Raw genomic sequence first — 57671 nt, 5'->3', positions numbered from 1 at the left:
ATGCAAATAACTCATTTCTTGAATGGCTTCAAATTCGATTCGGACTTTTACTTTTTGTCCTAAAACAAGTGGCGTTTTTGGTGTAATTAAATCCCATTTACCGTCTTTGTTTTCGATGTAATATCCACGAGAAATGGTTAAAATTCCATCCGGACTACTTTTGATTTTGTCCATATCTTCGAAATATTGCCAATAAATTCCACCGAAAACAGGTTGCGGTGTGGTATTTTTAATTTCAATAGTTCCCATTTCCGATTTTACAGCATCGCCTAGCCATTGGTAAGTAAAAATCCCAACTTCTTCTTCGGTTTTGGACTTGATATCTTTGGTAACGTTTTTCTTTTCTTTGCTAACTTTAAGTTCAATTAAGCCACGATTCAAATCCATATCTTGTTGTCCTAAAATTAACGCATAAAGCGATTGTGTGGTTGCTTTCGTTGTTCCCCAATCGTTTTGTACTTTTTTACTTAACAACCAAGCATTCAAACGTTGAATTTTATCTTCAGGCATTTGCATGGTTTTGTAAGCTTCGATTATCATTGCCTGAACTTCGGCAGCGTTGTAATAGTAATAATTTCTACTTGAGTTGGCGCGCCAATACATTCCGAATGTTTCGTCAATAACCGCACTTTCTTCTAATTGATTAATGATTTCTTTTGCCCAAACTGTTTCGCCTTTTCGTGCTAAAACAATAATCAATTTTGCCTTTTCGTACAATGAAAAAGAAACCCATTTTTCACGATAATCGTTTAAAACTTTGTCAATTTGCTTTTGATTTTTATCTGAAATTGTAAATCGGTCTGCAAAATAACTTTTCATAAAAGCGTAATCAATCACATTAGAAACCGAAGCATTGTGTTTTTCGCTATATGATTTTTCAAAACGCGTATCTAAATAGTTTTGTGCACGATAGATAAAACCTTTATCGCCGTTAAGGAAATTAGATTTTATTCCCAAATTGCTTAATTGAGCCGCAGTTACCACGATTTGCCAAGTTATGTACGGATTTTCATAACCATCAGTGAACCAAGGCAAAGCACCGCTTGACATCTGGCGTTCTATTAATTTATCTTCAATTCGCTCAGCTAATTGTTCTAAATGATTTATATCAAAATTAGAAACAAATTGTGCTTTTTTTTCTTGATCAGAAATCAAATCGCGCATCCAAGGTGAATCTTGTAGAAGTATTTGTTTTAATTCTTCATTTTCTTCTAATTTCGATGTTGGATTTTCTTTCCATTCTTTAACTAATTTTTCGATTAACGGATTTTCTTCAACAATATGTAAGGCAATTGAAGCTGCGAAATATTTCGAGAACAATTGCTCTGAACAATCATACGGATAATCCATTAAATACGGGAAAGATTGCATCATTAACCAAGTGGCGTTGTTAGAAATATCGATTCGTAATTGATGATTTTCTAAACTTGATGATTGATTTTCGACCAAATTAGTTAGCTCATAAGTTTTGGTTTGATTCGCTAATTGCCAAACCGGTAAGGTTTCGGTTACCAATTGACGATTACTTAAAACCGGAATTACGCTTTCTTCGCCATCCGTGAAATTACCTGCTTGAACCGAAATTCGATATTGTAAACCAATGATATTTTTAGGAATTTGTACTTTCCAACTAACCGTATTTGAACTAAATCCGACAATTTCAACCGGAATTAAATCATCCGATTTTAAAATTTGTTTCGTTAAATCTTCGCCTGTAATTGTGTTGAACAAACGCAACATTGCTGTTGCTTTTAGTTTGTCGTTTGTAGTATTACTTACGCGTGCTTTTAATTCAATTTCATCGGTTTCACGAACAAAACGTGGCATGTTAGGCTGAATCATGACATCTTTTTGCGTTTTACTAATAGCTTCCAAGTAAACAAATTCTGCATTTTTATTATGTGCCAATCCTCTAAACTTCCATTCGGTTAACGATTCTGGAGCAGTAAAATCAAAAACAATTTCGCCATTTTTACTCGTTTGTATATGAGGAATAAAAAAGGCCGTTTCATTTAAATTTTTACGCAAGGTAATAGCTTTATGTGCATTTTCTGCAAACTCTCTATTAGTTGCAATATTTAATCCTGGAACTTGAGCTTCTAAAGTTTGTACAAAACTTGCATTTGGTCGACCTTCAATAGTTTTTGAAGTTACTGTTGAAGCTGCTACACTACTTTTAGCTCTGCTTGTAGAACGGTAGGTATCGATAACGACGTCATTGAGCTCTGACAAATTATCTTCTTCTAAAGAAATATTAAAAGATAAACCTGAAACAATAAAACTAAAAGTTTTAAAACCTAAAAAGTTTACAGTAATCACATCACCTTGCTTTGCTTTCAATTTAAAAAATCCATCTGCATCTGTATCACAACCTTTAAAAGTACCTTCAATTAAAAGAGAAGCACCAGGAATTGGATCTCCATAATTTTTAGCATAAACAAAACCAGAAATTTCGTCGGTTAAAACTTTGTTATCACCTAAAGTTTGTTCTTTAATAACATTTTCTTCAAATGAAAGAATCTCCTCTTTATTTAATAGCTTAGAATATTTTCTAAAAATTAGATTCCAAACTAAATTGATTTCACGAAGTTCATCAACTGTTTGCTGTGAAATTGGTTCTTCATCTGATTTTAGATAAATAACTGTAAACAGATTTTTCAATTCTTGTCTTTTTTCTTTATATCCTAAAGCTGCAACAGCAATTAAAGGATTTTCATCACCTAAAATACTAGCAAAACCATCTTCGTTTGTAGTAGATTGGTTGGCTGTTTTTAAATTATAAACTCTTGCATTTGCAATTAGTTTATCTGTTTGTTCATCACGAACTTCTATTTGATAATATTTGGCATTGCCATTTCGAGCACCATTGCTGTAATAATAATTGTAATAAGAATCTAAATTAAAATCGTAACCAAAATAATCCCATGTATTCCAATATAAAGGAGCTGAATAATTAGTATATGAATTATAAATTCGGTTTGAAACTAAATTATTCAATGGAGTTGGTCTTGAGAAATTCACATACGAATAATTGTAAATCTTGTCCGAATTTGTTTTCCAAAAATCACTGTAAATCATATCTAACGAAGCATCGTACATCGAAGCTAAAAATTCGCCTTGAAATGGTTTATTGGTTTTCGAATCTTTTAATATCAGTTTCCATTGGTATTGTTGTGCTGGTGTTAATTTATTGTTCCAAGCTTGCCATTCGGCTTCCCAAACCGGATGGTTCTTTTCTTCTACTTTCTTCAAATTAAAATCGCCATTACCTGAATACAGATTTTGATTTTGCACAAAAAACCACTGATACGAAATATTTTCGTTTTCAAAACTATCAGCTAAAGGAATTCGAATAAACTGACTTCCTTTGCGGATTGAGAAATTTCTTGATTGAATGCTAGCATCACGGTCAAAATATTCGATGAATAAAGTAACATCGTCGTAAATACTATTTACTTCCAAAATCAATTGACTTGCTGTTGATTTTGGATTTGTGATAAACGTTACATTTTCGTTTTTGGCTAATTTTTCATCTACTTTTTTAATAGAAAAATTAGTACTTCTTTTTATAGGTAATTTCGATTTTGAATCGATGGTTTCAAAGACCAATTCATACGCACCGGTTTTCCAATCTTTGATATCTAATTCAAACTTTTTATTTTCAGCAGTTGTATAACTTCCTTCATAAATTAAGGTTTTCTCTGGATTTTTTAATTCTTCTGAATCATACGCCTGATACGGAAACAATTTTCTAAAAGTTATTTCATCCATCGATTTTAATTCAGGAATTTGCCACGGACGCGTTTCGTAAAATTTATCCTTTGGTAAAGTTTGATAAATTTTTATTGTTCCGGTTATTGGTAAAAATCCTCCGTTATGCTTTTGAGAACCAACAGAAACTTCTAAAGGTTTGTTAGTTATGAAATTTCCAATACTATAAACAGAAACATCAACTGCGGTATTTGAAATATAGAAATATAAATTATCTTCTTTAACTTCGCCTGCTTGGTCGGTTACTTCTGCTTCAATGCTAATGTTTTGACGAATAATTTCTTCTTTAAAACGATTGCCTAACGAATCGGAAGGAATAGTAAAATGATATTCAAATTTTCCGAAATCATCGGTCAAAATTTCTTCATCAATTTTTAGTAATTGAATGTATTTTCGTGTTTCATAATCATAAAAATTAATATCTGATTTCAATTTCACTTTAGCATTTGCAATAGCTCCGCCCGCTAAACTTTCAGCTTTTCCGCTGATTGTTATTTTCTCATCAAAGAAAACATTTCCTTTGATTTCATCGAACTCAAAATTATAAGTCGGACGTTTATATTCTTCTACACGATAATCAAATGATTTATCTGGAAAACGCAACGCTTTCCAAAACTCAGCCTCTTTTGCATCAGCATAATCATCTAATTCTCTGATACGAATAGAAAATTCACCTGTCGGAATTGATTTTGGTAAAACGAACGAACCACTAAAACCGCCTAATTCATTCGATTTTATCAACTTTTCATCAACCTCATCACCATTGTCATCTTCTAAAATAACTTTAAAAGATTTGTTAGAAAGCACCTGATTTTGATTCGCATTCATTTCATACAAAATACCTTTAAAATGTACTTCTTGACCCGGACGATAAATGGAACGGTCCGTGAATAAATCAATATTTGCATCGCGCTGACTTTTTTCGATTTGAATTGATTGTCCCCAAGAATCCAAATAAAGTTGCTTGCGATAAATTTCGTTGTTTACAAAAAGTTCGATTGTATTTGTATCGTAACGTTCTCTTTTATTCGGCACAATAATTTTTCCGTTTGCATCAGAAACATATCTTTTTCTATTAAAAAGAGTGGCTTTATTTGCGTAAGGTTTTCCTGTTTTTGGATTTAAAACAAAAATTGCCGAAGTTTCGTTATCGATGTTTTTAGTCAATAACATCACATTTGTTGTTTTAAAAACTTGTGCTTTTTTTGAATCGTAAATATCCAAATCCTTGTCATCAGAATAGCTTACCAATAAATAATTTCCAATTGGTAGCTGTTCGCCTAAAATTTCAGTTGTATTCTGAAAATACGGAAAATCTTGTGGTAAATAATGAACCGATTTTTTCAACGGTTTATCGTTTTTCACAACCATTTTAAAAATACTATCGTTAATAGTTTTGTGTTTTGAAAAATCGTAATAAGCCAAATGAAGCGTATCAATATTTTTATAATTTATTAAGTATTTAACCGGTTCGTTTTCAAAAACTTCTTGCTTTAATGAAACAGCAAAATCTTTATTCTTAATTGAATTCTCTAAATCTAAAACGGATTGTAATTGATTATTTTCTGTTTTCGATTTTTTGACTTCGTCAATAACTTTCAATGCAGTTTCATAATTGCCTTTTTTATCGGTTTTATTCGCTTCTTGTGCTAATTTATTTGCGTACATCGATTGCCAACGATTTTTATAAAAGTTGGTTTTTAAGTTTTTACCTAAATTCTGAAACGTTTCTGATTCTGCCCAAACATCTGAACCGAATTTTTCTAATCTTACAAAACGAATTTTATCCAACAACAAATCTTGGTTATTTTGCAGATATTGTTTTTCAAGATTTTGAAGTAATAAAGCGGCTTGTTTAGATAACTCTTCACGAAAATCTAAATAGTCTTTATTCTCTGAAAAAATAATTTTTGAATTGCAGAAAGAACCATCAAAACGGTTAAAAATATCCTGAGAAGGCTGAATTACATAACGTTGCGAAGCGTAATCATTAATAAAATTAATCGCAAAAAAATCATAAACCGATTGGTTTAAATTGTTGTCAATAAAATCATAATCAATCAAATCTTTGATTTTATCAACCGAAGTTTTTTTCATCAAATCTTCTTGAGCAAATAACAAATTTGTTTGCTCTGAAATTACTTCTTGAAATTGTTGTTGCGTCCACAAATCGATATTTTTGGGTAATTCTGTCGTATTTGTAATAACGCCACCGTAATAACGCCAATTCGAAAATTTAGAATTGTACGCATTCATCAACGTTTTGATGTAATACCAACGAAAAACTTCTTTGTAAACTCCGGTAGATTCAGCGATTTCTAATCGTAAACGTTCTACCTTTTTCTGATAATTCGTTTCTTTCAACACATTATCAACCTTCATTTGGTAAATAAAAGCTTTGGCTTTCTGAGATTGATTGTTCTCTTTTTTAGCCGATTTATAAATCTGCTCCAGTTTGGAATTCAACGTTTTATATGAACCTTTTTGTTCAAGTTCATAAACTTCATTCCATTGTTTTTTATAATCTTGAGCGAAAATAGAAACTGAAACGAATAAGAAAAAAAGTAAAATCTTGCTTTTCATAAAGTGGTTTTAATTCCACTAAAAGTAATAAAAGTCAATCAGTTATCAAAATTAAGAATTTCTAACGTTTGGGCAAATCCTTACACTACGTTTCAGGTCGGGCTGTACGCACTCGCTTTTTCCAAATTAAAATTTGTAAAAGAGCTCAAACAAAGCTTCCATCCCTTTTGCAAGATTTGCATGCATTAGATAAAACTACATCGAAAGCCAATTCTTAAAATCACGAACACGGTCTCTACTAATAGAAATTTCTTGATTGGGCTGAAATTGCAAATCAATCATATAAATTGGCGATGTGTGTATATTTTTGATATAATCAGAACTAACTATAAATTGTCGATTTACTCTAAAAAAATTAGCTTCATCTAAAACATCTTCAAGTTCATCTAAGGTAAAATCAGTCGGATAATTGCGTTCTTTGGTTTGCAAGTAAACAATCTTATTTTCTGAATAAAAACAACTTATATCTGCAACCGAAATCACTTTTAAATTATATCCAATTTTTACTAAAACACGACTTAATGTAGTTTTTGGATTACGAACAATTGCGCGAATTTCATTTGAATCTAAAAAGTTTTGTTGAGGTAAAAATGATTTAAACTTCTCAATTGCTTTTTCTAAATCATCCAATTCAATGGGTTTTAATAAATAATCAATGCTATTTAATTTAAAAGCTTTCAACGTATATTGGTCAAATGCCGTCGTATAAATAAAAAACGATTTGGTTTTAATCTTGTCAAAAATTTCAAAAGACAAACCATCTCCCAAAACAATATCAGAAAAAATAAGTTGCGGATGCTGATTATTCTCAAACCATGCAATAGCTTCTTCTACAGAATAAAGACTTTTTACAATTTCTATATCAGAAAATTGACTTAAAAGCTTTTCTAAACGTTTAACAGCCAACTTTTCATCTTCTATTATTACGGTTCTTATCATGGATTATTATATTTGTTTGTAAGTTCGTTCATTTTTTTGCCTTCCCAATTTGAATTGAAAAGAAACAGTTTTACAGCCTGAATTAGTAAAATTAAACCCCAAATTACAAATATTAAATTAACACGGATTTGACTCCAATCTACAAGTTCGTATTTTAAGAATTTAATGCAATAAAAAAGCAATAAAACAACCATAAAAACAATTAAGTTTGAATAAAACTTTTTTAATCTAACTACGCGATTTTTAGCAATTTCATAATTAATCTTTTCGTTATTCGTTTTCATTTCTTTGATTTTCTTTATTTAAAATTTCTCTAATTTTTTTCTCTTCCCATTCTTTACCAATTGCAAAAACACTTGTTGCATGAGCTACAATTCCAACGCCCCAACCTAAAGCTGGCCAATAAAACCAAAGCTCGTTTGGAGTTGTAATTAAATTTAAAATCAAAAGAAAAGGAATAATAATGCAATATGATATTAAATTTGCATAGAAACTTTTAAGTTCTTTTACTCTTTTTACTGCTTTCTGATAAGCAAAATCTTCGGGGGTTTGTGTAGGATAATTCATCTTTTTTGACATTTTTTTGATTAGTATAGGTATTTTTACTTTAAAATTGGTTTCGCTTTTTTCGATAAATACATTTTCTGAGGTTAATAATGCATAACGTTGTACAATATTTGACAAACCAATTCCAGCACTTTCTGTTAATTGTTCACGTATTTGAAGATTATTCTCGACACACAAAAATTTTCCGTCTGTGTAAATTCGAATTTGCAACGGATGATTGCTTGTTGCTAAATTATGTTTAATACAATTTTCGAGAAGCAATTGCAACGATAACGGAACAACCCATTTTTGATTTTCGTCAGGATGGATTTCAAAACTGAAATTCACACTATCTTCAAAACGTGTTTTTAAAAGTTCACAATATATTTTGGCAAATGCAATTTCGCTTTCAATAGCTACTAATTCTTTATTTTTTTGTTCTAAAACATAGCGATAAATTTTAGACATTGAAGCCGTAAATTTTTGTGCTTGATTTGGATTTTCATCAATTAACGCCGAAAGAACGTTTAACGAATTAAATAAAAAATGCGGGTCTAATTGATTTTTTAAAGATTCGAATTGTGCGTTTGCTGAGTTTGCAATTAATTTCTGTTCAACTACTTCTTTTTTGGTATTTTTCTTTAACTCGTCAACAAAACCTTTTGCATGAAGAAATGCCGAAATCAACAATGCAAAATTTATCATAAACCAATTGGCAAAATTGTATTTCTCAGAAAAGAATTCTTGAGTGGTTGCCGCATTCTGAAACCAAACAAAATTTAAATAATTACATCCATAAACACCAATTGTATTAATGATGATGATTACGATAATTCCAATTATAGTTCGCTCTTTTGTTTGCTCAGTCCACGAAAAACGTTTGGTTAAATAATCGTTAGCAAATCCGTTTAAGGTTCCTAATGTAAACGCGTAAAAAAATGAAATCAAAAAGTTTATTAAAAAACTCATCCATGTCTTTTCATCAGAAAAAAAGGTAAAGAAAAAAATTCCTGAACCAAGGCTAATCCAAAATAGATTTATAAATGCTTGCTTTTTCATTTTCTTAAAATTATAAACCAAATGTAACACGATTCAATTTAACAAAATAAATAAAATTACTGAACGGTTAAAAAATGATACTGAATGGTAAATTGTTAGTGATTCTAACGATATTCTTTTTAAAATTCTGTTCTGGTAGATTTTGAATATCAAGCATTCGATTTTAAAAATAAAACCTACAAGGTTTCGAAAAACACGCTGATTTACATAATAAAAAACTCCGACAGAGTTTCGAACTCTGTCGGAGTCGATTAAAAACTTGAAACTTGAAATTTCCTTACTTTAGACCTAAAAAGCGTTAGTGGTTGCAGCGGTATCCTTTTGTGTAACGAAGTGGAGCAAAAGATTTAGCGGAAGACGCGACGCTGCAAAAACGACGCAAGGAGTTTTTGTGAGCGAACGCCATAAAAAAACGCCTCAAAATAAATTGAAACGTTTCTTATCTTTTATTTGACTTGAACTTTATCACCCGAAGTATGTGCAGAATGAGCCGGAGCATACATGCTTTGAATGGTTGAAATTCCACTTGTGAAATTTCCGATATTATTTAAGCGAACCTCGTATTCTAAAATATGATTCCCTTTTGGCAAGAAGTCAAAAAAGAAATTGGTCGAAGCATCTTTATTAGTTTGATAGTAGAATATTCGGTCTTTATAATGATATTCCGACAAAACATCTATGGGTTCAAAAGTTGCGGCTCGATTGTCTTTTAAATGCACAAAACTCAAATCGCGTTTGGCTTCAATGGTTAAACGAATTTTTACTTTTTGACCTAAAACAAGCTTTGTTTCTGAATTGATTGGTTCCCAAATTCTGTCTTTATTTTGAGACAAATAACTTCGATTGATATTTAAAACACCATCTTGCGATTGTTTTATTTGATTTAAATCTTGGAAATATTGCCAATAAATTCCACCAAAAACAGGTTTTGAGGTTTTGTTTTCGACTTCAATTTTTCCCATATCTGATTTTATTTTATCGCCTAACCAACGATAAGAAAACATGCCAACCGCTTCTTCTAAAATTTCATTTTTGTTTTTAGCTGTATTGATTTTATCATTTCCAACTTTTATTTTTATGCTTTCTTTAGAAATTGCATTTTGGTCTTCACCTAATAAAATAGCATAAAGTGCTTCTGTGGTTGCTTTAGTTGTTCCCCAAGATGTTTGCGATTTTCTACTGATTAACCAAGTATTTAATTTGTTTATTGTTGTTTGTGGCTTTTTCATTTCTTTAAAAGCCTCAACAAGTAAAGCTTGAACTTCGGCTTCGTTGTAATTAAAATAATATGTACTGATATTTCCGCGCCAAAACATACCGTAAGTTTCATCTAAAACTGCAGTTTGTTCTAATTGATTTGTTATTTCGTTCGCCCATTGCTTATCCCCTTTTCTGTTTGCAATTAAAATTAATTTGGCTTTTTCGTATAAAGGCAACGTAATCCAATCGTTTCGTAATTCGGCTAAACGTTTATCAATTCTTATTTTATTATTCTCTGGAATTGAAAACACATCGGCATAATAACTTTTAACTAAAGCATAATCAATCACTTCAAAAACAGTTGCTTCTTTTTCTTTGGTAAACAAATCATTAAAAGTTACATCTAAATAAACATTGGCTTTATTTATGAATTTGGTTTCTTTATCTGTTGAAATGAAAGTAGGTTCAATGTTTAATTTTTTAAGTTTAGCTGCCGTAATTAGAATATGATTGGTGATGTAATTACTTGCTCGTCCTCCATCAAACCAAGGAATTCCACCTGAAACCGTTTGTCGTTCAATTAATACATCTTCGATTTTATCTACTTCTTTAAGTAAATTTTGTTCACCAAAGTAAGAAACAAATTGTGCTTTCTTCTCGTCATCTGAAATTAAATCTTTTAACCAAGGTAAATCTTGAGCCAAAATTTGATTTAACTCATCGTTTTCTTCGAATTTCGATTTTGGATTTTCACGCCAAGCAGCGACTAATTTCTGAATCGGTTCATTCGTTTCTAAAATATACGCAGCAATCGCATAAGCAAAATATTTTGCAAAAAGTTGCTCCGAACAATTATACGGATATTCATACAAATACGGCAAAGATTGCATCATTAACCAAGTAGCGTTGTTTGAAATATCAATTCGTAATTGATGATTTTCTAAACTTGTTGATTGATTCTCGACTAAATTAGTTAATTCATATTTTTTCGTTTCATTAGCTAATTGCCAAACCGGAATAGTTTCGGTTACCAATTGACGATTACTTAAAACCGGAATAACGCTTTCTTCGGCATCTGTAAAATTACCAGCTTGAACCGAAATTCGATATTGTAAACCTTCAATATTTTTAGGAATCTGAACTTTCCAACTCACCGAATTGGAACTATTCGCTTGAATATCTACCGGAATTAATATTTTTGTTTTAATAATTTCATCAGTTATTTCTTCGCCCGTAACGGTATTAAACAAACGTAATAAAGCCGTTGCTTTTAGCTTATCGTTTGTGGTATTACTTACGCGTGCTTTTAATTCAATTTCATCGGTTTCGCGAACAAAACGTGGCATGTTTGGCTGAATCATTACGTTGCGTTGCGTATAAGCTAAATGTGCAAAATAGTTTGAATTACCGTTTTTATCGTTTGCTAAAGTTTTTAATTTCCATTTGGTTAAAGCTTCTGGTGCTTTGAATTTAATTTCAACTTCGCCTTTTTCATTTGGATATAAATTTGGATAAAAGAAAGCGGTTTCACTTAAATTTTTACGTGCTTTTATATTCGCATGACCATCTAAAACATTGCTCATTGTTTTGTTTTTTTGAATTACTTCGGCATCGGCATTATTTGGCATCGTACGATAAGAATCTACAACAATTGATTCTAATTCAAGCATTTCTTCTTCTTCTAAAGGAATTTCGAAATAACTACCTTCAACAATAAATCTTAGCGTTTTAAAACCTAAATATTGAACAGATATAACATCGCCTAGTTTGGCTTTTAATCTGAAATAGCCATCTTCATCGGTATCAACTCCGTTGGTTGTACCTTGAATTAAAACAGTTGCTCCAGGAATGTTATCTCCATAATTTCTAGCAAATACTCTACCCGAAATTTCTCCTTGAACAGTATTTAATTTCGTTTCTGATAAAAATTCTTTGGTAATATTTTTATCAAAAAAAACGGAATCCAAACCAATTGAAATTCAATATTGAAGTTAGATTTGATTTCTTAAAAGAGAATTGAGATTTGCTATTGTAATAAATTTCTGTATCGACAAAATTAGTTGTCTGGTTTAAAACAGATGCCAAATTACTAGAGCCATAATCATAAAAATAAAAATTATCCCAACGTTCGTTATGAATCGCATCTAACGAAAAATCGTACATCGTTGCCAAAACTTCCAATTTATCTTTTGGTTTGTTTTGATTAAAAACTTTCAATTTCCAATTGTAATCATCACCGGGATTTAACTTATCATTTAAATGAAGTATTTCAGTTTTTATCGTTGAATAATCCTTTCTATATGGAAATGAAATTTCTACGAATTCCTTAAACAATCTGTTTTCATAAACAAAATACAAGTTGCTTTTAAATCTAATATCTCTATTTTCGATATCGATTGGTAATTCAACAAAATTTTCACCTTGTTTTAAATGAATCAAAAAACTTTTGTTTTGATTTCCTAAATAATTTAAATCTAGATTTACATAAACTTCAGGAACTTTACTAAAGATTTTAAGCTGCAATTTCTTTGAACGTAACGATTTTTCTTCATCAATTTCTATAGAAACAGAACGATGATAAGTATAATCGAAAACACTGAAATTAAATTTATGTTTTGCAGGAGTAAATAGCGAATCGTTTGGAATAAATTCTAAGTAATATTCTCCTAAATCAAATAATTTTTCATCTAAAACAAATTTCTCATTTTCTTTAGTTTCATATTCTTGCTCAAAAACAAGTTTTGATTCATGACGATAAAAATCATAAGCATAACTTTGATATGGAAATTTATCAGTTAAAGTTAGTGAATCAATTATCTGAATTGTTGGTTTCATCCATAAGTTTTCTAACTCAAATTTTCTAATTCCTTGACGTTTATAAACTTTGACTTTTCCTTTAGTTGGAACAAATTTTCCGTTTATTGTACTAGTTTTTATTTCAACTTCATACTTTTCTTCATTCTTATAAAAAGTATTACTATCAGGTTGATAGGTTATTAAAAATGGTTTTGTATTGTAACTAATTTGCATGTGAGCTTCACGAACTTCTCCTGAATTATCAACAACTTCAGCTGTAAAATAATATTCAATTTGAGTATTTAAATCTTTTTGAGTCAACGAATCTTTAGCGAAGGTAAACGGAAATTCAAAATTACCGTTTGAATCTGTAAACGTTTCTATTATTGGATAGTTTATTATTTTAGATTGAGAATAATTATTATACAACCAATGCGAAGGAGTAATTGTGACTTTTGCATTTGCAATGGAAGCATTCGAAAAACTTTTTACAGAACCTGAAAGCATGATAGTTTCACCAATTTCAATATTTTCTTGATACGGATTGAAATTCACTTCATAAGTATTTCGCTTATATTCAGCCACTTCTAAATAAACATAATTATCTTCAAGGTCAATTGTTTCCCAAATTTTTTCTTCTGATTTAGTTAAATCATCTGGTTTAGAAACTGAAATTTCAAATTCTCCATCATCAACGTTTTTAGGAATTACAAATTTGCCTGAAACACTACCAAATTCATTAGTCGTAAGTATATTATTATCAGAATAATCTCTCCCTTCAAACTGAACATTAACTTTTATATTTTCAGCAGCTTTTCGTTTAAAGCCATCAATAGTTTGAACTAAAATAGCTTTAAAATATACTTCCTGTCCTGGGCGATAAAGTCCACGGTCGGTGTAAATAAAAGAAGTAATTTGTCTTTCTTCATCTTCATCATTGCTATAATTTGAAAAATAAAACTGACTACCACTAAAAGTTTCTTGATAAATGAAATCATTGCTATAAACCAATACATCGTAATTTGCTTTTCTATCAAACGTGTCTTTATTTATTTTAATTTTCACAAAACCATTTTCATCGGAAGTATAAAATTTATCAAAAACAAAAACTTTCGTTTCTGATAAAGGTTTTCCGGTTTTTCTATTTAAAAGTTGAATTTCTAGATTTTTATCAAACTGCTTATAAACAATAAAAACATCTGTAACCACAAACGGATTAAAACGAACTGAAGGCGTATTTTCTGTAACTGTTTTCTCATAACTCGAAACTAAAAAATAATAACCTTCTTCAAAATCGGGTAATAAAACTTCGGTTGTATAACTATTAAAATCACCTTGATTTGGCATTACAGATTCAATATTTTGAAACGGTTTATGCGTTTTTAGATAATCAAAATACAACGAATCTGATTTTAATTGATTAAACATTTCTAAATCATCAACTTTATAAACGAAATTATAAAGTGTGTCGATATTTTTAAAATCGACCAATATTTTATTATGTTGGTTGTTGTATAAAATGGGTTCGTTATAAACGATTAATCTTTGCTGTTTTATTGACTTCTCTAAATTCAAAATTTGATTCAAATCAGTAATCGAAATTTCCTGAGTTTTCAGCGTGTCAATCAACTGGATAGCCTCTTTCAAATAAGACTTCTTTTCTTTTGCATTTGCTTCACCAACTAAATAAGACAATTTCTCTAAACGATATTTATTTTTGAATTCGTTTGTAGACGTTGTCGCAATTAAAACATCTAAAAGTTGTAAATCATTCAATAAAAAATTTTGTTGAAAACGCATAAATTTTACACGTTCATAATCATAAATTTTTTGTTCTTGTTTATAAAAATTCTCAAGCATTTGATAAGCAGTCAAACGCACGTCAAAATTATCTGATAAGTCACGAGTTAAAAAAGAATCTTTATAATCGGCATAAAATTCGTAGCTAGAAGGCTCGGCATTTACATACAATTGTGCAATTGGCAACAACATCCATTTTTCAAGTAAAAATTCGTATAAATGCTCTTGATTCACATTCCCAAAACCTTCGACAACTTCTTTATAATCACTCAACGGAATCGCTTGTAATTTTTCTGAATCTGAAAAAGTTTCGTTGTATAAACTAGTTAATGCGTTGATAAAATCACGTTGATGCCACTCTGTAAAATTCGATTGATTTGATATGTTTTTAGAATCTCCTCTGCGTTGAATATCCGATTGATATTTATTAAAATATGCCGCTAAGTATGCCGCTTTTATATAATTATAGAAATAAACGGAATTTCCGTTTGCATTTGCAATTTGCGTATTTATATCGACAAAAAAATCCGAATGTCGCTTATCAAAAAGTATGTTTTCGTATTTCGATTTGAATAGAAAAACCTTTATAAATTCTTGTTCATTCTTATTTCTTTGAGCTTTTTTCTCAATTTTAAGAACCGCTTCATAAGCTTCTTTTATATTTCCTTTCGCTTCAGTTTCATAAATTTTATTCCATTGTTTTTCGTAATTCTGTGAAAAAACAGAAAACGAAATTTGAAGCAAAAAAAGTAATAGTACGTTTTTCATATTTTGGATATATTTTCTAAAAATAGCTAAAAAAAACTTGTTAAAAAATATTTATGGCAAATCCTTCCACTGCGTTTCAGGTCGGGCTGAACGCACTCGCTTTTCCCAAATTAAAAATTTGTAAAAGAGCTCAAACAAAGCTTCCATCCCTTTTGCGAGATTAGTAGTTTTAAATTCAATTCAGATTTTGAATTTCAAACATTCATTTTAAAGAATCCAAACCTACAAGGTTTTGAAAACCTTGCAGGTTAACTAAATAAACTCCGACAGAGTTTTGAACTCTGTCGGAGTTGGTTAAAAACTTTGAACTTTGAACCTTAAACTTTCTCTCTTTAGACTTTCCAACTTTAGACTTTAAAAGCGTTAGCGGTTGAAGCGGTATCCTTTTGTGTAACGAAGTGGAGCAAAAGATTTAGCGTAAGACGCGATGCTGCAAAAACGACGTAAGGAGTTTTTGTGAGCGGAACGCCATAAAAAAACGCTTCAAAATAAATTGAAGCGTTAGTATATTACTTTTCCTTTTTGACAAGATGTTTAATCACGGTTTCGGCAGCGTGAAGTCCAAATAAAGCGGGCATCCAACTGTTGGTTCCGAAAAACGATTTTTTAAAGTTGGTTCCATCGGTCATTTTTAAACTGCTCTCATCTGGTTTTTCAGTAGAAAAAACAGCTTTAACTCCTGATTTGATTCCTTCTTTACGCAAACGCTTACGAATTACTTTTGCCAACGGACAAACATCGGTTTTAGCAATATCTTTAACCACAACTTTACTTGCTAACATTTTGCCGCCAGCTCCCATGTTACTGATTACTTTTACACCTTTACGTTTAGCTGCAATAATCAAATTCAATTTTGGGGTAACGCTATCGATGCAATCTAAAACGTAATCGAATTCTTTGGTTACAATTTCGTGTGCGCGTTCAGGCGAAATAAATTCTTCGATTCGAATTAAATTCAATTCTGGATTGATGTCCATTAAACGATCACCTACAACTTTGATTTTTGGCATTCCAACTGTAGAATGCAAGGCTGGTAATTGACGATTAATGTTGGTTATATCAACAATATCACCATCAACAATGGTCATATTTCCTACTCCGGCGCGCGCCAAAAATTCGGCAGCGAATGAACCTACTCCACCTAATCCAACAACTAATACGTTCGAATTTTTTAAGGTTTCGATTCCTTCTGCTTTAAATAATAATTCTGCTCTTTCTTGCCAAACAGCCATTTTAATTTGATTTATTGATTGATGCTTCCCGATCTAAAAATCGGACATTAATCGCGGTTAAAAACTCTTATGTAATTTTGTTCTATTATTTGTTCTACATCATGATTTAAAATCGATGTTGCTTTTGCATAAACTTGATCAATCGTTTCTTCGATCATATCGGTTTCAAGAAAAAGATATTTGGTTGGAACTTCTTTAAAAACATTTGAAAGTTCTGGATTACGAAGCAAATATTTTCCGAACGAAAGATAAAATCCGTTTTTATACAAACTTTGAGCTACTTGACTATTCTTAGAAAATCCGTGAATAATCAACGGAACCGAAATTTTCATCTCCTTTTTGATTTCAATCACTTCTTGATAAGCTGAAACGCAGTGCAAAATTACAGCTTTTTTATGTTTCTCGGCAAGTAATAATTGCGCTTTAAATACCGAAATTTGGTTTTCTAAAGATGTTTCAATTCGTTTATCTAAACCACATTCGCCTAAAGCTTTACAGTTTGGATGTTGTAATGCTTGATTAATTGTCTCTAAATCTCGGTCTAAATTGTCGAAATCAATATACCAAGGATGGATTCCGACTGTGAAATTCGGCAATGATAAATCTAAATCGGTTGGAAATTGATTAACCAATTCTATTACATCTTTTCGATTTGAAAATTGATGTGTATGAATGTTATATTTCATCTTTTGGATAAGTAACTCCAGCTTTTATTTCGATATCTAAAAAATTTTCTTCTGGAGTAATTGGACAAGAATAACGAGCTGAATATGCACAATACGGATTATAAGCTTGGTTAAAATCGATAATCATTTGGTTTGATTCTGGAATTTCGACATCTAAATAACGTCCTCCACCATAAGTTGATTCGCCACTTGTTAAATCGTAAAATGGTAAAAACAAATGCTTTTCATAACCTTTACGTTTACTCAATGCGATATTCTGATAAACAACTAATTGAAGCTTTTTACCATCGATTTCAAAATGTAAAATACCATATTTTTTATATTCTTGTTTGATTTTACCAGTTGAAGGCATTAAAAACGGCTTTTGTTTTTTTAGTAATTCAAGCTCTGCTTCAACAATAAATTTTTCATCAATATCAAAAAAAGAAATTCCTTTAAAATTCTTTTGTTCTTCTAAATCTAAAGGCGTTGTTTCTGGATTGTTATAAAATGAAATTAATTCAGATTGATATTTTTGAGTCGATTCTAAATTATTTTGTGCAATGGTAAACATTGGTAAGCAAAATAATAAATAAAAAAATTGCTTCATAAAAATTGTAAAAATAGATTGACAAAATTAACGCATTTTTCAAAATTATGTTCCGAAAATTGACGAATAATTCAATTTAGATCAAAAAACAAATAGTTTTTTAAAGGTAAAACATAAAAAACTACAAATTTTAAATAAAACCGTAAATGCATTAAACTTGCTTATTGCTTAAAAAAATCAAATATTAACATAACAAACACACTACAAACAGAATAAAGATTAAAAAATTATATATTATTATCTAATTTTCTTAAAACTTAATTCAAATATGGTAAACTTTACTTTTTTTGTGATATTTGCTGAAAATAATTAATAATGAATGAATTACTAAGTTTATCAAATCCTAGGGGCTATATTTCTTCAAAAGCAACTTACCTCACAGAAAATGACCAACACATTACTCAGTATAATGATGTTTATCAAATTTTATGGGTAAAAAAAGGCACAGTTAAAATTTCACTTTCGCATTTAAGTAAAGTTTTAGAACCCAACGATTGTATTTTCTTAGGAAAAAATGAAATGTTTCGACTTACAGCTTCTGAAAGTTATGAGCTTCATTACATTCAATTTACGGAAGATTTTTATTGCATTAATGAATCTGATCGTATTTTTTTGAGCAGATGTTCTTATTTTAATAATACAGAATCAATAAATTTTTTAAAACTAGAACCTCAATACATTAAATTTGTTGAGAATTATGCTGGTATGTTAAACAAATTTTTAACTGAACCTTTTTCTGAAATCAATAATTTATTGGCAAAAAATACCATTGAAAGAATTTTACTTTTTACTCTTTCTATGGATTTACAGCATTTTCAATCCTTTAACTCAAAAAAATTCTTACCCTATCAAATTAAGCTAATTAACAAATTCAATGAGTTAATTAAAAATAATATCAAACGTGAAAGATCAGTTGCTTTTTATGCAAATTCACTTGATCTTGACACAAATAAAATGAAAGAAATGTGTAAATCTGTTTATGGGATTACACCTAAAAAATTCATAGCTATCGCTTGTATTAACGAAGCAAAAACACTTCTCAAACATACTAATATGAGCATCAAAGAGATTTCATATGAATTAAATTTTGAAGATGTGAGTAACTTTATTCGCTTTTTTATAACAGCGACAAGCATTTCACCTTCAAAATACAGAGAAAGCTTGACTTCAAATGAATTGAAAAGTATTTAATAGACAAATTTTATATAGAACATCCCCAAAGAATTAATTTTTTTGGGGCGTTTTTTTTTTTTTTTAGATACATCTTCTAATAAAATGAAAATTTTGAAGATTTATTAAAACATCAATTTATACAAAAAATACATTTATTTTAACAAGCTATATACAACAATAACAGCTTAATTTTGTAAGCTTTATAGATTCTTTTTTTTGTATAGAAATGAATAATTTATTTTGGAAAGATTTACGATTTAGAAATTTAGTTTTTTATTGACAATACGTTCATCAAAAATGATAACTAACGATTCTTGTCTTCAAATTAAATTTGCATCGTTAAATAAGAGGAATAGTCAAAAAACAACTTAATTATTATTGACAATATGTTCATTAAAAATGATAATTAAAGATTCTTGTAATCAATCTACTTTTGCAAGGTAAATTGAAGACCAAGTCAAAAATAAATAAACTTTTATTGACAATACGTTCATCGAAAATGATAACTACGTCACAAACTTACTAAACTACTTTTGCCAAGTATTCTAGTAACAAAAATTTAAAAGTTTTCTCTAAAGAATAATGAGTCGTTCAAAACTCACATTGGCTAAAATAAATAAAAAAAAAATAACTAACAAAATAATTTTTAAATAAAATGAAAACAACAACTAATTTCTTCAAAACTGTAACTGTATTAGCTATCGCTTTAATGTTCGGATTCAATGCAAACGCTCAAAAAGAACAAACAAACAAATTATCTGTAACGGTTGGAGAATTTTATAGCTTAACTTTAAGTAACGATAATGCAACTATTCTTTTAGATACTGAAGAAAAATTTGCAACTGGAAGTGAATCTTCACCTATTACAATGACGATTTTCTCTTCTAAACAATACGAAGTTAAAGCTCAAGTTTCTGCTGCTCAATTTACAGGTGTTGAAACTGGAACTTCTGTTGACACAAACAATATCGATTTAAATGTATCGAAATCTAGCGGTAATGATGAAGCTTTAATAAGCGACAGAGCTAACAAAAGTTTAAAATTTGCTGAAGCTGAACAAATCGCTTATTCTCCTAAATCAACTAAAGCTGATATTTACAACCTTGTTTATGCAATTCCTGCTTCAAACACTGCAGCTTTCTTAGATCAATACGGAAAAACGATTACTACAGAAATTACTTATACTTTAATTCCTCAATAATAAAATAAAGTGTAGTTCAAATTCTACAAACATACTACAACTGATACTACAAATACCATTTGAAAATCATCGTTACTTTGTCATGTAAAATAAGAACAAGATTTACAACAAAAAAATAACTAACAAAATAATTTTTAAATAAAATGAAAACAACAACTAATTTCTTCAAAACTGTAACTGTATTAGCTATCGCTTTAATGTTCGGATTCAATGCAAACGCTCAAAAAGAACAAACAAACAAATTATCTGTAACGGTTGGAGAATTTTATAGCTTAACTTTAAGTAACGATAATGCAACTATTCTTTTAGATACTGAAGAAAAATTTGCAACTGGAAGTGAATCTTCACCTATTACAATGACGATTTTCTCTTCTAAACAATACGAAGTTAAAGCTCAAGTTTCTGCTGCTCAATTTACAGGTGTTGAAACTGGAACTTCTGTTGACACAAACAATATCGATTTAAATGTATCGAAATCTAGCGGTAATGATGAAGCTTTAATAAGCGACAGAGCTAACAAAAGTTTAAAATTTGCTGAAGCTGAACAAATCGCTTATTCTCCTAAATCAACTAAAGCTGATATTTACAACCTTGTTTATGCAATTCCTGCTTCAAACACTGCAGCTTTCTTAGATCAATACGGAAAAACGATTACTACAGAAATTACTTATACTTTAATTCCTCAATAATAGAAAAACAAACCAAAAAAACTTTAAAAAAATGAAAATACAAAATAATTTTTTCAAGACAATATCTTTTTTAGCAATCTGTTTGTTATTCAGTTTAAATGCTTTAGCACAACCAAAACAAGGAACTCCAAATGAAAATGCAGGTAACCATCCTTGGACCAATAACGGAAATGGAAATGGAAACAACGGAAATGGAAACGGGAATAATGGTAATAATGGAAGTTCTGGTAGCGAAAGTAGCAACACTCCTGCATCAACAAACAAAACTAGTGGTTCAAGCAATTTGAATGTTACAGTTGGTGAATTTTATAGTTTAAACTTAAGTAATGAAAACACAACTATTCTTTTAGATTCTGAAGAAAAATTTGCAACAGGAAGTGAATCTTTACCTATAACAATGACAATTTTCTCATCTAGAAAATATGCTGTTAACGCTCAAGTTTCAGGAGCTGAATTTAATGGAGTTACAGAAGGAACCGCAGTAAATACAAACAACATTGATTTATTAGTAACTAAAGTAACTCAAAACTCAGAAATAACAATTGCTAACAGATCAAACAAGAGTTTAAAACATTTAGCTGCTGAAGAAATTGCTTCTTCAACTAAAGCAACTAAAGCTGATGTTTACAATTTAGTCTATGCAATTCCGGCAACTAATACTGCAGCTTTTTTAGACCAATATGGTAAAACAATTAGCACACAGATTACATACACGTTATTACCTCTATAATTTTCGGAAAAAATAGAAAAAAAAAAGAAAAACATGAATAAAATCATGTTTTTTTTTTGACTAAAATTCTATCTTTATAGAAAATAAGAGGTACAAAATGACAAGATATATATTTCCAATAATTTTAATTCTTTTCGGATTTTCAAGTAAAGCTCAAGAATCAGCAACAGCAAAATTGTCTGTGCAAATAAACAACATACAATCCATTAGAATAAATGAACAACAACAAAATGTTGAAATTTCGATTAACTCGATTGAAGATTTCAGAAACGGTAAATCGAACTATAAAAATGATCATATTGAAGTAATGAGTAACGGAAAATATGAAATTCGAGTAGTTGCGAACGGTCATTTATTAAAAGGCGATGAAAAAATAAATATTGACCAAATAAAATTAACTCCTAACTTTGGAACAAAAGGACGAAGTACAAATGACATTAATTTTTTTCCTATTGACTTATCGTTAGAAAATAATAAAATCATTAGTTCTTCAAAAGGTGATATCATCCGTTCATTCAATATGAATTACCATTTAAAAGGCGGTGACCAATTGATGAATACAGATTCTGGTACTTATAATACAACAATAACATATACTATTATTGCACTTTAAAAATGCGCTTTTATAAAATTATCATATTCACAACTTTACTATTAGGTTTAGATTCGATAGCTCAACCTGGGATAGGTTCTGCAAAATCGTTAATCAGACTTGAATTTGAAGATGTTTTTGGTTTAAAAATATCTCATCCTGATGTGAATTTAGATATTAATTCTGTTGAAAAATTTACTCAAGGAACTCAAACAAATTGGTTAAATTCGCATTTAGTTGTTACTGGTGTAAAAAACTTTGAAATATCAATTAAAACCATTCAACCGTTTTTTTTTAGTAATAATACAGAAACAAATGTTGCTGTTTCGAATATCAAAGTGAATGCAAGAACAAGTTCTAAATCAAATGCTATTGTTTTAAGTGATGTATCACAAATATTGATTTCAGAAAATAATGGTTCGATGGTTAATTATATCGATGTTAATTATCAAATACCACCAGAAAACACATTTGCTTTTATAGGTAGCACCACCACAACTTATGACACTTTAATTGTTTATACTCTAATTCCAAATTAAATGAAGAAACTATTAACTTTTTTCGCATCTATTTTAACTTATACAACATTTGCTCAAGCTGGCTTAACCGTTTCTCCAGGTAAATTATATTTTTATGAAAATAGTAAAATTCCTGTTACACAAAAAGTTAGTATAACAAATCCTACAACAAAAACTCTAGAAATTGGTGTTTCGATAAACGATTGGAATTATGATAAATCAGGCTCAAATCATATTGCGGATTTTAATACTTTAAAGGAATCTTGTTCGCCTTGGATTCAAATTACACCAAATACTTTTTTTACAATTGAACCAAATTCGACAAAAGAAGTAGAAGTGGTTTTAACCGTTCCTGAAACTTTGGACCCGAGTAATCCTGTTCACACAAGTATGTTATTTTTTACACAATTAAACCCAGGTGATTCTGTAGATGAAAAAGGAGCTTCTATCAAAGTAACTGTCAGAATGGGTGTGAAAGTTTATCATGCTAAAGAAAATACAGATGGCGAAATTTCTATTGTAGACTTCAAAGCAAATAAAGATGCGCAAAACAATAAATTTGTAGAATTAGAATTTAAAAATACAGGTAAAATTTGGACCGAAGGCAAAATTTTATGGTCGCTTTTTAACTACAAAACAGGAAAAACAACAGAGCTTTCTGAAGAAGAATTTTATACGTTACCAAAAGATGTAAGAAAAGTTTCTAAACAATTAGACCCAAAACTTACTGCGGGTCAATACACCATTTCTGCACAAATTTTATATGGTAAAAATGAAACAATTCAGCTTGCTGAAATGGATTTTGAAATATGAAAAACATAGCTTTCTTTCTATTTATTTTTTTGAGTGCAAATTTGAATTTGTTTGCACAAGATATTCAATTTGATGCATATACAAATTGGATTCCGCAATTTAATAATTATGGAGAATTGATGGCTGGTCAAACCAAAAATGAACAAATTAATGTTTCTGTTCGAATTTACAATCAAATTCAACCCATAACAAAATGGAAAATTACAGCTCGTTTAGTTGATGATTACAAATACAATAATTACTCAATTCCTGCTGAATTTGGTTTATTAAAATTTGCACGAGAAAACGTTCAAGGTAATGGTTCTAACCTTCCGATTGCAGGGCCTTCAGGTTTTTTACCATTATCAAAATACCAAGAACAAACCATCATAAGTAGTGAAACTGTTTCGTTACAAAATGGTTTTGTTAGAACTTTTGTTTTTGATTTTCAAATGAAAGGCGGAAATCATTTACTTACAATTCCAAACGGAGAATATAAAAGTGCGTACATCATCAATTTGTATAAAATTGAAAACGGAACCGAAATTCTTTTAAAAAGTATCAGTAACGCAAATATGTTTGCTGGCGCTCATATTAATCATAATGGAAATCACGGTGACCAATCAATTCTTTTAGAAAATGGAAGTAATCTATTTCATTTTAAGTTTAACACAGTAAATGATTTAGTAACTGGAAAATCTATTCGGAAAAATGGTGCGCTTCGCATCAAAACATACAACGGCCATGAATTGATTGTCAAAGCAGCAAATCAAGATATGCGTTCTAATATTACCGACCATACATTACCTGTTTCGATAATCCGACTTGATTTAGCTTTAAACCAATATTCTGGAGGAAACAGTTCTGAGGCAAATCTTCTAAAAATTAATACGCCAATTCAACTACAAAGTTGGGACCAAGTGATTGCAACTTTTCCAAATTGGAGTAGTGAAATTGTATTCGACCTTTCGTTAAGTATTCCTGGTAATTTGCCCGAATTTAACGGTGCTAAAGGTGTCTATGAAACGTATATCTATTTTGTTATTGTTCCGAGATAGTGCAATGAAAAAACTTTTTTTTGCTTTATTATTATGTCTAAATTTTGTTTCTCTTTATTCTCAAAATAAAGAAAATCAATTAATTGTTAGATTTGATAATGACAGTTTAACCGCCAAAAAATCTAAAATAATTCAAACTTCATTGTATTTAAAAAACAATGGAAATGAAACAATTACCGGCGAACTTCAAATTGAATCTAAAAGTGAAGATTTGAGCTTGATAAAAAAAATCAATCAAACGATAAAGTTAGAACCAAATGATTTTATTTACATTCCTGTAAAAGCTCAACTTAAACCCAAAACGTTTAGTACAGAAATTAAAGTTGAAGCTGTTTTTAAAACAGAACAAAAAACTTATCGTGATGATTTAACTATTTATCCTGAAAAAACTAGAAATATAAATTTTCGATTACAAAATCAACACCTAACTTTTTTTCAAGTTAATGATTCAATAGATTTAAATTTCGAGATTTCGAACAGAGGAAACACAAATCAGGTTGTCAATTTGGTTATCAAATATCCGTACGGATTCACTAAAAATGAGTTCGAGACCATTGAATTAGAAACTAAAGCTTTTCAGGATACTGTTGTAAACATTCAAAAATTCATAAATAAGCAAATGCTTAAAAAAGAAGATTTTGAAATTCAAGCTTCGCTGTATTACAAATCTGGAGATTATATCAACTCCTTCCCTATTTATGTCAATTCAATCAAACAAAATCGAACATACAAAGAAATCGATTTAGGCGATTACAGATATCAAGAAAATGAAATAAGACTTAGCAATTCATACAACACAACTTCAAACCAAAACAATCTAAATCTTGGAATTAATACCGATGTAAAAGTTTCTGAAAACAGTAAAATTCGACTTAATTCTCAAATGGAATATTGGGATATTTCTCAAAACTTTTTTTTAAGAAATACCATTCTTGGTTATAAAAATAGAAATTTTGAAACCAATATTGGAAATATTTACCAACAAGGCGAAGTTATGCTTAACGGAATTGGTGGTGAAGTAAAATATAAAATAACTGATTCGTTAGATTTAGAAGTCGGATATATCGATAAAACTTATGCAGTAACCGAAACTTTTAAAAATTCAAGAGGTAATTCGGCTTGGCTTGCAATGAATACAATCAAGGAAAATGGTGCGAGAACTCGTACTTTTTTGAATTATGATTTAGATTATAACAGCGGAATTTATAAATACATTTTATACCATTCGCAAGAATTTATATCCAACAAAAATTTAAAATTTGTTTATCAACAAGGTTTGAGTACAATGTATGATAACAGCGAGGTTGCGACAGGTATTTTAGGCGGGATTTCTGCTTTTTATTCAAATGATAAATGGTCTTATTTTGGAAATCATATTTTGAGTTCTAATAAATATGCAGGAATGCGAAGAGGTGTTGTTCAGCTAAACGAAAGATTGCAATATAAAATCAAAAAACACAGCTTCTCTTTAGGTTATAATTACAACGAACTAAATCCTGAAGGTTTGAATAAATACGAAATGTTTTTTAACAATCAAATCAATCAAAATTTAGATTTAACTTATCGATTCAGTCAACGTCATTTTAATTTCTTTGTCGCTCCAAATTACATTTACGAGAAACGAACAAATGCTTATTTTTCGGATATTAGTTTATTTAAAAAAGTTGGTGTAAATACTGTTTTTCAAATTAATCAATTCGAAAAAAATCTAATTCTGAGTGCAACTTTTGATGTAGGAAAAATTCTTACATTCAATTTAGAACAACCTTATAGTTACAGAGCAGGTTTAGGAATTAAGTTTAGAGCGTTTAATTTTTCAACTCAATATCAATACAATTACGCTTCGATTAATGAGCTGAACAATCCAAATCAATTAAATGAAACATACAAAAGTTTAAACACAAATTTGATGTATGTGTTAAATGCATTTAATAACAAATTAGAATTTACAACCTATGTCAATTATTCTTTAAACAATAGTCTTGCAAATATTTTAGTAATCAACAATACGTTACGATATGAGTTTGATTCAAATTTCAGAGTCTTTTTAAATTCGAATTACAATAAATATTTAGATGGTTTACAATATTCTAATTTAAACCTACAAGCCGGATTAATTAAAAACTTTGACCCAAACAAACCTAGAAGTAAAAAAGCAAATTTAACCGTTCATGTAAAATATAACGAAAAAAACAAAAACAGTTTTAACGCTGCAAATAAAATCGTTTTTGTAAACAACAAACCTTTCTTGACTGATGAAAATGGCATAATTAAATACAAAAAAATTCCGGTTGGAAAATACGAAATTCGATTACAAAATGATAATCAATGGCTTTCTGAACCAATTGTTGTCAATGTAAATGAAGATACAGAACAAGTTATTTTTTATAATAAAACAACAACAATTCAAGGTTATCTTCTTTTTGAGGAATCAAAAAATTCGTATGACATTAAAAAAGAAAAATCAGCATTTCGAATTGATTTGGTTAATGAAAATGGTAAAACTTACAAAACCTACACAAACGAATCGGGTCGATATATGATTTATGTTCCTGAAGGAAAATACACAATAAGCATTAACAATCATTTACCCGAATCGCAGACTGAAGTTTTACAAAATAACATTGAAATTACTACAGAAATTGACAAGCCAATAACTCAAGATTTTATCATAAAAATAAAAGAAAAAAAATCGGAAGTAAAAAAATTCAATTCCGTTAAATTCTAAAATCATAAACTGCTTTATCATATTTAAAGCAGTTTTTTTATTTGAAAAATGGATTTCATCAAAAAACAATTAACACTGAATAACAATAAGTTAACATTTATTTTAGATAAGTTTTGACTAAAAAACTTTCGGAAATCTCACAAATTAAAGCATTTACAAAATACGTAACATTAAATTTACATAAGCTTTAAGTACAATTTACATTCTGCTAACTTTAAAGTAACAACAAAATTAGAGTTTTGCCGAAATAAATAACAAGATATGAAAAATTCTTTTTGCTTCATTTTAATGCTTGGCGCGATGTTAACTTCGTGCAGTCGAAAAGACAACGCCATTAAGATGAAAGGTTCGGATACCGAAGTTAATTTAGCTATTAATCTTGCCGAAAAATTTACAGAACTTGATGACGATTTTAGTATTTCGATTTCTGGTGGTGGTTCTGGTTTAGGGATAACTTCGCTTTTAAACGGTCAAGCCGATATTGCAAATTCTTCACGACCACTTTCTGACGATGAAATCCAACAATTCAAAGATAAAAACATTGAACTTAAAACAGTAATTTTTGCTGAAGATGCCACCGCCTTTGTTGTTCATAAAGATTTACCACTTGATGAAATTGATTTAGAAACATTAGGTAAAATTTTAAGTGGCGAAATCACCAATTGGAACCAAGTGATTGATATTGATTTACCTATAAATATTTACGGCCGTCAATCGAGTTCAGGAACACATTCTTTTGTAAAGAAAAAATTAAAGATTGAATTTTCACCTGCTGCTAAAGAAATGACCGGAAATGCCCAAATTATTGAAGGTGTAAAAGCCGACAAATCTGGAATTGGATATGTTGGTGCTGGTTATGTTGCTCACGACCCAAATGCAAATACAAAAATCAGAATCGTAAACATCAAAGAAAAACCTGATTCTATTGCTTATTCACCAATTGATAACGAAACCATTAATAAAAGTTTGTATTTCTTTCAACGTCCTTTGTATCAATTTGTTTTAGCAGATTCTTGGCATAAAGTAAAACCTTTTATCGATTTTGAAGAAAGTGAATTAGGAAAGAAAATGATAGAAGAACACGGTTATTATATAATTGAAAAATAATGAATTATAAATCTCGAATTACCTTAGATATTATATTCAAAGTAGTTTTTAAAGCTACCGGATATTTAGTTTTAGCTTTACTTGGCGGAATATTTGCCATGTTAGTCTACAATTCAATTTCTTTCTTCTTAGATGTAAAACCATTAGATTTTATCACCGGAATGGAATGGGCACCAACTGCCAAAACTCCAAAATACGGAATGCTTCCATTAATTTTAAGTACCACATTAGTAACTTTTGGAGCGATGATAATTGCCATTCCAATTGGAGTTGGAACCGCATCATACATTGCCATTTATGCCAAACCAAGAGTCAAAAATATTTTAAAACCGACAATTGAAATGTTAGCAGCGATTCCATCTGTTGTTATTGGATTCTTAGGAATTGTGGTTTTAAGTCCTGGAATTGCAGATTTAGCGGATTTACCAAATGGATTAAATGCTTTAAACGGAGCTATTTTATTAGCAGTAATGGCGTTACCAACGATAATCACTGTGGCTGAAGATGCGATTCATGCAGTCCCAAACGCATACAAAGAAGCAAGTTACGGAGTTGGTGCAACACGTTGGCAAACTTTACGTAAAGTAATTATTCCGGCGGCGGCTCCTGGTATCATCACAGCAATTATGTTGGGAGTTGGACGTGCTATCGGAGAAACAATGACTGTCTTGATGGCAACCGGAAATGCAGCTTTAATGCCAACCGGAATGTTCGATTCAGTTAAAACCATGACAGCGACGATTGCTATTGAAATGGGTGAAGTTCCATACCAAACCACACACTATTATGCGCTTTATGCCATAGCAACTGTACTTTTCTTCATGACTTTATTTGCAAATATTGTTGGAGAATTTTTTATTAACCGATTCAGAAAATATCATGCAGTTTAAAACAAATAAATTATCAAGCGTTATTGAATGGGGTTCCCTTTTACTAAGTACTGCAATAGTTTGCTTTTTTATTGTAGTCATTATTTGGGAAATTTTTTCTAAAGGATTTAGCGTTTTATCATGGGAATTCACGACCATGGTACCTAAAGAAGGAATGACTTCCGGAGGAATTTTAACTCCGATAATCGGAACCGTATTACTTACTTTAATCACATCTGCTTTTGCAGTTCCTTTCGGAATTTGTTGTGCGATTTACTTAAACGAATATGCTGAAAATACTTGGGTCACAAGAACCATCCGTGCAGCCATTCGTAACTTATCTGGAGTTCCTTCAATCATTTACGGTTTATTCGGATTAGCGCTTTTTGTACAAGCTTTAAATTTTGGAACATCATTAGTTGCAGCTGGATTAACTTTAGGATTATTATCACTTCCGTACATCATCACAACAACAGAAGAAGCTCTAAAACGAATTCCAAATAGTACAAGAGAAGCAGCATTAGCAGTTGGAGCAACAAAATTCGAAACCATTAAAGATGTAGTAATTCCATCTGCAATGTCTGGGATTTTAACTGGAATTGTTTTAACATTATCTAGAGCTGCAGGAGAAACTGCTCCCATTTTATTTACCGGAGCTGCTTTCTATATCAACGGTTCGTCTGGTTATGTAAACCAAGAATTCATGGCTTTACCTTACCATTTATATATGTTATCTACACAACATCAATCTATCGACCAAGTAAGACCAATTGCCTATGGTACGGCATTAGTTTTAGTCGTTGTTGTGTTCTTATTAAACCTTACCGCATTTTATATTCGTTATAAATTCAGAAAAGATGAAAACTAAACTATCAGTACAAAATTTAAATATAAGCTTCGGCACCAAACAAGTTCTAAAAAATGTAAGTGTTTCTTTTAACGAAAACGAAATTACTGCTTTAATTGGTCCATCTGGATGTGGAAAAAGTACACTTTTACGAAGCTTTAATCGTATGCACGATTTATCACCAGATGCTAATATTAACGGAACATTTTTATTAGATGATATAAATATTTATTCTAAAAACATTCCGGTTACCGAAATTAGAAAACGTATAGGAATGGTTTTTCAAAAAGCCAATCCGTTTCCAAAAAGCATTCAAGAAAACATCACTTACGGTTTAAAAATTAATAATTTACCACACGGAAAAGATGTTGTTGAAAAAGCGCTACAAGAAGCTTATTTATGGGACGAAGTTAAGAATGATTTAAAAATGCCGGCTACGCGATTATCAGGAGGGCAACAACAACGTTTATGTATTGCTCGTGCCGTTGCGTTACGTCCAGAAGTGATTTTAATGGATGAACCATGTTCTGCACTTGACCCAGTTAGTACGCTGAAAATCGAAGAATTAATCAAACATCTTAAAAAGAAATATACCATTGCTATTGTAACGCACAACATGCAACAAGCGCAACGTGTAGCTGATAAAACTATTTTTATGTATTTAGGTGAAGTTATGGAAGAAGGTCCGACGGAACAAATTTTCAACAATCCTAAAAATGAGATTACAACCAATTACATCAACGGATATTTCGGATAAACATTTCATTTTGAACAATATATTTTTTTAATTCACGTTTAAAAAATAAAAAATGTTATGAAAAAATATGTGTTTATTGTCTTTGGTGTTTTGATTTGTTCAAGTTCGTTTGCACAGAAAAAAACGATTAAAGAATTAAAATCCTATAAAGATTCCAAACCGAAACAGGAAGTAATTGTTGATTTCTTTATCAACACATCGAACTTTACGATATACGCTTTGAGCACAGATAAAGAATTAAGAGATGTTGAAAAAACTGCTGCTCAATTTGGTATCGATTTAAAATTACGTGAAATAATAAAGAACAATAAAATTCACGAAGTTTATTTTGAAATTAAAAATGGTGATGAAACTTTCGTTGAACATTTTCAGAATGGAACAATTGCTTTGAATAAAATAGATATTGAATTTTATAAAAACGGAAACCCCGAAATAAGTGAAGAAGAACGAAAAGCAAAAATAATTATAAAAAAAGACCGCAATAAAAAAGAAAATGGAAATGTAGAACGCGTGCTTTTTTCTCAATAAAATCAAATCCTTCAAGAATTAATTGAAGGATTTTTTTTCTCAAAGAATAAAATTTTACTTAATAACTAAAAAAATAGTTGTGTAACTAAAAAATTAGTTTATATTTGTAATAACAAAATCAGATAGTTACAAAAATCATGGAGAAACTTACCAATAAAGAAGAAGAAATAATGCAAGTTTTATGGCAATTAGAAAAAGCATTTGTAAATGATATTCTCGAAAAAATGCCCGAACCAAAACCGCATTACAACACGCTTTCTACAATTGTTAGATTGTTAGAAGAAAAAGGTTTTGTTGACCATAAAACCTACGGAAAATCGCATCAATATTTTCCGAAAATAAGTTTAGAATCTTATCGAAATGTTTTTGTTAAAGATTCGATGAAAAAATATTTTGGCAATTCGGTTTCTAACTTGGTTAATTATTTTGTAAAAGACGACAAATTAAGTGAGCAAGAAATTCAGGAACTTTTAGACATAATCGAAAAACATAAAAAATAAGCTTATGGAAAACCTACTCATTTATCTGCTTAAAGTAAACGGTTTGTTGCTTTTCTTCTGGATTTTTTACAAACTACTACTTCAGAAAGAAACCTTTTATAAGTACAATCGGTTTTATTTTTTAGGTTCGATTGTATTGTCATTCGTTTTTCCGTTGATTTATTTCACAAAGATTGAAGAAATAATAATTCCAGCTTCGAATTTAAAAACGGTTGAAGATATTTCAAATTTCGTTTTAAATTCTACAGAAATAATAGAAACAAATTGGTATGACAATATAAATTGGCTTTTGATTAGCCTTGCAATTGTTGGAATGATTTCGATAATAAAAATCGGAATTCGAATTTTTAAAATCAATCAATTGGTACGTTCAATTAAAAGTTTTGAAAATCATCCGACAGAAAAAAACATTAAAATTACAGATGACAATCAACAAGTTTATTCTTTTTATAAATGGATGGTTTTACCTAAGCAATTGTTTAACAATGAAAATATTTCTGTTTTAATTGCGCACGAAAATATTCATATCAAACAAAAACACAGCTTTGATTTGGTTTACATTGGTTTAGTGAATGATTTATTTTGGTTTAATCCCATTATAAAATTAATCAGAAAAGACATCAATTTAAACTTAGAATTTTTAGTTGACGAAGAAATCATCAAACAAGAAAATTCATATAAGTATCAAAAAACCTTGTTGAATTTTAATCAAAATATCGAAACCGATTTATTAACGAATGCGTTTAATTCATCTGATTTAAAAAAACGTATTTTAATGTTAAACTCAAAAAAATCAAATCCTATGAAAAAATTAAAAATTGCATTGACTGCACCTGTTTTATTAGCATTCTTTGGATTGTTTCAAATCGAAACCATCGCACAAGTGAAACAAGAAACACAAAAAAATGACTTTATAACAGAAAATCAAATAATCTTAGAATTACTTCAAAAAGATATTAAACCAATTCAAGAAGATAAAAAGGTTTATAATGAAATAATCGAGAATTATAAAACAACAATTGATGGTAAAGAATTATCACAGAAAGATTTACAAGAATTTGACCATTCAAAAATTAAATCTGTAGCTGTAGATTTTACTAATTCAGAAAAAGGAACTCTAATAAATTTTATAACTACAGGAGAAGTAGAAGACAGAATTTTTAGTTTTGGTATTGATCAATCTGTAGAAGCTAAAGTTCACATAGATGGAAATGCAGTTGATGTAAAAGATTTAATAAATCAATCAAATCATGTACCTGAAATTACGAGTTATGAAAAAATTTTAATTGATGGAAAAGAATCTAGCTTTGAAGAATTGCAATCATTTTACAATAAAAATATTCCATTTAAGGCAGAAAGAGAAAATGATATCATCATAATTGAAACAAGAAAATCAAACAAGAAAGACAATAAATTATCGAGTAAAAATAAACCATTATATATTATAGATGACAAAGAAGTTGATTCATCTGATTTAGGAAAAATTTCACCAAATGAAATCAAAAACATTACGGTACTTAAAGATGATGAGTCTATCAAAAAATATGGCGAAAAAGGAAAAAATGGCGTTTTAATTATCCAAACAAAAGAATATGAAAAAAAGGAATTGGAAGAAAAACGAAAAGCTTTAAACGAAAGAAAAAAAGCTGAAATTGAATCAAAAAAAGCATTAGCTGAATCAAAAAGAGCTGAAATTGAATCGAAAAAAGCATTAGCTGAGTCAAAAAGAGCTGAAATTGAAACGAAAAAAGCATTAGCTGAGTCAAAAAAAGCTTTAATTGAATCAAAAAAAGCTGAAAGAGAAAGACAAAAAGCTTTAGCTGACGCAAAAAAAACAGTTGAATTACAACATAATTCTACACAAAGCATTCTATAAAAAATAACTATTAAAACTCAAAATCCTTTCAATCAAGAAGGGATTTTTTGTTATATTTATTTTATCAAAAATTAAAATATGTTACAAAAAACATTTTTAAAACTGTTATCAAATTATACTGCAAATGAAAATCTGCAATTGATTTTTTGGGACGAAATCAAAAAACATTATGCTTACAAAAACAGATATTATCACAATTTACAACATCTTGAAAATATTTTGAATCAATTATCTGAGACTAAAACAGAAATTAATAATTGGAATGTTATTTTATTTTCACTTTTTTATCATGACGTTATTTATGACGTATCGAATACAATAAACGAAGAAGAAAGTGCCGAATTAGCCATAAAAAGAATGTCTGAAATTTCTGTTTCTGAAAATGAAATTAATCTTTGTAATCAAATAATTCTTGCAACAAAATCACATGTAATTTCAACCAATACAGACATTAATTATTTTACAGATGCAGACCTTTCTGTTTTAGGTCAACCATGTGAAATTTATTCGATTTACTATAAAAACATAAGAAAAGAATATGCCTTTTATTCTGAAGCAGTTTATAATTCGGGACGAAAAAAAGTTTTAAAACATTTTCTTGAAATGGAACGAATTTTCAAAACCGATTTTTTTTATGATAAATTTGAAATTCAAGCAAAAATAAATTTACAAAACGAATTTAACACATTATAAAATGAAAATTCCGACTATTCATGGCTTCATCGAAAGACGAATGTTAATCAATTATATTGCAGCACCACAAGTTGTCGAAAAAATACTACCAAAACCTTTTAGACCTAAACTATATGGAGGAAAAGCAATTGTAGGAATTTGTTTGATTCGTTTAAAAGAAATCAAACCCAAAGGTTTACCAAATTGTTTGGGAATAAATTCAGAAAACGGAGCTCACAGAATTGCAGTTGAATGGGATGAAAATGGCGTAACAAAAGAAGGAGTTTTTATTCCGAGAAGAGATACAAATCTAAAATTAAATACGCTCGTTGGAGGACGTATTTTTCCTGGGAAACATTATTATGCAAACTTCAATGTAAAAGAAGAAAATAATTTTTATCATTTAGATTTTATAAGTTCCGATAAAACGTCTATTTACATTGATGCGAAACTTGTTAACGAGTTTAATAAAAATTCGATATTTAAATCTTTAGAAAACGTGTCACATTTTTTTGAGAATGGTTCTATCGGATATTCTCCAAACGGAAATAAATTCGAAGGTTTAAAATTAGATACTTACAATTGGCAAGTAAAACCATTGGATGTTTTAAAAATAAAATCCAGTTTTTTTGAAGATGAAACTCTTTTTCCAAAAGGTTCAATTCAATTTGACAATGCCATTTTAATGGAAAATATTGAACATGAATGGAAATCTTTAAATTCAATTTCTTGCTGTAGTTAAACGAATTTTAAAATGAATTTATGAATATCGAAAATCAAATTAGCAATTACATTTCAAATCAATCAGATAGTAAACGTGCCGATTTAACTGTTTTACATCAGCTGATTTTAAACCAAAATCCGAAATTGAAAATATGGTTTCTGGATGGTAAAGATGAAAATGATAAAATAATTTCTAATCCAAACATGGGTTACGGAACGCATTTTATAAAATATAAAAACGGAACATCAAAAGAGTTTTACAGAATAGGAATTAGTACAAACACGACGGGAATTTCGATATATATTTTTGGAGTTGAAGATAAAAATTTTCTAAAAAATACTTTTGGTTCAAGACTTGGTCAAGCAAAAATTACCGGTTATTGTATAAAATTTAAAAATTTAGCTTCGATTGATTTTGATGTTTTGAAAGAAATGATTCTATTTGGTCTCAATCTGTAATAAATATGAAAAAAATCGTTTTAATCTTTTCCTTTTTAATTTTCATTATTTCGTGTGAAAAACGAGAAGAAAAAATGATTATTGAACAACCTGAACCTATTACGGTAAAAGAAATTTCGGCTGAAGAAATTACAGAAATCAATTTAATTATTGAAGCCATAATCCAGCAAAATGGTTTGGATGTTTTAAAATCTGATAAAGATTCTGAAAATGTACTTTTAGAGAATTTAATAAAAGTTCACATAGAATTAGATGAAATTGATTCAGAAGGAAACAAATTACTACCTTCACCAAACGGAATTTTCTTGTCTGAATTAATTGGAAATAAATTTGAAAACAAAGTTTATTTCACATCTGAAGATTCGATATATATTTTACAGCAAAATACGTATGCAGATTCAATCAAAATCGCGGCTTCAATTCTTGAAAAAGTAAATACTAAAGAAAGCGTAAAAGAAAAACTCAGAAACAATTCGGATTTATATTTTGGTGAATATGAAATTTCTATTCCTATTTTATCAAAAGATAAACAAACTGCTTATGTCGAATTAAGCTATTTTTGTGGTGCTTTGTGTGGTAATGGAAGTATTCTGATTTTGAAAAAATCCGATGGCAAATGGAAAGTAGTTGAAGATATTTTTACTTGGATTAGCTAACTACTTATTTTGCGTTAGCGGTTGTAGCGACATCCTTTTGTGAAACAAAGTGAAACAAAAGATATAGTGAAAGACGCGACCTGTAAAAAACGACGGTAGGAGTTTTTGTGCAGGAAACGACCAAATTAAAAAATTATAAATCCAGTTTATAGAAAAAAATCTCATCGGCTTCGTCAGGTAAAATAAGTGATTTAACAAAACGCAATCCTAACTTTTCTAATAATTTTTGCGATGCCAAATTTTCAGGATTGGTAAATGCAGTTACAGATTTTACATTCAATTTATTTTTGGCAAACGAAATCATTTCGATATTTGCTTCAAAAGCATATCCTTGATTTTCGAATTCAGGTAAAAGTGCAAAACCAATTTCTATATTTTCAGTTTCATCTCTTTTAAAAAGTCCGCAAATTCCAATTTTTACATTATCATTTTTTCTGATAATTATATTATTTGTAAACCCTAATTTTTCTAATTGAGGAAGCATCTTAGAAGTTATATAATTTTCAGCTTCTTCAATTGAATGTACTTCTCTATCTCCGATTAATTCAATCCATTTTGGGCTGTTTACAAGTTTTAAAATAAAATCCGCATCACCAATTTGCGTCGGACGAATTAGTAGTCGATTGGTTTCTAGGTTTGAGTAATTTTTCATGACATTTAATTTTCATTTAAATATAACAAAAAAGCCCTTCCAAAAATGAAAGGGCTTAAATTTATAAAGTTCACAATTATTTTAATCCTGCTAATGATTGTTCAATCGTTGCGATTTTAGATAAAGCATCGGCTTCTTTTTTGCGTTCGTTAGCTAAAACTTGCTCTGGCGCTCCGTTCACGAATTTTTCGTTTGAAAGTTTTCCTTGAACCGATTTTAAGAATCCTTTTAAGTATTTTAATTCTTCTTCTAATTTCGTGATTTCTTCTTCAACGTTTACCGAACCTGAAATTGGAATGAAATATTCGTTAGAATTTACACGATAAGACAAAGCTCCTGAAACTTGCTCTGTTACGTATTCTAAATTTGCAACGTTTCCTAACTTCGTAATAACAGCATCGAAAGTTGTTGGTTTATTGTCTTTGTTCAACACTTTTAAATCAATCGTTTCTTTAAACGAAATGTTTTTGTCTTTACGAATGGTACGAATTCCTGAAATTACCTCAGCAGCAAAATCAAAATCTGCGATTAATTGTTCATCAAACGATTTGATTTCTGGCCAAGCCGATACGATTAATGCTTCTTCTGTAGAACGTTCAGCAATATGTTGCCAAATTTCTTCGGTTAAAAATGGCATATACGGATGTAACAACTTCAAGTTTGCCTCTAACATTTCGATTGCCGCCTTGAAAGTAACCGCATCGATTGGTTGTTGGTAACCTGGTTTAATCATTTCTAAGAACCAAGAACAGAAATCGTCCCAAACTAATTTATAAATCGCCATTAACGCGTCAGAGATTCTGTATTTTTCAAAATGGTCTTCAATCTCTGCAAGGTTTTTCTGTAACTTTGCTTCGTACCAAGCAATCGCAGCTTTTGACGCTTCTGGTTGCTCAATAGTTTCTGAAACTTCCCATCCTTTAATTAAACGGAACGCATTCCAAATTTTGTTTGTAAACGCTTTTCCTTGGTTGCATAATTCTTCGTCGAATAAAATATCGTTACCTGCAGAAGCTGATAATAATAAGCCACAACGAACACCGTCTGCACCAAATTTCTCGATTAAATCTAACGGGTCTGGTGAGTTACCTAATGATTTAGACATTTTTCTGCGTTGCGCATCACGTACAATTCCTGTTAAATACACATTAGAAAATGGTTTTTCTCCAGCATATTCGTAACCAGCCATAATCATACGAGCTACCCAGAAGAATAAAATATCTGGTCCGGTAACTAAATCATTCGTTGGATAATAATATTTAAATTCCTCGTTTTCTGGATTAACCACTCCGTCAAAAACCGACATTGGCCATAACCAAGCAGAGAACCATGTATCTAAAGCATCTTTATCTTGAACTAAATCATTTGTTGTTAATGCTGAGTTTCCTGTTCTTTCTTTAGCTAATGCTAATGCAGCTTCTTTGGTTTCTGCAACAACGAAATCTTCTTTTCCGTCTCCATAATAAAACGCTGGAATTTGGTGTCCCCACCATAACTGACGAGAAATATTCCAATCACGGATATTTTCCATCCAGTGGCGGTACGTATTGTTGAAACGGTTTGGATATAATTTAATTTCCTCTGTTTCTAAAACCGCTTTAATAGCAGGCTTTACCAAATCTTCCATTTTAAGGAACCATTGGTCAGATAATCTTGGTTCGATTACAGCTTTTGTTCTTTCAGAAGTTCCCACATTATTCATGTGATTTTCTACTTTTTCTAAAGCTCCAATCGATTTTAATTCTTCAGAGATTTCGTCACGAACTACAAAACGGTCTTTTCCTTTGTAATGCATTCCTAAATCGTTCAACGTAGCATCTTCATTAAAAATATCAATAATTTCTAAGTTGTGACGCTCGCCTAAATCTTTATCGTTTACATCGTGCGCAGGCGTTACTTTTAAACAACCTGTTCCGAATTCCATATCTACATACTCATCAAAAATAATTGGCACTACTCTATTCACAATCGGAACAATCGCTTTTTTACCACGTAAATGTGTGTAACGCTCATCGTTTGGATTGATACAAATAGCAGTATCTCCTAAAATAGTTTCTGGACGTGTGGTTGCTATCGTAAGGAAATCGTTCGTTCCTTCGATTTGATATTTTAAATGGTATAATTTACCTTGACGTTCTTCGTAAATAACTTCTTCGTCAGACAAAGTTGTCTTTGCTTCTGGATCCCAGTTAACCATTCGGTAACCACGGTAAATCAATCCTTTGTTATATAAATCAACAAAAGATTTGATAACTGCAGGAGAAAGTTCGTCATCTAAAGTAAATTTGGTACGTTCCCAATCACAAGAAGCACCTAATTTTTTAAGTTGCTCAAGGATTGTTCCACCGTATTTATCTGTCCATTCCCAAGCATGTTTTAAGAATTCTTCACGAGTTAAATCGTCTTTATTAATTCCTTGCTCTTTTAATTTAGCAACAACTTTAGCTTCAGTAGCAATCGATGCATGGTCCGTTCCAGGCACCCAACAAGCATTAAAACCTTTTAAACGTGCACGACGAATCAAGACATCCTGAATCGTATTGTTTAACATGTGTCCCATGTGTAAGACTCCCGTGACGTTTGGTGGCGGGATTACGATTGTATAAGGTGTTCTATGATCTGGTGTTGAACGAAAGTAGTTGTTTTTCATCCAATAGTCGTACCATTTCGTTTCAACTTGTTTAGCATCAAATTGCGCTGGAATACTCATATATTTATTTTTAATTAAATTTTTTACAATATACAAAAGTAAACATTAATAAAATAATAGTTGTTTTTATCATTAAATTAAAATCAAAAAAAAACAGCCTCGAAATAAACGAAGCTGTTTGTATTATTTTATTTTTCTAATGGAAGTTTCTTAGCTTTCCAATCGTTAATTCCACCGCTGTAATTAATGATGTTTTTAAAACCAAGTTTTTCTAAAACCGAATAAGCCATTGCTGCGCGAACTCCACTTTGACAATGAATAATTATGGGTTTATTTTTATCGAATTGATTTGCATTTTTCTCTAAACTATTTAAAGGAATATTTTTAAAACCTTTGATATGTCCGTTTTCAAATTCAGAAACTGTTCTAACGTCAACCAATTGTTGATTCGCTTTTTTCATTTCATCCTGAAGTTCATCTGCCGAAATAACATGCGCTGATTTTAAATTTGAAAAAGTATTTACATCCGAAATATATCCGTAAATATTATTAAAACCGATGCGTGTTAATTTGCGAGATAAATCTTCAATTTTATTATCGTCTGCAATCAAAACAATCTGATTATCAAAGTCAACTAAAGAACCCAAGAAAGTTGCAAATGATTTTCCGCCATCGATATGTAAACTTCCAGGAACAAAACCTTCAGCAACAAGGTTTTTATTTCTTGTATCAATTAACAAAACGTTATTAGCCAATGCTTGCTCAACCTCAACTTGTGAAAGCTTTGTAACTTTTGGCATTTCAATAACCAACGGACGCATTTGTTTATTCCATTTTTTCATTACTGCAAAATATTTTGGAGGTTCTGGTTGACCATCTAAAATATAATTTACAAAAGCATCTTTATTATTTAGAAACTGAAAAGCTGCGCTATTTTTTTGTTCTTGTTCTAAAGTTGATTGAGGGATATTACTTAAGCTTTTTCCGCAAAACGAACCAGCTCCGTGACCAGGCCAAATTTCGGTATTTTTAGGCAACTTCGTAAATTGATTTAATGATTCAAAAAGTTGTTCGGCTCCAACAAACTGAGAACCTTTTTGACCTGCCGCTTTTTCTAATAAATCTGGACGACCAACGTCACCAACAAAAATAAAATCACCTGTTATTGCTTTTATCGGTTGGTTAGGATTATTTTTATCTGTCATTAAAAAGGTAATACTTTCTGGCGTATGTCCAGGAGTATGCATGACTTTAAAATCGATATTTCCTAAAGATATCGTTTGATTATTTTTTAACCCTTGATGCGGAAATTCATATTGCCAATCGGCTCCACCTTCATCAGACAATAACAAAACTGCATTTGTTGCCAAAGCTAATTCTCGGGCTCCGCTTAAATAATCTGCATGAATATGTGTTTCGGTTACGTATTTAATTTTTAAATTATGCGTTTTAGCAAAATTCAAATACGTATCAATATCGCGTTTTGGGTCAATTACAATAGCTTCATTTTTATCGTTAGCAATGATATAACTTGCTTGTGCTAAAGTTTCGTCAAAAACACGCTCAAAAATAGTTTTTTGTGCAAACGCAGAACTTGATAAAACCAATGTCCCTACGAAAGCATACATTTTTTGATTGATGGTCATTTTAAAAATTTATTTTTATCAAAGTTAAAAGACTAAACTTAGATTTTTGATTATTGGTAATTAAATTATAAATCTTTTATGATTATAAATTTTCTTTTAATAAACGTTCTAATTCATTTGCTTGAAAAACACCTGATTGACGCCATTTAATTTCTCCGTTTTTAAAAATGATTAAAGTCGGAATACTTCTAATTTGATATTTTGATGCGGTTTGTTGGTTTTGGTCAACATCGATTTTGATGATTGCAACCTGATTTCCTAAACGTTCTTTTACTTCATCTAAAATCGGAGCTTGCATTTTACAAGGTCCGCACCAAGTTGCAAAAAAGTCAACTAAAACAGGTTTATCTTGATTTATGATTTCGTCAAATGTCATTTTTTCTTCTCTTTTTTAAATAATGAAAAAAACAAACCACCCATTAATCCTCCGTATAAAGTACTATTTCTAGGGCTTGAAGTAATGGCACAACTTTCTGTACATCCATAAAAATTCCAATATAAATATCCGGCAATCAAACCAACTGAAATACCAATGAACCACAAAATGTTTGATTTAAAAAATTCTTTCATTTTATTTAAATTTTTAATTTAACAAAAATACAATTTAACTCCTTATTTTAATACTTTGCTTTGACATACGAAATCTGTTTTTGGAATGTTAGTTTGGACAATTGCTGTAAATCCGCCTGCAATTTCTGTAAAATTTCTGTAACCACGCGCTTGTAAAATACTTGCTGCAATCATACTTCTGTAACCACCGGCACAATGCAAATAAAAATGTTCTGTGGGTTCAATTGTATTTATCCATTCGTTTATGTAAGCTAATGGTTTGCTATAAGCTTCTTCAACATGTTCTGATTCGTACTCGGATGCTGCTCGAACATCAATAACCATTGGTTCTTTACCTTGAATTTGTTCTGCAAAAGTTATAGCCGTAATACGATTTACAAAATCAACTTCTTTTTGCGCAGCTAACCAAGCATGGAATCCTCCGTTTAAATATCCTAAAACGTTATCAAATCCAACACGACTTAATCGAGTTACCACTTCTTCTTCCTTACCTTCGTCTGTAACTAATAAAATTGGTTGTTTAACATCTACAATCATAGCTCCTACCCAAGGTGCAAAATCACCGTTAATTCCGATATTGATTGATTGTGGAATAAAGCCGTTTGCAAAATCACTATTTGTTCGTGTATCTAATATCAAAGCTCCTGTTTGTTCGGCAATATTTTCGAAATCTTGTACAGTTAAAGCAGTTAATCCTTGAGATAAAACGTTATCAAAACTTTCGTAACCTTTTTTGTTCATCGCAACATTCAATCCGAAATACGCAGGTGGTGGTAACAAACCGTCAGTTACCGCTTCGATGAAAGCTTCTTTTGACGGTTGATTTAAAGCATAATTCATCTTCTTTTGATTACCTAAAGAATCAATCGTTTCTTTCATCATGTTTTTACCACAAGCTGAACCTGCTCCATGAGCTGGATAAACTGTTACATCATCTGCCAATGGCATGATTTTTTTGTATAAACTATCATACAGCAAACCTGCTAAATCTCCTTGTGTCATATTTGCTGCCTTTTGAGCTAAATCTGGTCGACCAACATCGCCTAAAAACAAGGTATCACCGCTAAACAAAGCAATATCTTTTCCGTTTTCATCAGACAATAAATAACATGTACTTTCTAATGTATGTCCTGGTGTGTGAAGCACTTTGATTTTTAAATCTCCAACTTGGAAAATTTGATTATCTGTTGCGATAATAACTTCGAACTCTGGATTTGCAGTCGGTCCGTAAACAATTGGTGCTTTTGTTTTTAGACTTAAATCTACATGTCCGCTAACAAAATCGGCATGAAAATGTGTTTCAAAAATGTATTTTAAACTTACTCCGTCTTTAGTTAAGCGGTCGATGTAAGGTTGTGTTTCGCGAAGCGGGTCAATAATTACAGCTTCACCTTTACTTTCTATATAATAAGCACCTTGTGCTAAACATCCTGTATAAATTTGTTCTATTTTCATATTCAAACTTTTAAAATTTATTAAAGTAAAATTACATTCAATTTTTAACTTGAAACGTAACCAATGTTACACAAATCAACTAAAAATCAACTCTTTAAATAAGATAAAAATCCCCATAATTATAACAAAGTAACCAAAAATGGGTTTCAATTGTTTTGCATTCAATCGTTTATTTAGTTGCATTCCTAAATACATTCCTAAAATAGCAATCGCAATTAATAACATTAAGAATTTAAAATCTAATAATGGTAAATCGCTTGAGGCAATAAATCCGATAAATGATTTTACTCCGATAATCAATAATGAATTTGCTACTGCTTGCTTCATTCCTAACTTTCCGAAAATCATTAATATTGGAACAATTATAAATCCGCCACCTGCTCCAACAATTCCAGTGATTGTTCCTTCGGCTAATCCAGCAAAAATCAAAACCAAACTATTATAAGGACAATCAATACAATCTGGTTCATTGTTACGTTGTCGAATCATGAAACTTCCGGCAACCAGCATCAAAACAGAAAAGAAAATCAATAACGAGGTATTTTTATCGATTGCATATCCGAAAAGAAAAAACTGATTTGGAATTGCTGGTAGTAAAAATGCTCGGACAGCATATAATGTGATAAGAGATGGTAAACCAAATTGTATTGTTCTTTTAATTGATAATTGCTTTTTTAGAAATGATGGGATAACCGCAATTAAACTTGTAAAACTTACAATGGCTAAAGAATATGTAGTTGCTAAGGATGTTGGTATTACAAATAAATATACCAAAACAGGCACGGTTAAAATACTTCCGCCACCGCCAAAAAGACCTATCAATAAACCGATAACAATTGTTAGTAGATAACCTATATATTCCATTATTTTTTAATTTATATAGCAAATTTCGTCACTTATTAAAAAACAAATCGTAACATAAGTTACACTTGTAAGTATAAAAAAAGTGCTTCCGAAGAAACACTTTAATATTTTAGATTATGGTAATCATATTTCGTTGTTGTTCTATAAAATTTTCGTTTTCTAGAGCTTTTAATAATCTAGATACAACTACTCTAGAAGTATTTAATTCATAAGCGATTTCGGCATGCGTCTTATTAACTGTTCGAGATTTATTAACACTTGCTACTTCTATTAAATAATTTTTCAATCGACTTTTAGAATCATTAAATGCCAAATTATCGATAGCACGAATCATTTCATCTAAACGGTCTTGATAACTGGTCAAAACAAAAGCACGCCAAGTTGGATATTTAGCCAACCATTCGTCCATTTTTTTAACAGGAATCATAATCAACTCGCCGTCCGTTTCTGCAGTTGCTCTGATATTACTTTTTTTATTTCCTAAACAACAAGTCATACTCATAGCGCAAGTATCTCCTTTTTCTAAATAATACAAAAGTAATTCACCGTCATTGTCATCTTCTCGCATAATACGTATGGCACCATTAACTACAATTGGCATGTGAGAAATTAAATCATCTAAATCAATTAAAATATCGTTCGCCTTAAAGGATTTAAAAGTACCTAATTCGACCATTTCGTTTATTAAATCTGCTTCGAAAACAGAATTAAAATAAGATTCAAGCAATTGTTTTGGTGACATAAATTAAATTTAAAAGGGATTTATAAATATACACTTTTCTTTCAAAACTATACAATCAGAACAAATATGCAACTTAAATCCAATTTTGATTGTATCAAAAGTTACCTAAGACAAATACAATCAAAAAAAAATTACAAATGAATTGTATTTTATTTAAATCTTTTCTAAATTCGTTTAAATAATTAATCATTAAAATCCAAAGTAATATTTGGCATGCTTTTTGAAAAAATTAACAATATTTAACAAAATAAACGAAAAACTAGATCCAAATCTATTTGGTTGTTTTTCAAAAGTACTTAATTTTACAAGACTAAAGATTATTTAAAAATGAGAAAATTTCTAGGTTTAGTTGCCATGTTATTAGTAACAGCAGCTTCATTCGCACAAAAAGGGCCTCAAATAAAATTTAAGGCTGAAAATAACACAATCGATTATGGTACCGTAAAGAAAAGTACTGATAATGGAGTTCGTGTATTTGAATTTGTAAACACTGGTGATCAACCATTAGTTATTACTAATGCAAAATCATCTTGTGGTTGTACAGTTCCTTCTAAACCAGAAGCTCCTGTTATGCCAGGACAAACTGGAAAAATTGAAGTTAAATACAACATGAACCCAGGAAAAATTAGTAAAGTTATTACTGTTGAATCTAACGCAGTAAACGTTGACAACGGAGTTGTTGCTTTAAAAATTAAAGGTGAGGTAATTACAGAATAATTACGAATCAAAATTTCAATTATAAAAGACCGATATTTTTCGGTCTTTTTTTTTAATATTAAGTAACAACGTATTAACTCCAATATTATTAACTTTATTAAAAACATAGTATTTTTTTCACAATTTAATTAATTCAAAAAAACAAATTATCAAATTAGTAATTCTTTGAAAATTAGAATGAATTAAGCTTTAAATTCATATTCATTCGGTTTTAAATTATTATCTTTGCTTAACATTTTTTCAAAAAAAACAAACGCTTTATAAATTATATTATAATGTCAAAATCTAAGATTATTTACACTTTAACAGATGAGGCGCCAATGTTGGCTACTTATTCTTTATTGCCGATTGTTAAAGCCTTTACTTCTGCAGCTAATGTTGAAGTTGAAACAAGAGACATTTCTTTAGCTGGACGTATTTTAGCTAATTTTCCTGAATTCTTAAAAGAAGACCAAAAAATTGGAGATGCGTTAGCTGAATTAGGAGATTTAGCAAAAACTCCTGAAGCTAATATTATTAAATTACCAAACATTTCTGCTTCTATTCCTCAGTTAGCTGCTGCAATTGCAGAATTACAAGCACACGGATTTGCAGTTCCAAATTATCCTGCAGATGCTGTAACAGAAGAAGAAAAAGCGATCAAAGCGAAATACGCTAAAGTTTTAGGTTCAGCTGTTAATCCAGTTTTACGTGAAGGTAACTCGGATCGTCGTGCACCTAAAGCTGTTAAGAATTATGCTAAAAAACATCCACATTCAATGGGAGCTTGGTCTGCAGATTCTAAAACAAAAGTAGCTCACATGGAAGCTGGTGATTTCTACGGTACAGAAAAATCAGTTACAGTTGCAAACGATTCTCAATTCAAAATTGAATTTGTTGGTAAGGACGGTTCTGTAAAAGAATTAAAAGGCTTAACTAACTTAAAAGCAGGTGAAATCATCGATTCATCAGTTATGAATTTAGCTGCTTTAAAAGCATTCGTTTCTCAAGTTAAAGAAGAAGCTAAAGCTGCAGGTGTATTATTATCTGCTCACTTAAAAGCTACCATGATGAAAGTTTCAGACCCGATTATTTTCGGAGCTGTAGTTTCTGTTTATTTCGAAGAAGTATTCACTAAATTCGCTACTTTATTTGCTGAATTAGGAATCAATCCTAATAACGGTTTAGGAGAATTATACGCTAAAATTGCTGGAAACGCTCAAGAAGCTGAAGTAAAAGCAGCTATTGACGCAGCTATCGCTAACGGACCAGCTTTAGCAATGGTAAATTCTGATAAAGGAATTACTAACTTACACGTACCTTCTGATGTAATCGTTGATGCTTCTATGCCAGCAATGATTCGTACTTCTGGACAAATGTGGAACAAAGAAGGAAAACAACAAGATACTTTTGCTTTAATTCCAGACCGTAACTACGCTGGTGTTTACCAAGCAACCATTGAAGATTGTAAAGCAAATGGTGCTTTAGACCCAACAACTATGGGTTCTGTTCCTAACGTAGGTTTAATGGCTCAAAAAGCTGAAGAATATGGTTCTCACGATAAAACTTTCCAAGCTGAAGCTGAAGGAACTATTCGTGTGGTTGATGCAGAAGGAAATGTATTTATGGAACAAGCTGTTGAGGCTGGTGACATTTTCCGCATGTGTCAAACTAAAGATGCACCAATTAAAGACTGGGTTAAACTAGCTGTTAACCGTGCAAGATTATCTGCAACACCGGCAATCTTCTGGTTAGACGAAAACCGTGCACACGATAGAGAAATTATCGCTAAAGTAAACAAATACTTACCAGAATTCGATACAACAGGTTTAGATATCCGTATCTTAAATCCAGTAGATGCTACTAAATTATCTTTAGAAAGAATTCGCCAAGGCTTAGATACCATTTCTGTTACAGGAAACGTTTTACGTGATTACTTAACAGATTTATTCCCAATTTTAGAAGTTGGTACATCTGCAAAAATGTTATCTATCGTTCCATTAATGAACGGAGGTGGATTATTTGAAACAGGTGCTGGTGGATCTGCTCCAAAACACATCGAGCAATTCATTGAAGAAGGTTATTTACGTTGGGATTCATTAGGAGAATTCTTAGCACTACAAGCTTCTTTAGAGCATTTAGCTCAAACTCAAAACAATGTAAAAGCGCAAGTTTTAGCTGACACTTTAGATGAGGCTAACGATAAATTCTTAGATACTGACAAATCACCAGGTCGTAAATTAGGAACTATCGATAACCGCGGTTCTCACTTTTACTTAGCAATGTATTGGGCTCAAGCTTTAGCTGCTCAAACTAAAGATGCTGAGTTAGCTGCTAAATTTGCTCCAATTGCTGAAGCAATGACAGCTCAAGAAGCTAAAATCAACGAAGAATTAATTGCTTCTCAAGGAAAAGCTCAAGCTATTGCTGGTTATTACCAACCAAATACTGAAGCTACTTTCGCAGCAATGCGTCCTTCTGAAACATTAAATACAATCATCAACAATATCTAATATTGTACTGATTATAAATTTTAAAAGCTCCGTTTTCACGGAGCTTTTTTTATAGGTTTTCTTTAAAATTAATTTTCGTATTATTGTAAAAAACATTTAAATGAATACCACAAAAAACACGCTTGATTTACACTTAATTTCTCAAAAATCTAATTTTAATGGACATACTTTTTCAACCTATTTCTTAAATAACGAAGAAGATTCTGTAATTTATTTACCAAACACAAATAAAATAAATATCTTCATCGGAACTAATAATAGCGGTAAGAGTAGATTTATTCGAGAGCTACTAAAAATGGAATATTGGTATTTGTCAAATGAATTTTATTTCCATCTTAAAGAATTTAATAACATTATAAATTTTGTTTTCGATACATATAATCATAACAATTTCAATTATACACGAGATTTATTTTTAATCAACATAAATTATGATAAAATGAATCAATTAAGCAATCAAATAGAAGGCTTAAAATCTAAAATTAATTCATTCATTGGCTTACCACAGTATGATGAAATTGTTTCTAAATTTAAATCACTAATTGATGTTCAAAGAAAAGAAAACTTAAAAAAAATTTTCATACCTACCTTAAGAACAGCACATTCATTATTCGATGGCAATTTAAAAAAAATAGAAGAAGATTTTTTCAAACAAACTATTTTAAAAAATTACGAATTCAGAACTGATGGACAAAATATAAATATTTTTACAGGTTTACATTTATATAAAGAAATATTAAATGCTAGAAATTCTGGAAAAACCAATCGTAAAAAATTTGAGGAATTTGAAAAATTTATAAGTGAATATTTTTTTGATAACAAAGAAATTGAAATTGTCGCTGAATACGATTTCGATAAAAATAAACAAGGCAAAACAGATTCTAATCATATCAAAATTCATATTGATGGTGAAGATGAGCGAAATTTATATGAATTAGGCGACGGCATACAAGCTTTAATAATTTTAATGTTTCCCATATTTATGGCTGATGATGAAACTTGTGTTTTTATAGACGAACCAGAAATCAATTTGCATCCCGGAATGCAACGTTTGTTTTTAAATCAAATCTGTAATAATGATGTACTGAAAAAGAAAAACTTAACTTATTTTATATCTACACATTCAAATCATTTTTTAGATTTAAGTATTGAAAAAGAAAATGTATCTATTTATTCATTTTCACCAAGAAAAAAAGGTGATAAATTGGAAAAACAATTTGAAATAAAGAATGTTAATCAAGGTGACAATACTATCCTAAAAGAAATAGGAGTAAATAATTCTTCTGTGTTCTTAGCTAATTGTAGTATTTGGGTAGAAGGAGTTTCGGACAGAAATTACATTAAAGCCTTTTTAAATTCTTATATAAATGACCCAAGTAATAATGCTAAATTATTAAAAGAAGATATTGATTTTGCTTTCTTTGAATATGCTGGTTCTAACATTGAGCATTATCTATTTGAACAATTAAATCCAGAAGAAGAATCAGAGATAAAAAGCAACATAAACGCTTTAGCTTTAAATAACAATATTTTTCTTTTAGCCGATTCTGATAATGCAACTGAAGAAAGTGCAAAACAAACACGTTTAAACAACTTAAATGAAAATACTAATATAGAAACTTATATTATTGAAGATATCAGAGAAATAGAAAACATATTAACGGATGAGATTTGGATTAAGGCGATTCCGTTTTATTGCAATAAAAAACTGTTAGATAGCCATGACGTAGAAATTATAAGCACAATCACTGAAGCTTTACAAAAAATAAAACCTTCAAAATATAAGAAAGAATATATTGGTAAATTTCTTGATGATTTAAGAAAGGAAGTCAATAAAATCGGTAATGATTTCATCATTAATCAATCTGTTTATAAAACTAATAAAGTAACACAAACGCATGGGACTTTTGTATACAAACGTGAATTAAGCGAATTCATTCTTAACAAAGAAATTCCTTGGAACGTTTATAATAAATCGACTGAAATAGCTTCTTTAACTAAAGCTATCTATAATTTCATAATAAAACATAAAGTTTAAAAAAGTAAAAGCTCTGCTAAAAACGGAGCTTCTTTATCTATATATAACGTAGAAAATATTACATAAAATATTTCACCCAATCATTAAATTTACTTTTATAGGCATCTTCTATTGAAATAATTTTATCTTAAATAAAGATACGATTTCGTTCAATTGTTTCAATTTGGTAGTTCGGAAGAAATAAACAGAATGCAATAAATTCAACACTTAATTAATATTAACGAAGTATTTATAATGAAGTATAAAAATTTAAGCACAAAAAAAACTGATTCATCACTGAAACAGTTTTTTTTGTGACCCGACTGGGGCTCGAACCCAGGACCCCAACATTAAAAGTGTTGTGCTCTACCAACTGAGCTATCGAGTCTAAAATCAGAGAAATCATATAGATTCCCTTTATTTCTGTGGCAAAATTAAAAAATAAAATTTAATCTACCAATTAATTATCTTCTTAAAAAAGTTAAATACGTACAATAAAAAAGTAATTAAAACTCAACTGTAATTAAAAAACCACCCTAAAGTGAGTGGTTAATCAAGTGACCCGACTGGGGCTCGAACCCAGGACCCCAACATTAAAAGTGTTGTGCTCTACCAACTGAGCTATCGAGTCTAAAACTATAAAAGTTTATGGTATTTTCAATATGTATTTGTGACCCGACTGGGGCTCGAACCCAGGACCCCAACATTAAAAGTGTTGTGCTCTACCAACTGAGCTATCGAGTCTAAAACTATAAAAGTTTATGGTATTTTCAATATGTAATTTGTGACCCGACTGGGGCTCGAACCCAGGACCCCAACATTAAAAGTGTTGTGCTCTACCAACTGAGCTATCGAGTCTAAAACTATAAAAGTTTATGGTATTTTCAATATGTAATTTGTGACCCGACTGGGGCTCGAACCCAGGACCCCAACATTAAAAGTGTTGTGCTCTACCAACTGAGCTATCGAGTCTAAAACTATAAAAGTTTATGGTATTTTCAATATGTATTTGTGACCCGACTGGGGCTCGAACCCAGGACCCCAACATTAAAAGTGTTGTGCTCTACCAACTGAGCTATCGAGTCATGCATTTAACTTCCTGAATGCGGGTGCAAATATAGGGCACTTTTTTTATATTCCAAGATAAATTCTATTAAATTTGCGGTAAAATTTTCACCCTTTTTTTAAACAGTTCGTTTACAAACATTTATTATGAATAAAAAAATTATTATTCTTGGTTATATGGGATCCGGAAAATCTATAGTTGGACGTTTTCTCTCAGAAAAAACAGAAATCCCATTTGTCGATTTGGATGAATATATCGAAGAAAAGCAGCAAAAATCAATTAAAAATATCTTCGAAACAAAAGGTGAAATTTATTTTCGAAAATTAGAACATCAATATTTAAATGAATTATTAAATTTAAATCAAGAAATGATTATTAGTTTAGGCGGAGGAACGCCTTGTTACGCGAATAACCACTTACATTTTGAAAAAGATAATATAGAGTCATTTTATTTAAATACGTCGATAAAAACACTTTCAAATAGGCTAAAAACCGAAATTGATAATCGTCCGCTTTTAAATAACACTGAAGATGATTTGGAAACATTTATTGCAAAACATCTTTTTGACAGAAGTTATTTTTACAACAAAGCCAAACATAAAATCAAAACCGATAACAAATCAATTGAAGAAATTACTCTTGAAATAAAAAATACGCTTATTTAACTTAAATAAGCGTATTCTTCGTTTTGATTAAAAACTACTTGTATGTGTTCTTTTGAAGATGTTGATAAAGAAATTCCTTTAAAATCTGCTTTAACCGGATAATTCTTATGATTACGATCTACCAACACAGCCGTTTTAAATTTTTTAATAGGAACATTCAAAAAATGACGAACTCCGTAAATTAATGTCGCACCTGAATTCATCACATCATCAACAAGAACAACCGCTTTATTTGCATATTCTTGCTCGCTGATTGAAGTCATTATGGGTTCAATTGGATTTTGCTTATTAACCTGCACTTCGCAACTTAACACTTTAATATCCGAAATCTCTTCTAAAACCTTTGCAATTTTTTGAGAAAACACAAAACCGCTATTTGCTATTCCAGCAATTACAATTTCGTTTTCGTCAGAAAAGGTTTCGTAAATCTGATAAGCAATTCGTTTGGTAATATGCTTAATCTGTTCTTGATTTAAAATAATATTTTTATCCATTTTATAATTTTTCTAATAATACAAACAATTCTTTTTGGGCACGAGGCTTAATTGAATTATAGCAAAGTTCTAATTTCTTTATTGCAAATATAGGATTAAATAAAGAAAAATAACTTTCGAAATCGCCTCCAAAAGGCGGTCCTTGTTCAGTTAAAGGAAAATCAAATAGAACACCAGCTAATTTTCCATTCTTTTTTAATAAACGATACATCTGTTGTACATATTCAGTACGCAAATCTGGATTTAAAGCACAAAAAAAAGTTTGTTCTAAAATCAAATCAAACGAGTCATTTAATTCAAAAAAATCTCCTAAGATTAATTGTTTCTCAGGAAAATCAACGATTCTAGTTTTTAAGTTACTCAAAGGCTCTTGAACAAAATCAAGCACATAAACATTTTTAAAACCTTGCTTCCACAAGTATTCCGCTTCGTGCGCGTTTCCTGCACCTGGAATTAAAATTTTTAAATCTTTATTTTCTAACTGATCCACATACTCTTTAATTGGAGTTGTAACAGCTCCCGCATCCCATCCTATTTCATTTGCTACATATCTTTTTTTCCAATATTCTTTATCCAATATCTGCTTCATCTTCGTCGTCTAATAAATAGTCATCAATATCTCTACGGTCTTTTTTAGTAGGACGACCTTCACCTTTTGCGCGATAATGTTCTTTTGCAAGTTTAAGCATTTCTAAATGTTCAAAAGCTTCAGCTGGAGTTTCGTCTTTACGATACATATCGACCAACTTTGCTCCTACTCGATTATCTGGAATTCCTAAAACAGAAATCACATAATTTATTTGATCTTTACGTAACGTGATTTTATCTCCTGCAAAAACGTCTCGAGATGCCTTTGCTTGTTGTCCATTGACCGTAACATGTCCCTTTTTTACAGCTTCTGTCGCAATACTTCTTGTTTTATAATAACGTATGCACCACAAATATTTATCTACTCGCATTTTTAATTTATAAAATTGGGTTAAATATGAAACAAAAATAAATGAAAATTGTATCTTGCACCATCAAAAAAATTGAAAAATGAAGATATTTTTAAAATATACATGTATCGCAGCATTGACTATCAGTTTGTGGAGTTGTAAAAAAGATGATGACGTAGAGGTTATACCTGTTAGAGAACGCCAAGAAGTTTATAACGAAAACATTTCTAATATTGAAGCTTTCTTAAAAAGTACATCTATAACAGTTGAAAATGAAAACAATGTAACTTTTGATTCAATTGCAGAAGGAAATCCGAATACAATTTGGAATCAAACTTTATATCCATTACAATACATTGAAATCAAAAATGACTCAAGAACAACAAATAAAGTCGATGGTTTAATTAACGACCCTGTAACATATAAATTATACTACCTTGTAATTAATGAAGGTGGTGGAGATAGTCCAATAACGATTGATAACGTTTTCACAAAATATACTGGTTTTACATTAAATCACAATATTTTTGATAAAAATGACACTGGTTTTTGGAGCGGATTTCCTGAAACGAGCTACACGCCAACTTCAGTAATTTCTGGTTACAGACAAATACTTACAAAAATAAAAACAGCTACATCGATTACTGAAAATCCTGATGGAACTTTACAATACAACAATCCAGGAAGAGTAATTGTATTTATTCCTTCTGGTTTAGGGTATTTCAATTCAGCCCAAACAAACATTCCTGGATATTCTCCAATTATTTTTGACATTACTTTAGTAAGTAGAGTTCATGCTGATCATGATAATGACGGTTTATTATCTATTTATGAAGATGTAAACGGTAATGGAGATTATTGGGATGATGACACAGACAACGACGGAACACCTAATTTCTTAGATTTAGATGATGACGGAGATGGTTACACAACAAGAGAAGAAATTACTTACGAAATTGAAGAAGGTGGCGTAATGATATCAAAACTTTATGATTTCGAAGATATTCCGAATTGTGATAACGGAACAGTTAAAAAACATTTAGACAAAAATTGTCATTAAAATACAAACCTGTTAGAAATAGCAGGTTTTTTAAATTCAAAACAAAATGAAATCTCAAAACATAGAAGATTTAATAGCTTTAGATTTACAAACTTTTTTAAATCTTAAAACCAAAAACGAAACCATTTCAATAAACGATGCTTTAGAAATCGCAGCTTATGTTTCGGCTAATTTTATGCGTGTAATTTACACTAAAAATAAAAACATCGAAAAGCATGAAATCAATGGAGTTTTTGGAATCGTAAAAAACTTTTACAACACTTTTTTTGAAGGTCAGATAACCGAAGATGAATATCAAGAAATGGCAAAAAAATCTTTACAACTACTTCAAAACACGGCTTTTGACGAAATGAGTAAAACCTTTTTCAACAAGATAATATCAGATTCAAAATTGAATTAAACTTTAACAATTCAGTAATAAAAACGTATTGAAATAATTCACTATATTCGCGCACTTTTAAATACATCTTACAAGCTAGGTTATCAAACTTTTACAATTTAATAACCTTTAAAAAATTTTTAGATTTTATTTAGAATGTATTTTCACACCTCTAACACAAGCGAACTAAATGAATTTATTTAATTTTGAAAATGATTATATTCTTGAAAATGAATATGCTAAATTAATCCCTTTAAAGGTTACTGATTTTGAAAATTTATTAGAATTTTCAATCAACGAACCCGAGATTTGGCAATACTCCATGGTCAAGGCTGATAATCCGGATAATTTAAAAAAATACATTTCTTTAGCACTTGATGAAAGAGCAAAATTTAGCGAATATCCGTTTATAATTTTTGATAAAACAAAACAAAGATTTGTAGGTGCTACACGTTATTGCGACATCCATTTAAATACAAATCGTTTACAAATGGGTTATACTTGGTTTGGAAAAAATTATCAAGGAACCGGAATTAATAAACATTGTAAATTTTTAATGCTAGAATTTGCCTTTGAAAAAATGGGTATGGAACGCGTCGAATTCAGAGCTTATACAGAAAACATGAGAAGCATTAACGCTTTAAAAAGTATTGGTTGTACCGTTGAAGGCGTGATAAGAAGTAATGCAATTTGCCCTACAGGAAAACGCAGAGACACCATGGTATTAAGCATCTTAAAAGATGAATGGACAAACGACGTCAAAGCAATGCTTAATTCTAAACTATCAGTAATAGCAATATAAAATAAGAAGATGACTCCAAAAGGTCATCTTTTTTTATCCATTTATTTTTGATTAACTTTAGATGAAATTCATCTTTAGCTATGAAAAAACTAACAACCTCAGAAATTCTCAATCACGTCAACCATCGAACTTGGAAAAATCCAAATCGAAAATGGAATTTTTATCAAGAATGGAATAATGCTCTTTTTTTGCACTGGGAAATCGAAAAAGAATTACTTCAAGATTTGATTCCTGATTGTTTAGAAATTGACACTTTTAAAGACAAAGCATGGATTTCTTTAGTCGCTTTTTCAATGGAAAACATTCGACCAAGATATGTACCTGCTTTCCCTCCTATTTCTAATTTTATAGAAATTAATTTAAGAACTTATGTAACTAAAGACAACAAACCTGGCGTTTATTTTTTAAACATCGAAGCAGAAAAATGGTTTTCAGCCTATTTATCTAAAAAAATTTCAGGTTTACCGTATGAAAAGTCAGAAATCACACATGATTTGAATGAACGAAAACTAAGAGCTAATTTTAAACAACGTAATTTTAATTTAGAAATTGATTACCAAATCGGAAGTACAGTTTTAGAAAAAACCGAACTTGACATCTTTTTGACAGAACGTTATTGTTTGTATTTAGACGTAAATGATAAAATATATCGAAATGAAATTCAGCATTTACCTTGGGAAGTAAACGAACTAACCTACTCTAATTTAACCACTAATTATTCTTTAAACAAAATCGATTTAAACAGAAAACCTGACTTAGTTCGTTATTCAAAAGGCATTCAAGTACTTGCTTGGAACAAAGATAAAGTAATCCTCTAATTTTTATAGAAACTTCAAAATAACAGAAAATCAAATCATACAATAACGAATTTTAATAAAAAAATCTACACAAACAGCAATATTCATAATTTAAATTGAACTTTTATAAGTTAAAAAACAAAAAAATAAATAGCTTATAATAATTTTATTACAAAAACAAGGTCATTATTTTAAAAAAACTTCCGTAATTTGTATAAACATTTGTTAATTAATATAAGTTTATATCAAATAAAATAAATTTAAAACAAAGTTTTTTAACTAACGTATACTAATTTCTGCAAACCTAATGTTTAATACACGACACTATTTAAAAATTGGATTTTGCGTCTTTTTATGTTGCTCGCAACATAGTAAAGCTCAAAACCTTTCGTTTACAGATGCATACAACAAAATGTATCAGAATAACAACACTTTAAAAGCCGTAAACAAACAAAGTGAAACTCAACAATACGTAACAAAATCTATAAACGGATTACGTTATCCTTCGTTAAACGCATATGCAATGGGGGTTGTTTTTGACAAAAAAATAGATTTAAGTTTTAACGATGCTCGTAATAATTTAGCTGGATTTTTAAACTTGCCTGACGCTAGTGTTTTAGGTGATTGGAAGGTACAAGTAGGAAAAAAAGAAATGGGTTTTGCTGGACTTAATGCAACTTGGCCAATTTTCACAGGCGGAAAAATAAATGCTGCAGTGAGCGCAAGTAAAATTGAAAGCGAAATTATAGACAAGACAATAGAAAGTACAGAAAATCATTTAATTTCTGAACTTGCTACACGTTACTTCCAGGTAAAACTTGCAGATGAAGCTTACATAGTTCGCAAACAAGTTTTAGATGCTATGAAACATCATTTATATAACGCAAGTAAATTAGAAGAAAATGGAATCATTGCACCTGCCGAACGATTGGTTGCTGATGTTGCTGTATCTGAAGCAAACAGAGAATTTTTAGCTGCAGAAAAAAACATTAAATTGGCTCGTACCGCACTTGCAAATACTCTTGATATTGACCAAATCTCTGATGATTTATCAACTCCTTTTATAAAAACTGCAGATTTAAACACATTAGAATATTATAAAGAATCTGCAATAACAAACTATCCTGAACTTCAAAAAATTCTTCTTCAAAAAGAATTAGCAGAAGAAGGTATTAAAGCAAAAAAAGCGAATTATTATCCTGACATTGCCATATTTGGTCA

At 30.2% G+C, this 57671-nt stretch carries 49 protein-coding genes and 6 tRNA genes (2 of these 55 running past the window's edge); 29 read left to right on the top strand and 26 right to left on the bottom strand.

Annotation, left to right across the window (positions count from 1 at the left end; all coding sequences use genetic code 11):
• The 9 genes from HW119_RS09450 to HW119_RS09410 form a co-directional block, all read right to left on the bottom strand.
• A protein-coding gene (locus tag HW119_RS09450; RefSeq protein WP_177763794.1) for an MG2 domain-containing protein crosses the window boundary here: on the bottom strand, nucleotides 1–6354 show its 5' portion. It extends 267 nt beyond the left edge of the window; the window shows 6354 of its 6621 coding nt (coding positions 1–6354); its start codon is at nucleotides 6352–6354; its stop codon lies off the left edge, out of view.
• Between the two features lie 195 nt (nucleotides 6355–6549).
• A complete protein-coding gene (locus tag HW119_RS09445; protein WP_177763792.1) occupies nucleotides 6550–7293 on the bottom strand; it encodes a LytR/AlgR family response regulator transcription factor in 744 nt (247 codons plus the stop codon).
• Nucleotides 7290–7577 (bottom strand): 2TM domain-containing protein, encoded by a 288-nt coding sequence (locus HW119_RS09440; protein WP_177763790.1) that lies wholly within the window; start codon nucleotides 7575–7577, stop codon nucleotides 7290–7292. The genes HW119_RS09445 and HW119_RS09440 overlap by 4 nt, the downstream gene beginning before the upstream one ends.
• Complete coding sequence (locus tag HW119_RS09435) at nucleotides 7564–8898, bottom strand: 2TM domain-containing protein (RefSeq protein WP_177763788.1); 1335 nt, start codon at nucleotides 8896–8898, stop codon at nucleotides 7564–7566. Before HW119_RS09435 ends, HW119_RS09440 begins: the two co-directional genes overlap by 14 nt.
• Before the next feature lie 446 nt (nucleotides 8899–9344).
• Complete coding sequence (locus HW119_RS09430) at nucleotides 9345–12065, bottom strand: alpha-2-macroglobulin family protein (protein ID WP_177763786.1); 2721 nt, start codon at nucleotides 12063–12065, stop codon at nucleotides 9345–9347.
• On the bottom strand, nucleotides 12046–15462 hold the full coding sequence (locus HW119_RS09425) for an MG2 domain-containing protein (RefSeq protein WP_177763783.1): 3417 nt from the start codon (nucleotides 15460–15462) through the stop codon (nucleotides 12046–12048). The genes HW119_RS09430 and HW119_RS09425 overlap by 20 nt, the downstream gene beginning before the upstream one ends.
• A gap of 509 nt (nucleotides 15463–15971) precedes the next feature.
• Nucleotides 15972–16694: a ThiF family adenylyltransferase gene (locus tag HW119_RS09420; RefSeq protein WP_177763781.1), complete on the bottom strand. Its 723-nt coding sequence runs from the start codon at nucleotides 16692–16694 to the stop codon at nucleotides 15972–15974.
• 47 nt (nucleotides 16695–16741) lie between these two features.
• Nucleotides 16742–17380 (bottom strand): TatD family hydrolase, encoded by a 639-nt coding sequence (locus HW119_RS09415; RefSeq protein ID WP_177763778.1) that lies wholly within the window; start codon nucleotides 17378–17380, stop codon nucleotides 16742–16744.
• Nucleotides 17370–17969 (bottom strand): DUF1684 domain-containing protein, encoded by a 600-nt coding sequence (locus tag HW119_RS09410; protein WP_177763775.1) that lies wholly within the window; start codon nucleotides 17967–17969, stop codon nucleotides 17370–17372. The genes HW119_RS09415 and HW119_RS09410 overlap by 11 nt, the downstream gene beginning before the upstream one ends.
• Before the next feature lie 315 nt (nucleotides 17970–18284).
• On the opposite strand from HW119_RS09410, the gene HW119_RS09405 reads away from it, so the two are divergent.
• The 20 genes from HW119_RS09405 to HW119_RS09310 all read left to right on the top strand — a co-directional run bounded on the left by HW119_RS09405 (nucleotide 18285) and on the right by HW119_RS09310 (nucleotide 36444).
• Nucleotides 18285–19160 (top strand): helix-turn-helix domain-containing protein, encoded by an 876-nt coding sequence (locus HW119_RS09405; protein WP_177763772.1) that lies wholly within the window; start codon nucleotides 18285–18287, stop codon nucleotides 19158–19160.
• A gap of 637 nt (nucleotides 19161–19797) precedes the next feature.
• Complete coding sequence (locus tag HW119_RS09400) at nucleotides 19798–20343, top strand: hypothetical protein (protein WP_177763769.1); 546 nt, start codon at nucleotides 19798–19800, stop codon at nucleotides 20341–20343.
• 143 nt (nucleotides 20344–20486) lie between these two features.
• On the top strand, nucleotides 20487–21032 hold the full coding sequence (locus HW119_RS09395; RefSeq protein ID WP_177763769.1) for a hypothetical protein: 546 nt from the start codon (nucleotides 20487–20489) through the stop codon (nucleotides 21030–21032).
• 31 nt (nucleotides 21033–21063) lie between these two features.
• Entirely contained in the window at nucleotides 21064–21762 is a 699-nt protein-coding gene (locus tag HW119_RS09390) for a hypothetical protein (RefSeq protein ID WP_177763766.1), read from the top strand.
• A gap of 97 nt (nucleotides 21763–21859) precedes the next feature.
• Complete coding sequence (locus HW119_RS09385) at nucleotides 21860–22375, top strand: hypothetical protein (protein ID WP_177763763.1); 516 nt, start codon at nucleotides 21860–21862, stop codon at nucleotides 22373–22375.
• 2 nt (nucleotides 22376–22377) lie between these two features.
• Complete coding sequence (locus HW119_RS09380; protein WP_177763760.1) at nucleotides 22378–22893, top strand: hypothetical protein; 516 nt, start codon at nucleotides 22378–22380, stop codon at nucleotides 22891–22893.
• Nucleotides 22894–23685, top strand: a complete 792-nt coding sequence (locus tag HW119_RS09375; RefSeq protein ID WP_177763757.1) for a molecular chaperone — start codon at nucleotides 22894–22896, stop codon at nucleotides 23683–23685.
• Nucleotides 23682–24722 (top strand): hypothetical protein, encoded by a 1041-nt coding sequence (locus tag HW119_RS09370; RefSeq protein WP_177763754.1) that lies wholly within the window; start codon nucleotides 23682–23684, stop codon nucleotides 24720–24722. Before HW119_RS09375 ends, HW119_RS09370 begins: the two co-directional genes overlap by 4 nt.
• A gap of 4 nt (nucleotides 24723–24726) precedes the next feature.
• Nucleotides 24727–27450, top strand: coding sequence for a hypothetical protein (locus HW119_RS09365; protein ID WP_177763751.1), 2724 nt, complete (start codon nucleotides 24727–24729; stop codon nucleotides 27448–27450).
• 261 nt (nucleotides 27451–27711) lie between these two features.
• Nucleotides 27712–28557: a PstS family phosphate ABC transporter substrate-binding protein gene (locus HW119_RS09360; RefSeq protein WP_177763748.1), complete on the top strand. Its 846-nt coding sequence runs from the start codon at nucleotides 27712–27714 to the stop codon at nucleotides 28555–28557.
• A complete protein-coding gene (gene pstC / locus HW119_RS09355; RefSeq protein ID WP_177763745.1) occupies nucleotides 28557–29447 on the top strand; it encodes a phosphate ABC transporter permease subunit PstC in 891 nt (296 codons plus the stop codon). Before HW119_RS09360 ends, pstC begins: the two co-directional genes overlap by 1 nt.
• The gene (gene pstA / locus HW119_RS09350) at nucleotides 29437–30294 is read left to right on the top strand and encodes a phosphate ABC transporter permease PstA (RefSeq protein WP_177763742.1); all 858 of its coding nucleotides are present in this window, start codon (nucleotides 29437–29439) and stop codon (nucleotides 30292–30294) included. Before pstC ends, pstA begins: the two co-directional genes overlap by 11 nt.
• Nucleotides 30284–31030, top strand: coding sequence for a phosphate ABC transporter ATP-binding protein PstB (gene pstB, locus HW119_RS09345; RefSeq protein WP_177763739.1), 747 nt, complete (start codon nucleotides 30284–30286; stop codon nucleotides 31028–31030). Before pstA ends, pstB begins: the two co-directional genes overlap by 11 nt.
• A 57-nt stretch (nucleotides 31031–31087) precedes the next feature.
• A complete protein-coding gene (locus HW119_RS09340) occupies nucleotides 31088–31558 on the top strand; it encodes a hypothetical protein (RefSeq protein ID WP_177763736.1) in 471 nt (156 codons plus the stop codon).
• Nucleotides 31559–31695: 137 nt separating this feature from the next.
• A complete protein-coding gene (locus tag HW119_RS09335; protein WP_177763733.1) occupies nucleotides 31696–32058 on the top strand; it encodes a BlaI/MecI/CopY family transcriptional regulator in 363 nt (120 codons plus the stop codon).
• A 4-nt stretch (nucleotides 32059–32062) separates the two neighbouring features.
• Nucleotides 32063–33934 carry a M56 family metallopeptidase gene (locus tag HW119_RS09330; RefSeq protein ID WP_177763730.1) on the top strand — a complete coding sequence of 624 codons (1872 nt, stop codon included), beginning with the start codon at nucleotides 32063–32065 and terminating at the stop codon, nucleotides 33932–33934.
• 78 nt (nucleotides 33935–34012) lie between these two features.
• Nucleotides 34013–34627: a hypothetical protein gene (locus tag HW119_RS09325; RefSeq protein WP_177763727.1), complete on the top strand. Its 615-nt coding sequence runs from the start codon at nucleotides 34013–34015 to the stop codon at nucleotides 34625–34627.
• Between the two features lies 1 nt (nucleotide 34628).
• Nucleotides 34629–35348 carry a DUF2071 domain-containing protein gene (locus tag HW119_RS09320; protein ID WP_177763724.1) on the top strand — a complete coding sequence of 240 codons (720 nt, stop codon included), beginning with the start codon at nucleotides 34629–34631 and terminating at the stop codon, nucleotides 35346–35348.
• 20 nt (nucleotides 35349–35368) lie between these two features.
• A complete protein-coding gene (locus tag HW119_RS09315; protein WP_177763721.1) occupies nucleotides 35369–35788 on the top strand; it encodes a DUF1801 domain-containing protein in 420 nt (139 codons plus the stop codon).
• A gap of 5 nt (nucleotides 35789–35793) precedes the next feature.
• Nucleotides 35794–36444: a hypothetical protein gene (locus HW119_RS09310; RefSeq protein ID WP_177763718.1), complete on the top strand. Its 651-nt coding sequence runs from the start codon at nucleotides 35794–35796 to the stop codon at nucleotides 36442–36444.
• Between the two features lie 133 nt (nucleotides 36445–36577).
• Here HW119_RS09310 and HW119_RS09305 read toward each other — a convergent pair whose 3' ends face one another.
• The 8 genes from HW119_RS09305 to HW119_RS09270 all read right to left on the bottom strand — a co-directional run bounded on the left by HW119_RS09305 (nucleotide 36578) and on the right by HW119_RS09270 (nucleotide 45023).
• Entirely contained in the window at nucleotides 36578–37096 is a 519-nt protein-coding gene (locus HW119_RS09305) for a GNAT family N-acetyltransferase (protein ID WP_177763715.1), read from the bottom strand.
• Nucleotides 37097–37172: 76 nt separating this feature from the next.
• Nucleotides 37173–39806, bottom strand: a complete 2634-nt coding sequence (locus HW119_RS09300; protein ID WP_177763712.1) for a valine--tRNA ligase — start codon at nucleotides 39804–39806, stop codon at nucleotides 37173–37175.
• A 128-nt stretch (nucleotides 39807–39934) separates the two neighbouring features.
• Entirely contained in the window at nucleotides 39935–41392 is a 1458-nt protein-coding gene (locus tag HW119_RS09295) for an MBL fold metallo-hydrolase (protein WP_255497851.1), read from the bottom strand.
• An 82-nt stretch (nucleotides 41393–41474) separates the two neighbouring features.
• Nucleotides 41475–41768, bottom strand: a complete 294-nt coding sequence (gene trxA, locus HW119_RS09290; protein ID WP_177763709.1) for a thioredoxin — start codon at nucleotides 41766–41768, stop codon at nucleotides 41475–41477.
• A complete protein-coding gene (locus tag HW119_RS09285; RefSeq protein ID WP_177763705.1) occupies nucleotides 41765–41962 on the bottom strand; it encodes a hypothetical protein in 198 nt (65 codons plus the stop codon). The genes trxA and HW119_RS09285 overlap by 4 nt, the downstream gene beginning before the upstream one ends.
• Nucleotides 41963–42004: 42 nt before the next feature.
• A complete protein-coding gene (locus HW119_RS09280) occupies nucleotides 42005–43417 on the bottom strand; it encodes an MBL fold metallo-hydrolase (RefSeq protein WP_177763703.1) in 1413 nt (470 codons plus the stop codon).
• Between the two features lie 75 nt (nucleotides 43418–43492).
• A complete protein-coding gene (locus HW119_RS09275; protein ID WP_177763700.1) occupies nucleotides 43493–44281 on the bottom strand; it encodes a sulfite exporter TauE/SafE family protein in 789 nt (262 codons plus the stop codon).
• A 109-nt stretch (nucleotides 44282–44390) separates the two neighbouring features.
• Entirely contained in the window at nucleotides 44391–45023 is a 633-nt protein-coding gene (locus HW119_RS09270; protein WP_177763697.1) for a Crp/Fnr family transcriptional regulator, read from the bottom strand.
• A gap of 327 nt (nucleotides 45024–45350) precedes the next feature.
• Between HW119_RS09270 and HW119_RS09265 the strand changes: the two genes are divergently transcribed.
• The 3 genes from HW119_RS09265 (at nucleotide 45351) to HW119_RS09255 (ending at nucleotide 50270) form a co-directional block, all read left to right on the top strand.
• Nucleotides 45351–45740: a DUF1573 domain-containing protein gene (locus HW119_RS09265; RefSeq protein WP_177763694.1), complete on the top strand. Its 390-nt coding sequence runs from the start codon at nucleotides 45351–45353 to the stop codon at nucleotides 45738–45740.
• Nucleotides 45741–46012: 272 nt separating this feature from the next.
• Complete coding sequence (locus HW119_RS09260) at nucleotides 46013–48232, top strand: NADP-dependent isocitrate dehydrogenase (protein ID WP_177766607.1); 2220 nt, start codon at nucleotides 46013–46015, stop codon at nucleotides 48230–48232.
• Between the two features lie 100 nt (nucleotides 48233–48332).
• Complete coding sequence (locus HW119_RS09255; RefSeq protein ID WP_177763690.1) at nucleotides 48333–50270, top strand: AAA family ATPase; 1938 nt, start codon at nucleotides 48333–48335, stop codon at nucleotides 50268–50270.
• A gap of 294 nt (nucleotides 50271–50564) precedes the next feature.
• Here HW119_RS09255 and HW119_RS09250 read toward each other — a convergent pair.
• The 6 genes from HW119_RS09250 to HW119_RS09225 form a co-directional block, all read right to left on the bottom strand.
• A tRNA-Lys gene (locus tag HW119_RS09250) sits at nucleotides 50565–50637 on the bottom strand.
• Between the two features lie 170 nt (nucleotides 50638–50807).
• Nucleotides 50808–50880, bottom strand: a tRNA-Lys gene (locus tag HW119_RS09245).
• A 40-nt stretch (nucleotides 50881–50920) separates the two neighbouring features.
• A tRNA-Lys gene (locus HW119_RS09240) sits at nucleotides 50921–50993 on the bottom strand.
• A gap of 41 nt (nucleotides 50994–51034) precedes the next feature.
• Nucleotides 51035–51107: transfer RNA gene (locus tag HW119_RS09235), tRNA-Lys, on the bottom strand.
• A 41-nt stretch (nucleotides 51108–51148) separates the two neighbouring features.
• Nucleotides 51149–51221: transfer RNA gene (locus tag HW119_RS09230), tRNA-Lys, on the bottom strand.
• A 40-nt stretch (nucleotides 51222–51261) separates the two neighbouring features.
• Nucleotides 51262–51334, bottom strand: a tRNA-Lys gene (locus tag HW119_RS09225).
• A 127-nt stretch (nucleotides 51335–51461) separates the two neighbouring features.
• On the opposite strand from HW119_RS09225, the gene HW119_RS09220 reads away from it, so the two are divergent.
• Nucleotides 51462–51980, top strand: a complete 519-nt coding sequence (locus tag HW119_RS09220) for a shikimate kinase (protein ID WP_255497850.1) — start codon at nucleotides 51462–51464, stop codon at nucleotides 51978–51980.
• Here HW119_RS09220 and HW119_RS09215 read toward each other — a convergent pair.
• Genes HW119_RS09215 through HW119_RS09205 form a run of 3 tightly spaced genes read right to left on the bottom strand, consistent with a single transcriptional unit; the run spans nucleotide 51977 to nucleotide 53433 of the window.
• Nucleotides 51977–52474: a phosphoribosyltransferase family protein gene (locus tag HW119_RS09215; RefSeq protein ID WP_177763687.1), complete on the bottom strand. Its 498-nt coding sequence runs from the start codon at nucleotides 52472–52474 to the stop codon at nucleotides 51977–51979. The genes HW119_RS09220 and HW119_RS09215 overlap by 4 nt on opposite strands.
• A 1-nt stretch (nucleotide 52475) precedes the next feature.
• Nucleotides 52476–53063, bottom strand: a complete 588-nt coding sequence (locus HW119_RS09210; protein WP_177763683.1) for a methyltransferase domain-containing protein — start codon at nucleotides 53061–53063, stop codon at nucleotides 52476–52478.
• On the bottom strand, nucleotides 53044–53433 hold the full coding sequence (locus HW119_RS09205) for an RNA-binding S4 domain-containing protein (RefSeq protein ID WP_177763680.1): 390 nt from the start codon (nucleotides 53431–53433) through the stop codon (nucleotides 53044–53046). The genes HW119_RS09210 and HW119_RS09205 overlap by 20 nt, the downstream gene beginning before the upstream one ends.
• Nucleotides 53434–53512: 79 nt before the next feature.
• Between HW119_RS09205 and HW119_RS09200 the strand changes: the two genes are divergently transcribed.
• The 5 genes from HW119_RS09200 to HW119_RS09180 all read left to right on the top strand — a co-directional run.
• Nucleotides 53513–54472, top strand: coding sequence for an FKBP-type peptidyl-prolyl cis-trans isomerase (locus tag HW119_RS09200; RefSeq protein WP_177763678.1), 960 nt, complete (start codon nucleotides 53513–53515; stop codon nucleotides 54470–54472).
• Between the two features lie 46 nt (nucleotides 54473–54518).
• Entirely contained in the window at nucleotides 54519–54872 is a 354-nt protein-coding gene (locus HW119_RS09195; RefSeq protein ID WP_177763675.1) for a hypothetical protein, read from the top strand.
• Nucleotides 54873–55041: 169 nt separating this feature from the next.
• Nucleotides 55042–55653, top strand: a complete 612-nt coding sequence (locus tag HW119_RS09190) for a GNAT family N-acetyltransferase (RefSeq protein WP_177763672.1) — start codon at nucleotides 55042–55044, stop codon at nucleotides 55651–55653.
• A gap of 80 nt (nucleotides 55654–55733) precedes the next feature.
• Nucleotides 55734–56471 carry a YqjF family protein gene (locus HW119_RS09185; RefSeq protein ID WP_177763669.1) on the top strand — a complete coding sequence of 246 codons (738 nt, stop codon included), beginning with the start codon at nucleotides 55734–55736 and terminating at the stop codon, nucleotides 56469–56471.
• Between the two features lie 286 nt (nucleotides 56472–56757).
• Nucleotides 56758–57671 carry the 5' portion of a TolC family protein gene (locus HW119_RS09180; RefSeq protein WP_255497849.1) on the top strand. The gene runs 469 nt beyond the window's last position, so the window shows 914 of its 1383 coding nt (coding positions 1–914); the start codon lies at nucleotides 56758–56760; its stop codon lies off the right edge, out of view.

The sequence above is a fragment of the Flavobacterium sp. I3-2 genome (assembly GCF_013389595.1).
Classification (GTDB): domain Bacteria; phylum Bacteroidota; class Bacteroidia; order Flavobacteriales; family Flavobacteriaceae; genus Flavobacterium.
Note: the sequence above shows the minus strand (reverse complement) of the source record. Positions and strands in the feature narration are given on the sequence as shown.

Excerpts from the sequence above, each read along its gene's own strand:
- HW119_RS09445 (WP_177763792.1), bottom strand. The coding sequence starts at position 7,293 with ATGATAAGAACCGTAATAATAGAAGATGAAAAGTTGGCTGTTAAACGT.
- HW119_RS09440 (WP_177763790.1), bottom strand. The coding sequence starts at position 7,577 with ATGAAAACGAATAACGAAAAGATTAATTATGAAATTGCTAAAAATCGC.
- HW119_RS09435 (WP_177763788.1), bottom strand. The coding sequence starts at position 8,898 with ATGAAAAAGCAAGCATTTATAAATCTATTTTGGATTAGCCTTGGTTCA.
- HW119_RS09425 (WP_177763783.1), bottom strand. The coding sequence starts at position 15,462 with ATGAAAAACGTACTATTACTTTTTTTGCTTCAAATTTCGTTTTCTGTT.
- HW119_RS09420 (WP_177763781.1), bottom strand. The coding sequence starts at position 16,694 with ATGGCTGTTTGGCAAGAAAGAGCAGAATTATTATTTAAAGCAGAAGGA.
- HW119_RS09415 (WP_177763778.1), bottom strand. The coding sequence starts at position 17,380 with ATGAAATATAACATTCATACACATCAATTTTCAAATCGAAAAGATGTA.
- HW119_RS09410 (WP_177763775.1), bottom strand. The coding sequence starts at position 17,969 with ATGAAGCAATTTTTTTATTTATTATTTTGCTTACCAATGTTTACCATT.
- HW119_RS09405 (WP_177763772.1), top strand. The coding sequence starts at position 18,285 with ATGAATGAATTACTAAGTTTATCAAATCCTAGGGGCTATATTTCTTCA.
- HW119_RS09400 (WP_177763769.1), top strand. The coding sequence starts at position 19,798 with ATGAAAACAACAACTAATTTCTTCAAAACTGTAACTGTATTAGCTATC.
- HW119_RS09395 (WP_177763769.1), top strand. The coding sequence starts at position 20,487 with ATGAAAACAACAACTAATTTCTTCAAAACTGTAACTGTATTAGCTATC.
- HW119_RS09390 (WP_177763766.1), top strand. The coding sequence starts at position 21,064 with ATGAAAATACAAAATAATTTTTTCAAGACAATATCTTTTTTAGCAATC.
- HW119_RS09385 (WP_177763763.1), top strand. The coding sequence starts at position 21,860 with ATGACAAGATATATATTTCCAATAATTTTAATTCTTTTCGGATTTTCA.
- HW119_RS09380 (WP_177763760.1), top strand. The coding sequence starts at position 22,378 with ATGCGCTTTTATAAAATTATCATATTCACAACTTTACTATTAGGTTTA.
- HW119_RS09375 (WP_177763757.1), top strand. The coding sequence starts at position 22,894 with ATGAAGAAACTATTAACTTTTTTCGCATCTATTTTAACTTATACAACA.
- HW119_RS09370 (WP_177763754.1), top strand. The coding sequence starts at position 23,682 with ATGAAAAACATAGCTTTCTTTCTATTTATTTTTTTGAGTGCAAATTTG.
- HW119_RS09365 (WP_177763751.1), top strand. The coding sequence starts at position 24,727 with ATGAAAAAACTTTTTTTTGCTTTATTATTATGTCTAAATTTTGTTTCT.
- HW119_RS09360 (WP_177763748.1), top strand. The coding sequence starts at position 27,712 with ATGAAAAATTCTTTTTGCTTCATTTTAATGCTTGGCGCGATGTTAACT.
- pstC (WP_177763745.1), top strand. The coding sequence starts at position 28,557 with ATGAATTATAAATCTCGAATTACCTTAGATATTATATTCAAAGTAGTT.
- pstA (WP_177763742.1), top strand. The coding sequence starts at position 29,437 with ATGCAGTTTAAAACAAATAAATTATCAAGCGTTATTGAATGGGGTTCC.
- pstB (WP_177763739.1), top strand. The coding sequence starts at position 30,284 with ATGAAAACTAAACTATCAGTACAAAATTTAAATATAAGCTTCGGCACC.
- HW119_RS09340 (WP_177763736.1), top strand. The coding sequence starts at position 31,088 with ATGAAAAAATATGTGTTTATTGTCTTTGGTGTTTTGATTTGTTCAAGT.
- HW119_RS09335 (WP_177763733.1), top strand. The coding sequence starts at position 31,696 with ATGGAGAAACTTACCAATAAAGAAGAAGAAATAATGCAAGTTTTATGG.
- HW119_RS09330 (WP_177763730.1), top strand. The coding sequence starts at position 32,063 with ATGGAAAACCTACTCATTTATCTGCTTAAAGTAAACGGTTTGTTGCTT.
- HW119_RS09325 (WP_177763727.1), top strand. The coding sequence starts at position 34,013 with ATGTTACAAAAAACATTTTTAAAACTGTTATCAAATTATACTGCAAAT.
- HW119_RS09320 (WP_177763724.1), top strand. The coding sequence starts at position 34,629 with ATGAAAATTCCGACTATTCATGGCTTCATCGAAAGACGAATGTTAATC.
- HW119_RS09315 (WP_177763721.1), top strand. The coding sequence starts at position 35,369 with ATGAATATCGAAAATCAAATTAGCAATTACATTTCAAATCAATCAGAT.
- HW119_RS09310 (WP_177763718.1), top strand. The coding sequence starts at position 35,794 with ATGAAAAAAATCGTTTTAATCTTTTCCTTTTTAATTTTCATTATTTCG.
- HW119_RS09305 (WP_177763715.1), bottom strand. The coding sequence starts at position 37,096 with ATGAAAAATTACTCAAACCTAGAAACCAATCGACTACTAATTCGTCCG.
- HW119_RS09300 (WP_177763712.1), bottom strand. The coding sequence starts at position 39,806 with ATGAGTATTCCAGCGCAATTTGATGCTAAACAAGTTGAAACGAAATGG.
- HW119_RS09295 (WP_255497851.1), bottom strand. The coding sequence starts at position 41,392 with ATGACCATCAATCAAAAAATGTATGCTTTCGTAGGGACATTGGTTTTA.
- trxA (WP_177763709.1), bottom strand. The coding sequence starts at position 41,768 with ATGACATTTGACGAAATCATAAATCAAGATAAACCTGTTTTAGTTGAC.
- HW119_RS09285 (WP_177763705.1), bottom strand. The coding sequence starts at position 41,962 with ATGAAAGAATTTTTTAAATCAAACATTTTGTGGTTCATTGGTATTTCA.
- HW119_RS09280 (WP_177763703.1), bottom strand. The coding sequence starts at position 43,417 with ATGAAAATAGAACAAATTTATACAGGATGTTTAGCACAAGGTGCTTAT.
- HW119_RS09275 (WP_177763700.1), bottom strand. The coding sequence starts at position 44,281 with ATGGAATATATAGGTTATCTACTAACAATTGTTATCGGTTTATTGATA.
- HW119_RS09270 (WP_177763697.1), bottom strand. The coding sequence starts at position 45,023 with ATGTCACCAAAACAATTGCTTGAATCTTATTTTAATTCTGTTTTCGAA.
- HW119_RS09265 (WP_177763694.1), top strand. The coding sequence starts at position 45,351 with ATGAGAAAATTTCTAGGTTTAGTTGCCATGTTATTAGTAACAGCAGCT.
- HW119_RS09255 (WP_177763690.1), top strand. The coding sequence starts at position 48,333 with ATGAATACCACAAAAAACACGCTTGATTTACACTTAATTTCTCAAAAA.
- HW119_RS09220 (WP_255497850.1), top strand. The coding sequence starts at position 51,462 with ATGAATAAAAAAATTATTATTCTTGGTTATATGGGATCCGGAAAATCT.
- HW119_RS09215 (WP_177763687.1), bottom strand. The coding sequence starts at position 52,474 with ATGGATAAAAATATTATTTTAAATCAAGAACAGATTAAGCATATTACC.
- HW119_RS09210 (WP_177763683.1), bottom strand. The coding sequence starts at position 53,063 with ATGAAGCAGATATTGGATAAAGAATATTGGAAAAAAAGATATGTAGCA.
- HW119_RS09205 (WP_177763680.1), bottom strand. The coding sequence starts at position 53,433 with ATGCGAGTAGATAAATATTTGTGGTGCATACGTTATTATAAAACAAGA.
- HW119_RS09200 (WP_177763678.1), top strand. The coding sequence starts at position 53,513 with ATGAAGATATTTTTAAAATATACATGTATCGCAGCATTGACTATCAGT.
- HW119_RS09195 (WP_177763675.1), top strand. The coding sequence starts at position 54,519 with ATGAAATCTCAAAACATAGAAGATTTAATAGCTTTAGATTTACAAACT.
- HW119_RS09190 (WP_177763672.1), top strand. The coding sequence starts at position 55,042 with ATGAATTTATTTAATTTTGAAAATGATTATATTCTTGAAAATGAATAT.
- HW119_RS09185 (WP_177763669.1), top strand. The coding sequence starts at position 55,734 with ATGAAAAAACTAACAACCTCAGAAATTCTCAATCACGTCAACCATCGA.